At 71.3% G+C, this 57671-nt stretch carries 30 protein-coding genes (2 of these 30 only partly in view); 8 read left to right on the top strand and 22 right to left on the bottom strand.

The annotated features are described in order from the left end of the window. Positions 1-652 carry the beginning of a helix-turn-helix transcriptional regulator gene (locus tag ACQPZQ_RS06425; RefSeq protein WP_433292987.1) on the bottom strand. It extends 2219 nt beyond the left edge of the window, so the window shows 652 of its 2871 coding nt (coding positions 1-652); the start codon lies at positions 650-652; its stop codon lies off the left edge, out of view. 441 nt (positions 653-1093) lie between these two features. Between ACQPZQ_RS06425 and ACQPZQ_RS06420 the strand changes: the two genes are divergently transcribed. After that, complete coding sequence (locus tag ACQPZQ_RS06420; protein WP_433292985.1) at positions 1094-1540, top strand: DoxX family protein; 447 nt, start codon at positions 1094-1096, stop codon at positions 1538-1540. Between the two features lie 36 nt (positions 1541-1576). On the opposite strand, the gene ACQPZQ_RS06415 is transcribed toward ACQPZQ_RS06420, so the two are convergent. From ACQPZQ_RS06415 to ACQPZQ_RS06385, 7 genes are all read right to left on the bottom strand, one after another. Further along, the gene (locus ACQPZQ_RS06415) at positions 1577-4114 is read right to left on the bottom strand and encodes a Pls/PosA family non-ribosomal peptide synthetase (protein WP_433292983.1); all 2538 of its coding nucleotides are present in this window, start codon (positions 4112-4114) and stop codon (positions 1577-1579) included. Positions 4115-4460: 346 nt separating this feature from the next. After that, complete coding sequence (locus tag ACQPZQ_RS06410; protein ID WP_433292981.1) at positions 4461-5285, bottom strand: DUF1295 domain-containing protein; 825 nt, start codon at positions 5283-5285, stop codon at positions 4461-4463. Beyond that, the gene (locus ACQPZQ_RS06405; protein WP_433292979.1) at positions 5282-6667 is read right to left on the bottom strand and encodes a class I SAM-dependent methyltransferase; all 1386 of its coding nucleotides are present in this window, start codon (positions 6665-6667) and stop codon (positions 5282-5284) included. Before ACQPZQ_RS06405 ends, ACQPZQ_RS06410 begins: the two co-directional genes overlap by 4 nt. 30 nt (positions 6668-6697) lie before the next feature. Beyond that, the gene (locus tag ACQPZQ_RS06400) at positions 6698-7975 is read right to left on the bottom strand and encodes a class I SAM-dependent methyltransferase (protein ID WP_433299049.1); all 1278 of its coding nucleotides are present in this window, start codon (positions 7973-7975) and stop codon (positions 6698-6700) included. A gap of 11 nt (positions 7976-7986) precedes the next feature. After that, positions 7987-8760, bottom strand: a complete 774-nt coding sequence (locus ACQPZQ_RS06395; protein WP_433292977.1) for a DUF1365 domain-containing protein — start codon at positions 8758-8760, stop codon at positions 7987-7989. Beyond that, a complete protein-coding gene (locus tag ACQPZQ_RS06390) occupies positions 8757-10019 on the bottom strand; it encodes an NAD(P)/FAD-dependent oxidoreductase (protein WP_433292975.1) in 1263 nt (420 codons plus the stop codon). The genes ACQPZQ_RS06395 and ACQPZQ_RS06390 overlap by 4 nt, the downstream gene beginning before the upstream one ends. Positions 10020-10079: 60 nt before the next feature. Beyond that, positions 10080-10787 (bottom strand): alpha/beta hydrolase, encoded by a 708-nt coding sequence (locus ACQPZQ_RS06385; protein WP_433292973.1) that lies wholly within the window; start codon positions 10785-10787, stop codon positions 10080-10082. Between the two features lie 931 nt (positions 10788-11718). On the opposite strand from ACQPZQ_RS06385, the gene ACQPZQ_RS06380 reads away from it, so the two are divergent. Further along, positions 11719-11853, top strand: a complete 135-nt coding sequence (locus ACQPZQ_RS06380) for a hypothetical protein (protein WP_433292971.1) — start codon at positions 11719-11721, stop codon at positions 11851-11853. 239 nt (positions 11854-12092) lie between these two features. Further along, positions 12093-13070 (top strand): aldo/keto reductase, encoded by a 978-nt coding sequence (locus ACQPZQ_RS06375; RefSeq protein ID WP_433299047.1) that lies wholly within the window; start codon positions 12093-12095, stop codon positions 13068-13070. Here the strand turns inward: ACQPZQ_RS06375 and ACQPZQ_RS06370 are convergent. Further along, positions 13043-13831, bottom strand: coding sequence for an IclR family transcriptional regulator (locus tag ACQPZQ_RS06370; RefSeq protein ID WP_433292969.1), 789 nt, complete (start codon positions 13829-13831; stop codon positions 13043-13045). The genes ACQPZQ_RS06375 and ACQPZQ_RS06370 overlap by 28 nt on opposite strands. A gap of 196 nt (positions 13832-14027) precedes the next feature. Here ACQPZQ_RS06370 and ACQPZQ_RS06365 point away from each other — a divergent pair, with 196 nt between their 5' ends. From ACQPZQ_RS06365 to ACQPZQ_RS06355, 3 genes are all read left to right on the top strand, one after another. Beyond that, positions 14028-14963, top strand: coding sequence for an alpha/beta hydrolase (locus tag ACQPZQ_RS06365; protein WP_433292967.1), 936 nt, complete (start codon positions 14028-14030; stop codon positions 14961-14963). 86 nt (positions 14964-15049) lie between these two features. Then, on the top strand, positions 15050-15799 hold the full coding sequence (locus ACQPZQ_RS06360) for an SDR family NAD(P)-dependent oxidoreductase (RefSeq protein ID WP_433292965.1): 750 nt from the start codon (positions 15050-15052) through the stop codon (positions 15797-15799). 375 nt (positions 15800-16174) lie between these two features. Next, positions 16175-18142 (top strand): amino acid transporter, encoded by a 1968-nt coding sequence (locus ACQPZQ_RS06355; RefSeq protein ID WP_433292963.1) that lies wholly within the window; start codon positions 16175-16177, stop codon positions 18140-18142. A gap of 15 nt (positions 18143-18157) precedes the next feature. Here the strand turns inward: ACQPZQ_RS06355 and ACQPZQ_RS06350 are convergent, their stop codons facing one another. The 5 genes from ACQPZQ_RS06350 to ACQPZQ_RS06330 form a co-directional block, all read right to left on the bottom strand. Next, positions 18158-18574, bottom strand: coding sequence for an SseB family protein (locus ACQPZQ_RS06350; RefSeq protein WP_433292961.1), 417 nt, complete (start codon positions 18572-18574; stop codon positions 18158-18160). 284 nt (positions 18575-18858) lie between these two features. Beyond that, positions 18859-19137, bottom strand: coding sequence for a GlsB/YeaQ/YmgE family stress response membrane protein (locus ACQPZQ_RS06345; protein ID WP_433292959.1), 279 nt, complete (start codon positions 19135-19137; stop codon positions 18859-18861). 281 nt (positions 19138-19418) lie between these two features. Beyond that, on the bottom strand, positions 19419-19748 hold the full coding sequence (locus tag ACQPZQ_RS06340) for an SHOCT domain-containing protein (protein ID WP_433292957.1): 330 nt from the start codon (positions 19746-19748) through the stop codon (positions 19419-19421). Positions 19749-19773: 25 nt separating this feature from the next. Further along, the gene (locus ACQPZQ_RS06335; RefSeq protein ID WP_433292955.1) at positions 19774-20199 is read right to left on the bottom strand and encodes a DUF6325 family protein; all 426 of its coding nucleotides are present in this window, start codon (positions 20197-20199) and stop codon (positions 19774-19776) included. A 103-nt stretch (positions 20200-20302) separates the two neighbouring features. After that, the gene (locus ACQPZQ_RS06330) at positions 20303-49330 is read right to left on the bottom strand and encodes a LysM peptidoglycan-binding domain-containing protein (protein WP_433292953.1); all 29028 of its coding nucleotides are present in this window, start codon (positions 49328-49330) and stop codon (positions 20303-20305) included. On the opposite strand from ACQPZQ_RS06330, the gene ACQPZQ_RS06325 reads away from it, so the two are divergent. After that, complete coding sequence (locus tag ACQPZQ_RS06325; protein WP_433292951.1) at positions 49302-50126, top strand: hypothetical protein; 825 nt, start codon at positions 49302-49304, stop codon at positions 50124-50126. The two genes, ACQPZQ_RS06330 and ACQPZQ_RS06325, sit on opposite strands and share 29 nt — an antisense overlap. 1154 nt (positions 50127-51280) lie before the next feature. On the opposite strand, the gene ACQPZQ_RS06320 is transcribed toward ACQPZQ_RS06325, so the two are convergent. The 6 genes from ACQPZQ_RS06320 to lexA all read right to left on the bottom strand — a co-directional run bounded on the left by ACQPZQ_RS06320 (position 51281) and on the right by lexA (position 54894). Further along, entirely contained in the window at positions 51281-51625 is a 345-nt protein-coding gene (locus tag ACQPZQ_RS06320; protein ID WP_433292949.1) for a hypothetical protein, read from the bottom strand. Next, a complete protein-coding gene (locus ACQPZQ_RS06315) occupies positions 51625-52038 on the bottom strand; it encodes a hypothetical protein (protein WP_433292947.1) in 414 nt (137 codons plus the stop codon). Before ACQPZQ_RS06315 ends, ACQPZQ_RS06320 begins: the two co-directional genes overlap by 1 nt. Positions 52039-52308: 270 nt before the next feature. Continuing rightward, positions 52309-52536: a hypothetical protein gene (locus ACQPZQ_RS06310; protein ID WP_433292945.1), complete on the bottom strand. Its 228-nt coding sequence runs from the start codon at positions 52534-52536 to the stop codon at positions 52309-52311. A gap of 41 nt (positions 52537-52577) precedes the next feature. After that, the gene (locus ACQPZQ_RS06305; RefSeq protein WP_433292943.1) at positions 52578-53612 is read right to left on the bottom strand and encodes an NAD-dependent epimerase/dehydratase family protein; all 1035 of its coding nucleotides are present in this window, start codon (positions 53610-53612) and stop codon (positions 52578-52580) included. 41 nt (positions 53613-53653) lie between these two features. Next, positions 53654-54127 (bottom strand): carboxymuconolactone decarboxylase family protein, encoded by a 474-nt coding sequence (locus ACQPZQ_RS06300; protein ID WP_433292941.1) that lies wholly within the window; start codon positions 54125-54127, stop codon positions 53654-53656. Positions 54128-54231: 104 nt separating this feature from the next. Next, positions 54232-54894, bottom strand: a complete 663-nt coding sequence (lexA, locus tag ACQPZQ_RS06295) for a transcriptional repressor LexA (RefSeq protein WP_433292939.1) — start codon at positions 54892-54894, stop codon at positions 54232-54234. Between the two features lie 270 nt (positions 54895-55164). Between lexA and ACQPZQ_RS06290 the strand changes: the two genes are divergently transcribed. After that, the gene (locus tag ACQPZQ_RS06290; RefSeq protein WP_433292937.1) at positions 55165-56247 is read left to right on the top strand and encodes a hypothetical protein; all 1083 of its coding nucleotides are present in this window, start codon (positions 55165-55167) and stop codon (positions 56245-56247) included. A gap of 77 nt (positions 56248-56324) precedes the next feature. Here the strand turns inward: ACQPZQ_RS06290 and ACQPZQ_RS06285 are convergent, their stop codons facing one another. Together ACQPZQ_RS06285 and ACQPZQ_RS06280 are read right to left on the bottom strand one after the other, a co-directional pair. Further along, positions 56325-56903: a TMEM165/GDT1 family protein gene (locus tag ACQPZQ_RS06285; RefSeq protein WP_433292935.1), complete on the bottom strand. Its 579-nt coding sequence runs from the start codon at positions 56901-56903 to the stop codon at positions 56325-56327. 105 nt (positions 56904-57008) lie between these two features. Then, positions 57009-57671: the 3' portion of a sodium:calcium antiporter gene (locus ACQPZQ_RS06280; protein ID WP_433292933.1), read on the bottom strand. It continues 531 nt past the right edge of the window; 663 of the gene's 1194 nt are visible here — the last part of the coding sequence; the start codon falls outside the window, past its right edge; the stop codon is at positions 57009-57011.

Genomic DNA, 57671 nt, shown 5'->3' with positions numbered 1-57671 from the left:
CCAGTGCGGGAAACCGCCGCGCCACCAGCTCGCTCGCCGCGCTGCCGTCCAACGGCCGCAGCTCGTGATCCGGCAGGTCGCCACCCTCGAACGAGCTACCCGTGTGCGACCGCGCCGCGCCGAGGAAGCCCACCCTGCTCCCCGCCAACCGGCGGGCCATGAAGCCGAGCACCGTGGCGCTCGCCCGATCGAGCCACGGCAGGTCGTCCACCACCAGCAGCAGTGGACGCTGCACCGCGGCATTGCGGACGCACAGCAGCGCGGCGTTGGACATCAACAGCCGATTCGGTGGCCGGCCCCCGCCGAAGCCCAACGCCACCTCCAGAGCCTCGCGGTGCACGGCGCTGAGCTCGTCGAACGACTCACGGAGGGGGAACAGCAACTGGTTCAGAACCGAGTAGGCGACCGAGGCCTCGAACTCCACGCCCCCGGCCCGCAGAACACGGATACCCCGGGCAACCGCCATGGCGACCGACTCGTCGAGCACCACCGTCTTTCCGACGCCCGGCTCCCCCACCAACAACAGAGCCCTGCCATTGACCGCAGCGTCGTCGACGAACGCGCTGATCAGGGCGAGGTCATCGTCGCGGCCGACAAGCTGCGCAGGACACTCGACACCGAAGTTCACATCGCCCCCGCCCCAGATATCCATGACCTGATCCAATGCTACGCATTACCTATCGGCGGAGCCATCGTTGTGCAGATCTTGGTGAGCCGGCGTTCTCGACACCCATTCTCAATTCACGAATCGTCACATCTGGCCGAATTGCCGGAGAGAATCGACGCGAGCCCTGACAAGTCGGGCATTTCGATCACAGCGTGGCGTAGCGGACCCTTTCGACGTGGCGCACACCGGGGCACGAACGGCAGGAGCTCCGACCGGTAGACCTCCACCGGCGCGTCGAGATCCAGTGTGCCCTGCTCCACCGACTGCAGGCCGTCGGCCGTTGGTCGCATAGATCGATCCAGAATCGCGTCAGATCTCGCCGATGTCCCCCGGGAGGATCTCTGGGGATTCGAGCGATGAGTTCGGCGTCTCCGGTAGGTCCCAAGCTCTGACGGAGCACGACAGGGGCGGACACACGGAGACCTCATGAACACGCAGCAGAACCCCCCGGCCACGACCATCGGCACGGGGCGCAGGCAGGCGCCGGGGCGGCGGGTGCACTGGGCCCTGTGGGTGGCCCATGTCCTGCTCGCGCTGGTCTTCCTCGCCGTCAGCTACCCGAAGGTGACGCTGGATCCGGTTGCCATCGACGGCTTCGCGGCGATGGGCTTCAGCGCGGTAGGCACGGTGATCATCGGCTGCCTGGAGATCGCCGGGGCGATCGGACTGCTGGTACTGCGGCTGTCGGGGCTCGCCGCTCTCGGCCTGGTGGCGCTGATGATCGGAGCCACGGTGGCCACCGTCCTCACGGTGAGCGTGGCAGGAGCGCTCATGCCGGTGGTGCTCGGCGTGGTGGCAGCTCTCGTCGCCTGGGGTCGCTGGAACCGGACCGTGGAGCTCACCCACTGGCTCCGCGGTCTCGCCGGGCGATGACCCGATCCCGCTCGCGGTTCTGAGGGGACCGCACGATCACTGGAGCGACGGAAGCGATATCGAGGACGACATCCGCATCTCGCGAGCGGGGTTCCCGGCCCACCGCGCGCGTTCCGGGACGTCCTCACCCTTCATCAGGAACGCGTCCGCACCGAGCACGGATCCATCGCCCATCGTCACTCCGTAATGGACGAAGGCCCCGACCCCGAGCGTGCACCCGGTACCGATCGTGGTGCGGTCGGATTTGAAGGTGCCGTCCTCCTGCGAGTGACACTGGATCACGCTGCCCGCGTTCAGCGTGCAACCGTCACCGATGGTGGTGAGAGTTTTCTCCGTCATGGCGCAGCCGTCGTCGAAGACCCGCTTGCCGATGCGAACGCCCAGCACACGCGAAAGGATGTTCTTGAACGGGGTGCCGGCGAGCATCTTGTCGATCCCCGGCAGCACGAGCTTCCAATAGCGTTCGTGCCACCAGAAGTACGGATCGTAGATCGAGCAGAGCTGAGGCTGCAGTCGCCGGAACCGCGCGACTCCACGCTCGACCAGCACGAAGTAGACCATGCTGAACAGCAGCATGATGACGAGCTGCACGGCAATCGCCTCGGCGCCGAACGCCTGGTAGTTCCCCGCCGCAGCCATCGCCAGCAACACGAGCGCGAAGATGTAGACCCAGCGCACCAGCATCACCACCGCGACGGTGCGCAGGTTGTACCGGTTCTTGGCACTGAGGTTGCGGCGTAGCTCCTCCCCTTTGGCCATGTGATCGAACCGGCCGTCGCGTTCGACGGAACGCGGAATCTCGAAGCTCGGCGACCCCAGGAGTCCGACGCCCTCCCGGATCTTCCCGTCGATCGGGACCATGACCTTCGTCGCCAGCAGGCAGTTCGCGCCCGTGCGGCCCTGCGACGGATAGGCGATGTTGTTGCCGAGGAAGTTGTGCGGCCCGATCGACGTCGGTGAGGCGCGGAAGGATGTGTTCGAATAGTCGGCGTTGATGACCGACAAACCGTCGGCGACCATCGTCCCGCGCCCCACGGTGGTCAGGTAGGGGCTCTCGTGCGCCACCGTCATGCCGAAGTTCGAGCCGGTCTGCTCCGCCCGGGACAGCTTGAATCCAAGTCCCTGCAGGTAGTGGACGATGTAGGAGCTGTCGCCGAAGAGGTACATGTAGAACTTGAGGTTGGTGATTCGCGCGATGGTCCGGTGGATCGAGTAGCGGATGCCGTAGAGCGGATAGACCACGCCCGGCTTGATCCCGTAGCGGAGAAGGCGCGGCACCGTGTAGACGAAGACGATCCCGAAGATCGCGGCTCCGAAGTACAGCAGCGTGGACAGGACCAGTACCTCGCGCCAGAACGCCCAGCCCGTGGGGTGCAACAGCTCCTGGCTGAAGTTCTCACCGAGCTTGGGGATGCCGGTGAGAATGATGTTCACCCCGGCGAATCCCAGTGGCACCCACAGGACCAGGACGCTCACCAACTGCCATGTCGAGTAGCAGATTCTCCGCACGAGACCGCAGCGGGCGGGCTCGACCACCTGGTAGTCGACATCCGCCGGCTGGGCCGGTGAGCCGTGCCAGTGCTCGCCGTCGGGCACGGCCTGCCCGGAATGCAGGGACGACGCGTGGCCGATCTGCGATCCGTCACCCAGCGAGCTTCCGATGTCGAGCACCGTCTTCTCGCCGACGAACGCGTTCTTCCCGATCGTGATCGGGCCCGTCTGGATCCGGCCGGCGTGGGCCCGGTAGCCGGGGAAGACCGCCTCCTTCCGGATGACGGTGCCCTCGCCGATGGTGAGCAGGTCGGTGCAGACGGGCACGCTGCGCGAGAAGATCGCCACGCGTTTGCCCACCTTCGCGCCCAGCGCCCGCAGATAGAACACATATAGCGGCGAACCGATGCACACGAGGACCAGCGGGTTCGCCCGGATCAGCGACTTGACGAACCAGAAGCGGACGTACGCGAGGCTCCAGACACGGATCTCCTGCTCTTTCCAGCGACCGATGAGCACCCATTTCATGATGATCGGAAGGGTGGCCGTGGTGAGGAAGAGCACTCCGCCGACCACGACCGAGCGCAGGTACTCGCGCAGGATGCCGACGTCCGCGGACACCCAGTCGTACGACCTGGCAGTGATGAACGAGGTGAGGGACATGTACGCCACGAAGAGCAGGAACTGCAGGGCGCCGCAGAGGATGTAGGCGAACCTCCCGCCCGCACCCTGGGTGTCATCGGGCTCCGGTGGCGACGGCTCGGCCTGGTTCTGCTCGCTGTCGCCGAGCGCGGCCGCGAGCCTGCGGATCGTCGGTGTCGCGTAGATGTCCTTCATCGACACCGATGGCAGATCGGGCCGTTTCCTGACCCGCGCGCAGAAACGTGCCATCACCATCGAGTCGGCGCCCAGGTCGTCGAAGAAGTGGTCATCCACGGAAACGCGATCAACGGACAAGATCTCGGCCAAGGCTTCCGTCAGGGCTTGCTCGACACTGTTCTCCGAAGCGACTTGGAACGCCTGCGAGATCTCGGACTGCGCCGTACCGGCCGCCCTAACCTCAGCAGTTTTCTCCGTCGTCATCGAACCCCCCATCTCCTTCCGTTCGAGATCGGCCGGGCAGCAGCCCGTGAAGTGCGCTCCGACGATCTCGCGGTGCACGCACAAATTGCGACGTCTCCACGTGGGGTGACGTCGCCGCCAGTTCGAATACATGACTCGGAAAGAGACGGGGTGATCGTTGCGGGTTCTGCTCGGAACCACCTGAACGGAGTGTGACGGGTCACTCGCCTGGCAGAGATTCAGGACTCTCCGCAACCGCGTTACTCCCGCACGACCGGCTATTACTCCGGGGTGGATAACCGGAGGAACCTTCGGCCACTGGCAGCGGTTTCCGGGGTACTGTCACACCCTCGCGAATATGATCGGTTCACGCACTCGCCCTGCGCGGTGGCATCGGGATGAACCCGCTGGTGCGGCGCACGTAGTCGGCGTAGCCGGGGCGGCGCTCTCCGATCGTCGACTCGAGCAGTTTCTTGCCGGTCCCCTTCACCAGCAGCCACGTCATCAGCGCGGTGCCCACGAGCCCGATGAGGCCGGCGTAGTGGTGCAGGGCCAGCACGGTCAGGCCCCACCAGACAGCCGCGTCGCCGAAGTAGTTCGGGTGGCGGGTGTAGCGCCACAGGCCCCGGTCCATGACCTTGCCCCGGTTCGCGGGATCGGCGCGGAAGGCGGCTAGTTGGGCGTCCCCCACCGTCTCGAACGTGAAGCCGATGGCCCACAACGCCACGCCCAGCGCCGTCACGACGACCGAGAGGGTGCCGGAGGCGAACCCGTACTGGCCGAGCTGGACCGGCAGCGACACGATCCACAGGATCACGGCCTGCGGGAGATAGACCTTGCGGACCATGTGCAGAGTCGGGTTGCCCCTGGCTCCGGAGATGATGTCGGCGTACCGGGGATCCTCGGGCCTGCCGTGGTTACGACGACCGATGTGCCAGGCCAGTCGCAGCCCCCACACGCAGGTCAGCACGGTGATGAGCCATCGGCGCCACGAATCGCCCTCACCAGCGGACAGCAGCAGCGTGGTGACCGCGACGATCGCGAAACCGCCGCCCCACACGACGTCGATCCCGTCGTGCCGCCCGCCCCGCACGAACACGGCGACGACGAGCGCCACGGCGAACACCACCGCGACGACGATCGCGGTGACCGCGAAGTTGGTGAGGGCCGCGCTCCACGGGTAGGCCGTCACGCGGGCCTCGAGACAGCGGGATGGCCATTCACCGCGCCGTTGTCCGCCACCGCGGCAGCGGACTCCATGCCGAGGACGGCCTGTCTGCGCCGCGGGAGGCCGGTGCTGCCCCTGGTGTCGGGACGCACCATGAGGATCTGGTGCACACCCATCCGGTTCTCCTCGAATGCCAGAGCTGCTCCTGCGAGGTACAGCAGCCAGACCCGGTACTGCTCCTCACCGATCAGGGCGATCGCTTCGGCCTTGCGTTCCTGCAGGGTCGCGAGCCATGGCCGCACGGTCCAGACGTAGTGCTCGCGCAGCGAGTGGACGTCGACGACCTCGAGACCGGCTGCCTCGAGGATGTCCAGTGTGGAACCGAGCGGGCGCATGTGCATGTCCGGAGCGACGTAGCGCTCCATGAACGGACCGCCGCCGGGCGCGCTGTTGCGGCCTGACGCCCCACGCGACATCTGCTGCACGAGCAGCCGGCCCGTGGGACGCAGCAGCGTGTGCAGGGTGGCGGCGTAGACCGGGTAGTTGTCCTGCCCGACGTGCTCGCCCATCTCGATGGAGGCGATCGCGTCGAAGGGGTCGTCCGAACCGGATCCGGTGGAGATCGCGCGGTAGTCCTGCATGCGGATCTCGACCTGGTCGGTCAGCCCGAGGTCGCGCACGCGCGCGAGTCCGTAGGACTGCTGTTGCGCTGAGAGCGTGACGCCCACGGCGCGCACCCCGTAGTGCTGCGCCGCATGGATCAACAGGGAGGCCCAGCCGCACCCGACGTCGAGCAGGCGCATCCCCGGTGCCAGGCCGAGCTTGCGGCAGATCAGGTCCAGCTTGTCGCGCTGGGCATCCACCAGGCCGTAGGTGGACGAGTCCTCCTGGGTCCAGTAGCCGCAGGAGTACGCCATCTGCGGGTCGAGCAGGAACTCGTAGAACTCGTTCGACAGGTCGTAGTGGTGTGCGATCGCGGCGCGGTCGCGGCGGCGGGTGTGCAGGCCGCCGGACAGCCGCGCCTCCGACGCCGGGGGCTTCGGGCGGGGGCCGATCGCCCGGAGCCGGGCCGCGACGCCGACCGCGTCCATGATGTCGGCGCGGGTGAGCCGCAACCCGGCAATGCCCTGGCTCTCCGCGAGCTTCCAGAATCGGGAGAGCCCCTCGGCGATGTCGCCGTCGACCTCGAGCTCACCCGACACGAACGCCCGGGCCAGGCCCAGCTCGCCGGGATTCCACAACAGCCGCCGCAACGCCCGGCGGTGGCGGACGATCGCGACGGGCGCGTCCGGGTCGTCGACGGGACCGGCTTCGGTGCCGTCCCAGGCACGGAGGCGGATCGGCAACGGCGCGCCGATCAGGCGCTCGACGAGTCCGGCGAGCTGCGGGGCCACGGCACGGGGCATGGGTTTCTCCTGGAGTGGGGAGGACGGACGTCAGCGGCGCTGCAGCGAGAACTGGAAGACGTCGAGGTAACCGACGCGGAACCCGGCCTCGCAGTAGGCGAGGTAGAACTCCCACATCCGGCGGAACGTCTCGTCGAACCCGAGCGCTGCGACGGACTCCCATCGAGCCAGGAACGTGGTGCGCCAGTGCTCCAGCGTGCGGGCGTAGTCAGGGCCGAGGCTGCGGCGCTCGACGACCCGCAGACCGGTGTGGTCGCGCAGGTTCTGCTCGATCGCCTCCACCGAGGGGATCAGCCCGCCCGGGAAGACGTACTTGGAGATCCACGTGTAGTCGTTCTGCGTCACGAGCATGCGGTCGTGCGGCATGGTGATCGCCTGCAGCCCGACGCGCCCGCCCGGGCGCAGCAACCGGTCCAGCGCCGCGAAGTAGGTGGGCCAGTACTGCGCGCCCACTGCCTCCACCATCTCGACGCTGACCACGGCGTCGTAGCTGCCCTGCGCCTCGCGATAGTCGCGAAGTAGCACCTGCACCCGGTCGGCAGTGCCTGCGGCGTCGATCCGTTCCTCGGCCAGCCGCGCCTGCTCGGCCGAGATCGTCATGGTGGTGACCCGGGCCCCGCGCTGCGCCGCGCGGATGGCGAGTCCACCCCAACCGGTGCCGATCTCCAGGACGTGCATCCCGGACCTCACCCCGGCGAGGTCGAGCACTGCGTCGATCTTGCGGCGCTGGGCGTCGGCGAGGTCGTCGCTGCCGTCGGCGAACCAGGCCGCCGAGTAGGACATCGTCTCGTCGAGGAACACGCCGAACAGCTCGTTGGACAGGTCGTAGTGGCGGTGGATGTTCTCCCGGGCACCGTCGACCGTGTTCATCTCGGCGTGCGGCCGCCGGGCCTCGGCGATGCGACGCCCGACGCGCTGCAGGGCCGGGGGGATCAATGTGGACAGCTGCGCGGCGAATGGCGTCAACAGGTCGGCCGGGCGGGTGCAGGTCCAGTCCCCAACCATGTACGACTCCCCGAACCCGATCTTCGATCCGGCGCCGAGCCGGTGGAAGAACGCCTCGGGCCGCACGATCCGCATCACCGGGGAGTCGCTCCCGCCCGCCCCGATCCGTTTCCCGCCCGGGAAGACCACGCGCACCGGTACGGACCGCACCGCGCGCCGGAACAGCATCTCCGCCACGAGCGCCCTCATCGGCGCGTGTGGTGGGGTCGCGAGACCGGGCCACACGCCCTCGTTCGGCCTCGGCACATTCCGGGTTCGGCGGATGGCGGTAGCGGGTGCGCGGTGCGCCCGGGACCTGCTCATGGGATCAGCGATCACTGGACGCCCTCCTGAGAATCGTGCTCGGGTCGCGGGACCACGGGCAGCCTGCGCAGCCACAGGGCGATCCCGTGGCGGCGGATCAGCGCCGTGATCCGGTGCGTGACGAGAGGCCTGCGCAGCAGCATCCGAACCAGCGACGCCGAGGTGGCCGGCCTGCGGACACCGGTCAGAGTGGCGGCGAGGGCAGTGGTGCCCTGCTGACGCAGCGACACCGACACCGCCAGCCGCTCGCCGGGGACCGGCAGGGACATCGAGTAGTGCCCGTCGACCGGCAGGAACGGCGAGACGTAGAAGTCCTTGACGGTCGTCGCGCGGCCCGCGGCGTCGGGTCGGAGCAGATAGCAGTGCCGCTGCCCGTAGGTGTTGTGCACCTCGGCCACCACGCACTCGAGCGCGCCGTCGGGCTGGTGGCACCAGTAGACGGAGATCGGGTTGAACACGTGACCGAGCACCCTGGCGTTCGTCAGCATCAGCACCTGCCCACCGCGCAGGTCGACATCGTGCAGCGCCAGGAAGGCATCCAGGTTCTGCCGGATCGAACGCTGTGGGTCTCCGAGATGATCTCGGGCACTGAAGCGAGCGAACGGCCGCAGCCAGAGCGGCAGCTCGGGCAGCGCGTCGAGATCGATCAGCCACAGATAGATGCCGTGCCGGAAGGAGCGTTCCATCCGCTGCCTGCGGACGTGGCGCACGCTCGCCTCGTACAGCGCCGGCACCACCACCGTCGCCGACGGGTCGGTCGCTGCCGGCCGGGTCGCGCTGTTCACCACTCCACGCCCAGCGCCGCGGCCGCGCGCACGCCCGCGGCGCACCCGTCCTCGTGGAAACCCCAGCCGTGGTAGGCGCCCGCGAAGGCGACAGGACCGTCGTTGAGCTGCGGCAGCCGCCGTTGCGCGGCCAGCGACTCCGGGGTGTAGATCGGGTGCTCGTAGGTCATCCGTGCGATCACGCGGTCCGGGTCGATCCTGTCGGCGCCGTTGAGGGTGACGACGTAGTCATCGGGCTCGGTGAGTCGCTGCAGCCGGTTCATGTCGTAGCTGACCAGCACCGGCGCGGCCGTGGAGGAGCATTCGGGCTTCAGGTAGTTCCACGAGGCCCGCGCACCGCGCCGCCGGGGCAGCACCGACGTGTCGGAGTGCAGCCACGTCTGGTTGTGCGAGTAGGTGAACGCCCCGAGGACGGCCCGCTCGGCCGTGGTCGGTTCGGCCAGCAGCGCGAGAGCCTGGTCTGGGTGGGTTGCGACGACAACCCGGTCCGGCCGGTGGACGACGTCGGCATGGTCCCGGATCTCGATCCCGTCGCCGGCGCGCACGAGCGCTCGGATCGGCGTCGCGACCCGGACCGCGCCGAGGTTCTTCGCCACCCGCTCCACGTAGCTGCGCGAACCCCCGACGACCGTGCGCCACTGCGGCGACCCGCCCACCGACAGCAGCCCGTGGTGGTCGAGGAACGTGAAGAGGTACCGCGCCGGGTAGGCGAGCGAGACCTGCTCGCCCGCCGACCACACCGCGCTGACCACTGGAAGGAGGAAGTGCTCGGTGAAGTAGCGCGAGTAGCCGCCGACCGCGAGGAACGCACCGAGCGGCACGTCACCCGCCCGGTCGTCCGCCAGCACGCGCCGCGCGTGCCGATGGAACCGCAGAACCTCGGCGAGCATTCGGCCGTAGGCGGGCCGGGCGAAGTTGGCGGCCTGCGGGAAGAGCCCGCCCAGCCCACGAGCACCCGCGTACTCCAGGCCGCAGCCCTGACAACGCACACTCATCGACATGTCCGAGGCCTGGGTCGCCACCCCGAGCTCGCCGAACAGCCGGATCAGGTTGGGGTAGGTGCGTTCGTTGTGGACGATGAATCCGGAGTCGACGAACGCCGTGGCGCCGTCGGAGCTGACCACCTCGTGGGTGTGCGCGTGCCCGCCCAGGCGCCCGTCGGCCTCGAAGAGCGTGACCTCGTATCGGCGCTGCAGCAGGTAGGCAGCGGTCAACCCGGCGATGCCGGAGCCGATCACCGCGGCGGTGGGGCGGCTCATCGTCCGTCTCCGGTGGAGCGAAGACGGGTGTCGGAAGCGAGGATCATGTTCGACTCCAGGTCATCGCGGGGAGACGGGAACCACGGTGCGGAGGCCGCCGGGAGCGGGTTGTCGCAGAGCGTTCGTGATCACGGGGTCCTCCGGTTCGATGCCGAGTGACCCGAGCACGAACCGGCGCACCAGCGACTGCCACGCGCGGGCGCGGTGGAGCATGTAGTGACCTGCGCCCGGCAGCTCGAATCGGGCAGTCCGGCCGGTCACGTGCTTGGCACGCACCGCGTAGGCGTAGGACTCCGCGGGGTCGGTGTAGCGCTCCCGGTCGCCGTGCGCGATCAGCACCGTCCGCCCTGCGAGCTGCTCGACCGGGTCGGAGTCGTCGAGCCATGGCGCAAGGGCGCACACCGCCACCACATTCGGCGCGCCCGCCGCCGTCAGCGCCGCGCGCCCGCCCATCGAGTGCCCGACCAGCACAACCGGAACGCCGGTATGCCGCCTCGCGATCTCGCCCAACGCCCAGTCGGCGTCGAGCGCGGGGTCCTTGAACGGTGCGTTCCAGCCCCGGTAGCGGTAGCGGAGGATGTACACCGTGGGCCCCGCCGCCGCGAGCGTCCACGCGAACGGCAGCATCCGCGCATACGTCAACCGCTTCCGCTCGCCGCTCTCGCGACTCCTCGACCGGCCACCGTGCAGCACCAACACCACCCCGGGCGGGGCGGCGACGGGACGGCCGACGACGTCCAGACGGGGTAAATCCTGATTCTCGGGCACGCAGGGTCCTCAGCAGCGATGGAACGGTTCGCATGGAGTTTCGGATGAACGGCCTCGACGGATCACCGTTGCGATCGACGTCACAAGCGAGCCACGGCCGTTCACATCTCTTTCGGATACGAAAACCTCTTCGTGTCCGTTTGTCCATCGGCCGGCCACCGACCCGACACCGGGCCACCGTGCCCGGCCGAGCACTGACGTCGGACGATCCGCCGGCCGGGCCCGGCGGCCCATTCGTCAGCCCCTACACCTTCGAGAACGGGAACTATTCAGCTGCGGAATGACGTCGACGCTCACCCGCTTCGGGCACCATATGCCGGGTAGCGGTCGAGTTCGCCGCACATGAGCCGGCGGCGTACCGTTTCCATTGCTCGGCCCACCGCTCCCCGGCGGCTCGCTGTCACCATCACTCCTAGCAGTTTTCGCACTCGAATTCGTCCAGCGCACTGCTGAAATGAAAAGGGGTCGCATCGTCGCCGATCTCCACCACTTCGACAACGAGACCGCGCGCTTCACGATCGACATGACAACATCGCTCCAGTATGGTTGTCGACCGTCGGCCGGCGCTGTCAGCCGAAAATCGAACACCCCTGAACGGTAATCGGCCACCAGGCAAATCCGGTTCTCTCCGATCGCCGCCGCAGCACTCGCGGACAACGACATCCGACGTCAGGCCGGTGATCCATCGTGCCCGCACATCATGAGCACCGTCGGGAAGGTCGCAATGAGCAGCACAGCCGTCATCCACAGACTCGTGGAGCTCGCCCGCAATGCGCGGCGCGGCCCCCGGCCAGGAGGCCGATCAGCGTCGCGGCGAACGGGATCGCAGCCGCGAAGACCTTGCTCCCCGACGCCCCCACGGAGCGCACCCTGCGTATCCGGCATAAGAGCCTGGTGGGTCCGCCCGTGGCCGTTCGATGAAGATCTCGACATGCTGCCGCCGAGTGCGCTCGTGCAGTCGAGCGACAACGAGATGCGCTGGATCAAAGTACGCGGGCGTTGGCTACTGAGGGGCTCGTTCCTCCCTCCCGACCTACCGAGCGACGAGCATCTCGACGACCGCTGATTGCGGCGCCCGTACAGCCGTAGGTCGAGGTGAGGGTCATGACCTTGGAGGTTCCAGCCGGTTCCGGGTGTCGTGCGAGGTGCCCGGTCCAGAACCGCACACGCCCGGGGCTGTGCCGGCGTTCCGTTCTGCGGCACGACGCGTTGAGCAGCGCGGCCGCGCCTGGTTGCTTCGAGTCCATGAGTGAGAAGAACGACCAGGTGCGCGCCCGCGTGACGCTGGGACACTCGGACATCACCATGCGTCCGATCGGGCTCGGCTGCATGACCATGTCCCAGTCCTACGGCGACGCCGACCGCGGGGACAGCATCGCGACCCTGCGCGAGGCGATCGAGCTCGGCGTGGGCATGTTCGACACCGCGGATGTCTACGGTGCGGCCGATGCCGCCTTCGGCGCGCCGATCAGAGGCTTCGGGCACAACGAGGAGCTGATCGGGGAGGCGATAGCGGGCCGCCGCGACGAGGTGGTCGTTGCCACCAAGTTCGCCGTGCAGATGAGCGCCGAGGGTGCCGTGCGGCTGGTCGGTGATCCCAGCTACGTCGCCCAGGCGTGCGAGGCCAGCCTGCAGCGGCTGCGCACCGACCACATCGACCTGTACTACTGCCACCGACAGGACCCGTCGGTTCCGATCGAGGAGACCGTCGGCGCACTGGGTGAGCTGGTCACGCAGGGCAAGGTGCGCGCGATCGGGCACTGCGAGCTGTCCGTCGACCAGTTGCGCCGCGCGCACGCCACCTTTCCCCTCTCGGCTTTGCAAAGTGAGTACTCGCTGTGGGAGCGATCGGTCGAGAACGATGGGGTGGTTGCGGCCTGCCGGGAGCTCGGCATCACGCTGGTGCCTTTCAGCCCGCTCGGTCGCGCCATGCTGACCGGGCGGATCGAGCGCAACCAGGTCTTCGACGCCACCGACTTCCGCTCGACCCTCCCCCGATTCCGCGGCGAGAACCTGGAACGGAACATCGACCTCGTGGAGGGCCTCCAGAAGTTCAGCGCGGAAAAGGGCGTCACCCCTGGTCAGGTCGCGCTCGCGTGGCTGCTGGCCCAGCCGCTCGACGTCGTCCCGATCCCCGGGACGAAGCGCATTCACTACTTGCGCGAGAACACGGCCTCGACCGGGGTCGCGTTGAGCGCAGACGAGGTCGCGCTGCTGAGCGCGCTGTTCGACCCCGCGCGCGTGCCGGGCGGGCGCTACCCGGACGCCGAGCGCGGCCGCTGAGCCAGCGCCCGTCGCAGTGCGGGCGCTGCGGCCGCACCGGCGTTGCGCACGTGCTCAGCGTAGCGGGCCGCGGCGGGGTCGGCGCTCGCATGGGTGATCGACAATGCGGCGACGACCGCCCCGTCCGGGCCGCGGAGGGGAACGGCCACCGCGCTGACCCCGGTGCGAGCCTCGTCGGCGTCGAACGCGATCCCGCCCGCGCGAACCCTGGCCAGCTGGTCCAAAAGCATCGCGGGGTCGGTCGCAGTGCGCGGGGTGAACGCCCTCAGGGGCGTGGCCCGCAGGGTGCTCTCGGCCTCGCGGTCGTACGCGAGCAGCGCCTTGCCGATCGCGACACCGTGTGCGGCGAAGCGGTTGCCCGGGCAGGGGCGCGTGGGCGCCTGCCGATGTCCGAAGATCTTCGTCAGGTAGACGACCTCGGGCCCGTCCAGCGCGGCGACGTGCACCGTCTGCCCGGTGAGCGCGAAGAGGTCCGCCGTGTATGGGACGAGCGCGTTGCGGACGAGGTCGGGCTGGGGCGCAGGCGCGTCGCGACCTAGCTGGCGCACGACGTTCCCGACGCGGTAGGCGGTGCCGACGCGCTCGACCATCCCGCTGCGTTCGAGCGCGCCCAGCACCCGGAACGTCGTGGACTTGCTCAGCTTCGTGCGTCGGGCCAGCTCACTGACCCCGAGGCCGGCGCGCTCGCCGTCGAGCGCAACGAGCAGGTCGGCTGCCTTGTCGATGACGGCCCGCTCGTCTCGCTCGATGGGGCGGGTCATGCGTTCATGCTAGCCGCCCGCCCGGCGCAACCTGTGTCTCCTGCGCCTCGGAGGCCCACCGTGGCGCAGGCGCCGGCGCCGGGCTCGACGTTCGAGCAGTGGGCGTGGGGTGACCGCGGCGGATTGGAGCCGAAGTTCTATTCGGGGGGTTTCCATCACCGATTCCGACACCTCACAACATCGGAGGATTGCAGTGTTGAGCCTCGACAACGAACTTTCCTACGCATTCGGCGCGATCGCACCCAGTGCCCCAGCGACACAGCCGGTCGTAGGCGACTGGAAAACCCGGCGGGCGCACATCGACGCCCTCCAGGCGGGGTTCGGCGCCGCTGCAACGCACGATGACCGTACAGAGCTGGTTGATTTCACTGCGCCGACCTCGGACGGCCACAACGTCTCGCTGGGCCTGTACAAGCCGCCGAACGTGCCGAACGTGCTTCTCGTCTACGTCCACGGCGGCGGCCTCATCGCCGGAAGCGTCGCCGCCTACGACCATGTCTGCCGACGCTACGCGGCACAGGCTGGGGTAGCGGTGATCGCGGTCGATTACCGCCTGGCACCCGAATCACCATTCCCGGCAGCCGTCGAAGACTGCGTCGCAGCGACCGAGTGGGCGATCGAACACGCTCGGCAGCGCGTTCCCGGGGCCCGCGTCGCGATCATGGGTGACTCTGCCGGCGGTGGCCTTGCAGCCGCAACGGCGCTCGAGTGCCGCGACCGGGAGATCGGGCCCCTGGCTGCCCAGATACTCGTCTGCCCCATGCTCGATGACCGCACCGCACACGCCGCCCCGGATGCCGAGCCGTTCCTGACATGGTCGGTCGCCGACAACATCACCGGCTGGCGGGCCTACCTCGGCGACAAGTACGGCACCGACGACACGCCTGCTTCCGCTTCGATCGCCCGCGCAGAGTGGTACTACGACCTGCCTATGGCCTATCTCGAGGTCGGGCAGCTGGATCTCTTCTGTATGGAGACCGTTACCTACGCTACGCGGCTCATGGAGCACGGCGTGGCGGTGAACCTCTCGGTACGCCGCGGTGCGTTTCACGGCTTCGACCAGATCGCACCCGACTCCCGTTTGGCGCAAAATGCGTTCGCTGATCGAGTCGCCTTCATCCAGAGCTTGTGACGTGGCCGCCCGGCACCGAGGGCGTACCACGCGACTTCGGTCGACACGAGGCAACGCTTCTGGGCCCATTCACGCAAGGAGATACTGTGAAAACAAAGACAGCCCTCATCACCGGCTCGACGAGTGGAATCGGGCAGGCCACCGCACTCAAGCTCGCCCATGACGGGGTCCGTGTCGTGGTTTCCGGCCGCGATGACCAGCGAGGGCTGGAAGTAGTGGAGCAGATCCGCGCCGCGGGCGGAACGGCCCATTTCGTCGGCGCCGACCTACGTGACGCCCGGTCCGCGGCAGAACTTGCGGCCAAAGCCACCGCGGTCGCGGAGTCCGCGGGCGGATCCCTTGACATCCTGGTGAACAACGCCGCGATCGGGGCCGGTGGCCCGACGGCCGGCACCGAGGAGTCGACTTTCGACTCGGTTCTGGCCACGAACCTGAAGGCGCCGTTCTACCTGGTCGCGAACATCGCACCCGCGATGGCTGCACGCGGCGGGGGTGCGATCGTCAATGTGTCCACGCTGGCGGCCCAGCGCGCGCTCCCTGGCCTGGCGGTCTACGGGGCGAGCAAGGCGGCTCTCGACCTGCTGACCAGGAGCTGGGCGGCCGAGTTCGGCGCCGCTGGAGTGCGGGTGAACTCCGTGAGCCCCGGCCCGACCCGCACGCCGGGAGCCGAGGCGGGTCTGGGGGAGATGCTGCAGCAGCTGGCAGAGCAAGCCCCGCTGGGTTTCGTCGCCGACCCCGAAGACATCGCCGCAGCCATCGCGTTCCTCGCCGGCGACGGGGCTCGCTTCGTCACCGGCGCGGTTCTCGACGTGAGCGGTGGCCGCACGGTCGTCTGAAGGGCGCCGACGCTCTGGGTGGGGGCCACCCCGCGGTTGGCCTCACGCATGCACCTCTGACTCTGATTCCGGACGTCCCGCCTGCCCGTCCGGTCACCGAGGTCGGACCGAGCGGCGCCCGAATCAGCAGCGACGTGCCACGTGCACCCGCGGTATGACTGCGGCGGGCGCGGGAAGCCGCCCCGCGGCAGCGCGTGACTCCGCACCAGCCATGTGACGCCGTCGGCGCCGCTCCCGGCCCGGCTCGCCGATCTCAGCTCCGATCGTTCCGCACGCCCGGATCGCGAGCCGCGGGAGGCGCCGGCGTCCGAATGCTGGTCACGAGACGGGTACGGGTCACTGGCTCGTGCCCGAGCACGCGAGAAGGAGATCCAGGTGGCGACGATCACCGGTCCGGATTCCCCGGCGGCCCAGCCGCGAACGCGCTTGCGCGCCTGGCTCCTCGAGGGGCTCGTCGAGCGCCCGGGTCAGCAGATGGGACCGCACGCCCGGCCGAGCCCCGAACACGTTCGCCACCCGTGGTGGAAGGTCATGTGCCTCACCGGGCTGGACTACTTCTCGACGCTGGGCTACCAGCCGGGCATCGCCGCGCTGGCCGCGGGGTTGCTGTCACCGGTGGCGACCGTGGTGCTGGTCCTCGTGACCCTCGCCGGAGCGCTGCCGGTCTACCGGCGGGTCGCGGCGGAGAGCCCGCACGGGGCAGGGTCGGTCGCGATGCTCGAGCGGTTGCTCACGTTCTGGCAGGGCAAGCTGTTCGTCCTGGTGCTGCTCGGCTTCGCTGCCACCGACTTCCTGATCACGGTCACGCTGTCCACGGCGGATGCCACCGAGCACCTCGTGGAGAACCCGCACGTACCGAGCGCGCTGCAGGGACACGAGGTCGTGATCACGCTCGTGCTCATCGCCCTGCTGGGTGCCGTGTTCCTCAAGGGTTTCACCGAGGCGATGGGGGTCGCGGTCGTCCTCGTCGCGGCCTATCTCGCACTCAACGCCGTCGTCGTGGCGGTCGCGATCTGGCACGTGGTCAGCGCGCCCGCCGTCGTCGGGGAGTGGACCGAGGCACTGACGACCCAGCACAGCAACCCGCTGCTCGTGGTGGGCCTGGCGCTGCTCGTGTTCCCGAAGCTCGCTCTGGGCCTGTCCGGGTTCGAGACGGGCGTGGCCGTCATGCCGCACATCCAGGGCGACCCGACCGACACCGAGGAGCGCCCGCTCGGCCGCATCCGTGGCGCCAGGAAGCTGATGACCACCGCGGCCATCATCATGAGCGTCTTCCTGGTCACCAGCAGCATCGTCACCACGCTGCTCATCCCGCACGCCGAGTTCGAGCCGGGCGGTCAGGCCTATGGACGTGCCCTCGCCTATCTCGCCCACGCGTATCTGGGCGACGGATTCGGCACCCTCTACGACCTGTCCACCATCGCCATCCTGTGGTTCGCCGGGGCCTCGGCGATGGCCGGCCTGCTCAACCTCTTCCCCCGCTACCTGCCGCGTTACGGGATGGCTCCGCACTGGGCTCGTGCGGTGCGCCCGATGGTGCTGGTGTTCACCGCCGTGGCCTTCCTCGTCACGTGGCTCTTCGATGCGGACGTGAACGCGCAGGGCGGCGCCTACGCCACCGGTGTGCTGGTCCTGATCACCTCCGCGGCGGTGGCGGTCACCATCGCCGCCCGGCGTGCCCACCAGCGCGGCTGGACGATCGCCTTCGGCGTCATCTCCGCGATCTTCGTCTACACGACGCTGGCCAACGTCATCGAGCGCCCGGACGGCGTCAAGATCGGGGCCTGCTTCATCGCCGCGATCCTGCTCATCTCGATCCTCTCCAGGCTCCTGCGCGCATTCGAGCTGCGCGTCACGGCGGTGAGCCTCGATGAAGTGGCAGCCGGCTTCCTCGACAACGGCACGCACGAGACGCTGCGGCTCATCGCCAACGAGCCGAACAGCCGGGACGTGACCGAGTACGAGGAGAAGCTGGAGGAGATCCAGCAGGACCATGACATCCCGGCGAGCGCCGACGTGCTCTTCGTCGAGATCACGCTGCGGGACCCGTCGGAGTTCGAGACGGAGCTCGACGTCCGCGGCGAGCTCATGCACGGCCGCTACCGCGTGCTCGCCCTCGAGAGCGCCGCGGTCCCGAACGCGCTCGCGGCGCTACTGCTGCACCTGCGAGACCGCACGGGGCGGCGGCCGCACATCTACTTCGAGTGGACCGAGGGAAACCCGATCACGCACTTCGCCCGCTTCCTGATGTTCGGCCAGGGCGAGGTGGCCCCGATCACCCGCGAGGTGCTGCGGGAGGCCGAACCCGACAGGTCACACCGCCCGCACGTCCACGTCGGCTGACGCAGCCTCGGCGCGTCAGTCCAGCGGAGCCTGTCCGTTTCCGCCGGGGCTACCGGCGAACGCGGGCAGGGTCCGCACCAGATCGGGTGGCAGCCCGATGCCGTCCTCGCTCGTGGGGTTGACCGCGAGCCAGATGTCGTCCGACGGCCAGTTCGCGGCGAGTTGCACGATGGGGATGCGAATCGCGGTGCCTACCTCCGCCCCCGCCGACTGCAGCGCGTCCTCCGAGGTGAAGACGGGGACGTAGCGCCTGCCGTCGTGCTCGATGACGGGCAGTGAGATCGCACCCTCTGGCGGCTCTTCGCCGTCGGGCGACGGCGCTTGCGGCAGCAGCCCGATGGTCGTCGCAAGGCCGCGCAGAATTTCTGTGGTATCCGCGGCCCGGCCGGCGGCGGTGTCGTTCGTCGCGGCATCATCCGGGGTCGACGTCATCGTCTCGTCCTTTCCTGGGAAGGCGCTTCACGCCGTGTGCAGATTGGACGTGTACTGGCGGGCCGGCCTCGCGACCCAGAGACGATTGGTGCGGTCACGTACGCAGAAAGCGTACCGCCGACCGATAGCGGGCTCTCCTGCAGGCGGAATGCGCGTTGGCGGGGTTCCTTTACGCCGGACGGCCCAGAGTCCGCGTCGACGGGCTCCCGCCCGACAGCGGCGCGGGAAGCGCCAAGCGGTCGCCAGGGCCTCACGGGACCCGGGCGACCGCTGGGACAACAGGGCTAATGGCTCACACCGCGGCGGCTGTACGCCCCCACGGCGATCGCCACGCCGATCGCCGCCACGACGACCTGCAGAATGATCTGTATCCACGCGATGCCGCCGCTGGCGTTGCTGTAGCCGAATGCCTGGGCGATGAAGCCGCCGATGAAGGCGGCGATGATGCCGATGACGATCGTCAGCCAGATGGGAATCGGCTGACGGCCGGGCACGACGAGGCGTCCGAGGGCGCCGATGATGAGCCCGACAATGATGGCAGAGATGATGCCGGTGATCGCCATTTCCACTCCTGTCGTTGGAACAGTCGGGATACCCGATCCGCTGATTCCTACTCACGTTCGGCGGACGGCGACGACATTTCCAGGGACGAACGGCACAGATGGGCACGAGGCGGACGGCGGTGGGGGCCGAGGTCAGACGGCGCGTGCAGGCGCAGGACCATCGCCTGGCTCCCCATGCGCGTCGGCGCCGGTCCTGCCGCTGCTCTCGCGAGTCGGGCCGGGTGGCGGCGTCACCGGGTTCGGTCGCAGGCCTGCGGGAAGGCACCCGAGGGCTTTCGGGCTCAGCTCCCGAGAAGCTTCGCCTTCGCGGCCGCGAACTCCGCATCGTCGAGCAGCCCGGACGTCTTCATGTCGGCCAGGCGCTGCAGCTGCGACATGAGATCGTCCCCGCCTCGCGCGGGAGCGGGCGCGGGCGGCGCCGCGGGCGTGCTCGCGAGCTCGGCCTGAGCGGAGGCCTGGTCGGCCTGGGTCGTCTGCTGATCCTGTTGGGCCTGTGCCCTGGCGTCGGCCCGGCGGCGCACCCCTCCCGACACCGCCGTGGCGGTGCCGGCGATGACGGCCGTCCTGGCCATGGTCCCCAGCAGCCCGGGGCGACCGATCCGTCCACGCATGATCTCTCCTGAGAGGCAGTCGCCGTCAGGGCTGGTCCGGGACCGTTGCGAGAACCTCGTCGACGACGGCGCCCGGGATCCGGATGTTCGCGGCGAGGACACCCCCCGACGCGACCACGGCCTGGCGCAGCGGCAGGGCCCAGGTGTGCTCGAACACCAGGATCGCGGCGGAGTCGCCAGGGGGCAGGGATGCGGTCAGCTCCGCGATGTCCTCGTCGGAGACCAGGCCCTCGGCATGGTCCAGGATCTCGAGCAGCGGTGCGGCATCGTGCGCTTCATCGAGCTCGGAGAACTCGGTGAAGGAGGCCTTGCCCTTGTCGTCCTTGCGCACCAGCAGGCCGTCGATGACCGTGATGGTGCGCGACTCCACGAGCCTGCGCAGCTCGGGCATCATCCCGCCGGTGAACTTGCTTCCGGGGAACTCGATCACGAGCAGTTCGATGGGGCCCATGCCCGCGAGCCTGCTGTCGGCCCGGCCCGGCCACATCCCTCGCCGCGGGTGACTGCGCCTCATCAGCGGGGGCGGCGTGGCGAGGCAGCACGGCACGCGCTGATCAGCTCGACGAGTCCGGGTAAGGCAGGTCGATGAGCTGGTCGACGAGCCGCCGGTACTGCCCGTCCAGGTAATCCCGGACCTCGTGCAGGTGGCGTCGGTCCAGCTCGAGCGCGTCGCGCAGCGGTTCGGACAGCAGGCGGGCGAACGCGGCGGAGACGGTATCGCGTACCGGCGCGCCGATGTCGACCCCAGGCTTGTACCCGTCTTCGTGATGCCTGGCCGAATAGGGGGCGGTGGCGGTGGACCAGTAGAGCAGCCGGGTGGCCAGCTCGATCAGCTCGGGCACTGGTAGCGGCTGCCCGGCCAGGTAGGCCGCCACCGCGAGGCGCTGGGCCAGACCGCGGACGTGATGCGGCACGCTCAGGTGCTTGTTCAGAGGCCGCTTGCCCCAGTAGTAGGCCAAGCCCCGCTTCAGGTCCCGGTGTGCCGTGCGGCGGTCCTTCCGGGGCAGCCGCATGCCCTTGATGATCGTGTCGAGCTCCTCCTCGGCGGCCGCCGTGATCAGCGACTCCAGCGCGTCCTTGGTGACCGTCGGTTGCGGAGCGCGGGCCAGCGTGGCCAGGTGGTGCTGGTCGAGGTAGTGGGCCGCCAGGCCCGCCCAGTCCGGCCGATCGGCGAACACGGCCACGACACGGCTCCGCTCGGCCTGGTGATCATCGATGAGCCGCCACGCTTCGTCCCAGCCACGCGTGCCCAGCTCGTCGAGCACCCGGGTGGGCACCCAGCCACGAGAGATGTCTCGCTGCATGAAATAGCCGTCTGCCGATGGGCCGGCCGCGCGTTCGGCCAGCTCGGCGATCAGCCGGCGCTGCTCGCCGGTGAAGCCGTCCCAGGCGGCGAACAGCGCCTCGGTGAGCACGTGCAGCACCCCGACCGGGTCAGCGGCGTAGACCACCAGCACCTCCCCCTCGGTGCGAGCAAGTGCGTCCACCTCCCGCCCTGCCGGGTCGGCGATCAGGGCTTCCAGCAGGTGGAACCGCACCGTCGGGACCGGCTGCCCCGTCGGTAGTGGCCCGCCGCGCAGCAGCACGATGGTGTGCTCGACATAGCCGCGCAGCACGGCGTACTGCGGGTCGAACCCCGCCGGTGTGGACACCTCTTTGCTCAGCTGCTCTGCCCACTCGTCACGAGTGGGCTGGTCCAGCTCGACGGCGCCCGCCGACTCCGCGTCCCAGTCGGTCGCCAGCGGTGAACCCAGCGGAACCCGGGCGGCGGCGAACAGGTGCGGGCGCCGTGCCCGGAACGCCACCCATCCCACGCCCTCACCCGCCGGCTCGGCGCCCACGATCGGCGCGTGCTGCTGCCGGTCGGTGGGCACCTCGACGCGAACCAGCCGCTGCGCACCGCCGTAGGGCGTCTCCGGCCGCAACAACACGCTCAGCTCCGGTGACGCAGTGCCGATCAGGGCGTCGGTGGCCAGCTCGCGGACCCGCTGTAGTTCAGTCGAGTCGGTGTGGCGGCCCCAGGTGACGTTGCGGACCGCAAGGTAGATCAGCTCGGTGTCGGTCGGCCACACCCCGACCCGCTCGGTGATCGCCCGCAGATAGCGCAGCTCGACCTCGATCTCCCAGCGGCGCGGGCCGCCCGCATCGCGTTCGGCCCGGCGCAACGCCTGCGACAGCGACCGACGCCGGTCCCCGGTCAGCTCCTTCTCACCCGCGAGCAACTGGTGCAACCCGGCCAGCGCGTTGACGTACTCCGCGCGCAGTTCCGGCTCGGGCAACTCGGGAAGCCGCGCCTCGTCGATGGCAGCGGTGTGGAACTCCGCGGCGTAGCGCAGCGCCAGCTCCTGCCACGCCGGCAGCTCGGCGAACCGCGCGATGATCTCTGCCCGGACCCGCTCGTACCCCCACACCAGCAACACCCGGCCCGACGGGTTGCGCACTGCCAGCTCACGCAGCTCGCTCCGGGCGCGGGCGCTGAGCCACCCGGGCCGGGCCTTCCACGCCTTACCCGGATGATCCGGGCCGTCCACCGTCCGCTCGGCCAGCACCGCGAGCACGTGCGCCTGCGCCGGATCGAACCCGAGGGCGGGGGCCAGCGCCGACTTCAGGACCTCGTGCAGCAGCCCGACCTCATCGCTCGCGAAGACCTCACGCACCCCGTCACGCTCGGCGTGCCCGGCGTCCGCGGCCAACCCGAGGACCGTGTCGGTCACCAGCCCGGGAGCCACATCGGCCAGCCAGTGCAACCGCACCGGCACGACCTCCCGCCACCGCTGCCCGAGCGGCAGCCCACGCAACAACCCGATCGTCGCCTGCACCATCTCCCGCAGCAGCTCGGCCTGTGCCGGCGCCGACGCCGGCGGCGCGGTCGCGCTCAGCCGCCACTCCAACCGGCCTGCCAGCTCGCGGCGGGCGTCGATCGTCATCTCCTCGCCGGTCAGCAGGGCGCCGTGCCACCAGGCCTCCAGCTCGCTGCCGTGCGGCTTGCGCAAGCCCGCGCCGGACCGCGTCAGCGCGTCCGCCCAGCCGAACCACTCCGCGGCGATCGGGGCGGCGTCGGCGTCGTGCGGGGCCCCGGTGTGCTCGGGGTGCTCAGCGAGGTGGAACTCGACCTCGTGGGTCAGCAGTCGCTCCCACCACCGCCGTACGCCGTCGGGGTCCAGCGCGTACCGCGCGGCGATCTGCTCCGCCACGGCACGGGTGATCACCACGACGCCACGCTCGGCCCAGCCGAACGCCACCACACCCGCCACCGGGAACCGCCCGTCCCACACCTGGACCGACACCCCCGGCGGAGCACGAGGCATCGCCGAGGTCAGCTCGTCCAGCGGCGTCATCGTTTCCCCGTCGGAGGTCCGCAACGCAGCGATCACCTGCTCGCGCTGGGAATCGGTCAGCGGATGCTCGGCCACGGCCCCGCCGTGGCCTGCACCGGGAATCCCGGCCAGGAACGCGGCGATGAGTTGAGGGCCGAGGAAGTGGGCAGGGCCGGAGGCGCTGCCGTAGCTCTGGATGCCGGCCACCGCGCCGTCGGGGTCGAGGACCGGGGCGCCGGAGAGCCCGGGAGGCCCGGCCATCGCCAAGGTCAGGTGTACGTCGTTCTCGGTGACCGGACCGCGGTTGAGCATCCACCGACCGCCCGGGTAGCCGGCGGCGGTCAGAGGGGTGCCCGTCGCAACCGGGGTGTCGCGCAGCCGGGCGGCCGGGCGGCCGAGACCGGGCACGGTGAGCACCACCAGATCAACCAGCCCGTCCTGCACCGGGACGCCCGCCTGCAGGGTGTGTGCCAGTGACCGTTGGGCAGGCTCGGCGTGCACACCGAACTCGCTCGCCCGCAGCGTCGCGACTGCGCTGACCGCCAGCCCGTCCACGCGCAACGTGGCCGGGTCCACGTCGAACACGGTGTGCGCCACCGACAACACGGTTTCCGGGGCGATCACCACACCGCTGGCCACCGCGTCCAGCTCCGTGTCGCGGACCTGACCGGTGACACGCACCACCGAGTCGAGCGCCGCGGCGATGCGGTGCTGCGCCGGCTGGGTCGTGGTGGTCATCCCGCTGGGGTAGTAGTTGACCAACTCGCCGTGCGAGGTCACCAGCATCAGCCCGTGCCCGGCCACCTCACCGCGGTAGACCCGCAGGTCACCGATGTCGTGAACAGGGGCGCCGGATGCGTGCCAAGCCGTGGCGATCAGCTCGAACGTCGGGATCTCCCGCCATGCCATCGGCTCCTGGTCGCGGTGCAGCCGCCGCAGGTCGGGCAGGCGCCGCACGGCGTGCCCCAGCGGGTCGAGGCCCGAGTCCCGGCTCGGCCCGACATGCAGCCCCATGATGAACAGCTCGGGGTCGCCACTCGCGGCGGCCCGCGCCAGACCGATCACCGGGCGCCCGTCGCGAAGCGCCGGACGGAAGCCTGCCTCGGCCGGGGCGGCAAGCACCGACCTCCACGGCACCAGCTGCGGGTGGGCGGCGATGGCGACCGTCACGGCAGCCCCGTCCACCCCCAGCCGGTCGACCATCTCGATCAGCCGGCCGCTCCATCGTGGCTGGGTGGCCAGGTACTCCATGATCAACGCGCCCAGCTCACCGGACGGACCCGCCACCGCGCCGGGTTTCCCGACGCCGGGCCGGTAAGGACGGGCCGCCAGCCGCAGCAGCTCCCGCGGCGCGGGCAGCGGCATGGCCTGCACCGCTGCCTCGGGCAGCTCCGGGCTGACGATACGAACCAGCTCACGTTCCGCGATCAACCCACGGTCCGAACGGGACAGCCGGCGAGCGACGGCCAGGGTGGCCGGGTCGACGAACACCGCGCGAACCCCGTCCCGGTCCCGGGTGACGAAATACAGCAGCGCGAGCTCACGGGCACCCGGAGCGCGGATCAGCTGGTCGAATCGGCGCCGCAACCCGGGCAGCACGTACACCCGCACACCGTGCGCAGCCCAGCGACCACGCGGGTCCGCCCGCCGGTAGTCACGATCGCCAGGACCCAACGGCGCACCCGGGCGCTCGTCGTGCAACTCCTGCACCGCCTGCTCAGCCGCCACCAGCTCCCTCTCATCCAGCGCGGTGGGCTCGGCCTCGTGCAACGTCACGGCGATCGCGCCGCTCCGGTCGGTGTCGGGCGCCCGGCTGCCGCCGGCAGGTGGCCCGGTGGCCGGGGGCAGCGCAGGCGACCGGAGGTCGGCAGGGATCGCGTAGCGGACCAGCCGCGTCGAACCGCCGTACTGCCGTTCCGGGCGCACCAGGAGACCCAGCTCAGGCGACGCGGTGCCGATCAGCACCTTGGTGGCCTGCCAGCGGACCCCTGCCAGCTGCAGGGAGTCGGTGTGCCGGCCCCAGGTGACGTTGCGGACCGCCAGGTAGACGAGCTCGGGGTCGGTGGGCCAGACCCCGGCCCGCTCGGTGATGACCCGCAGAGAACGCAGCTCGACCTCGATCTCCCACCGGCTCGGAGCGCCTGCCTCGCGTTCGGCCTTCCGCAGCGCCTGGGACAGCGAGCGACGCTGTCTCCAGGTCAGGCTCTTGTCCCCGGCGACCAACTGCCGCAGCCCGATCAGCGCACTGTCGTACTCCGAGCGCAGGTCGAGCTCGGACAGCTCGGGAAGCCGCGCTTCCTCGATGGCGGCCGCGTGGAACTCCGCGGCGTAGCGCAGCGCCAGCTCGCGCCACTCCGGCAGCTCCGCGAACCGGCTGCTGATCTCGGCACGGACCTGCTCGTACCTCCACACCAGCAACACCCGCGCCGGCGGGTTGCGCACCGCCAGCTCGCTCAGCTCGGCCTGGGCGCGGGCAGTCAGCCAGCCGGGCCGAGCCCTCCACCGCTCACCCCGATGATCCGGGCCGTCCACGAGCCGCTCGGCCAGCACTGCGAGCACGTGCGCCTGTGCCGGCCGGAACCCGGCGGCCGGGGCAAGCGCGGCCTTGACGACCTCGTGCAGCAGCCCGACCTCGTCACGTGCGAAGACCTCACGCACCCCGTCACGCTCGGCGTGCCCGGCGTCGGCGGCCGACCCGAAGATCGTGTCGACCAGCCTCCCGGAAGGCATGTCGGCCAACGAGTGCAGCCGCGTCGGCGCGACCTCGCGCCAGCTCTCACTCATCGGCTCTCCGCGCAACAAGCGCAGGGTCGCCTGCACCATCTCGCGCAGCAGTCCGGCCTGCTCCACAGCCGACGCCGGTGACCGGGTCCGGTGCAACCGCCGCTCCAACCGATCGGCCAGCTCCCGGCGGGCGACCATGGTCATCTCGTCGCCGGTCAACAGCGAACCGGTGAACCACGCGTCGATCTCGCTGCCGTGCGGCTTGCGCAACCCGGCCGACGGACGCCGAGCCGTGACCGGCCGGACGAACCATTCGTCGGCGATCGGGGCGGCGTCCGCGTCGTGCCGCGGCCCGGTGTGTTCGGGGTGCTCACGGAGGTGGAACTCGACCTCGTGGGCCAGCAGCCGCTCCCACCACCGCTGCACGCCCTCCGGGTCCACCGCGTACCGCGCCGCGATCTGCGCGGCCGTCGACCGCGTGATCACCACGACACCGCGCTCGGCCCAGCCGAACGCGACCACACCCGGCGCCGGGAACTCTGCGTCCCGGACCTGAACCGACACTCCTGGCGGAGCACGCGGCATGGCCGAGGTCAGCTCCTCCAGGGGCGTCATCTGGTCGTGGGACGCCCGCAAGGCCTCGACCACCCGCTCCCGCTGGGAATCGGTCAACGGGTGACTCGCCACCGCCCCGCCGCCCTGGCCGGCGGCGGGAACGTCGGCTGCCGCCGTCAGGGGTGCGCCGCACTCCTCGCAGAACCGTGCGCTCGACTCGGCGCGGAGGCCACACTGAGCGCAAGTCGGCGCTGCGCTGGTCGCCGCGAGATCGCGCTGGGCGGTGGTGAGCAGACGCTCGGCGAGGTCGAGCGAGTCGTGTATCCGCGACGGCGGGCCCGGCTGGTGCTCGCCGTGGGCGATCAGTACCCGCAGCGTGGCGAGCTCGCCGGTCAGCCGGGTGTGCAGCTGGTGCAGGTGCTCGGCGCCCGCCGGACGCAGATGACTGACGTCCTCCCACACCATGTGTGCCCGCACCGAACCGGTCGGGTCGTCGGTGATCCGGACGTCGCGAACCAGGAAGGTGGAACCGGGGATGAAGGTCAGCTCGTGGAACCGGGTGCCGGTGATGGCCGCCATCAACGGCCAGGAGTCCCGTCCGGTGCGGGAACGGACCTCGATCGTGACAGGGCTCTCGGAGTAGTAGCTGGTACGCAGCCCCTCGACGGGATCTACCGCACCCGCAGAGAGATCCGGCAGCTCGGTGCTGACGAATCCGCGGTCGACAACCAGCCCGCCCACCGGGTGGGTGCGCGGCAGGTCGGCGATGGCCTCCTGCGACAACCAGATTCCGCGGTAGCCGGAGACGCCCTCCCCCGCGCTCAGCTGGTTGAACCCGGACACCGCGACCCGGATGAACATCTCGTACCGGGCGATCAACCCGGCATCGCCCGAGCGCAGCGCCGCGTTGGGCTCCGCATACAACGCCGACAGATACACCAACACCGCGTGCAGATCCGCGCGGGGAACACGCTCGGCCAACCCACCCAACCGATCGATCGCGCGATGGATCGCCGCATCGGCCAGGGAGGTGACCGGCGGATCGGCCAGATAGCGACGCCGATCGGCATCCGACACCCGAAAGTCCGGGTTGCCGAAGTACTCGCCGTACCGGCCGTCGGCAACGGCCTCGCCCACCGGGAGCGGGTCGACGCCCAGGCTCGCGAGCACCGGATGACCGGCCAGTACCTCCTCCACCGCGCGCAGCAGCGCAGTGGCCAACCGCGCGGCATCCCGGTCGTGGCGCTGCCCGGTGTGCTCATCGCCGTCGATGTGGAACCCGAGCTCGTGACCCAGCAGCTCGGCCCACCAATCGGCGAACGCCGGGTCGGCACCGATCAACCGCTCCACGACACGCGCCACCCGGACCGGAACAACGATCACACCCTCGGGGGCGTGCTCGGCGTCGCGCCGGCCGAACGCGATCAGCGAACCGCCGTCACCCAGGTCGTCCTCGACGATCCGCACCAACGCCGCGCCCCGCGGCGGGCCGCGCGCCAGATGCGGGAACTCCTCGCCGGACAACGGACGCCCACCCCGCAGCGCGACCGGCAACCGCGCGATCACCTCACCGCGCACCCGGCCGTTCATGCCGCCGGCGGCCACCGGGCCGCCGCCGCTCTGCCGGCCGGGAGCGGCACCGATGCCGTAGATCGCGAAGGCGTGGTGCAGCGCCTCGACGATCCGCTCGTTCTGGGCGTCGGTGTTGCCGGCGTTGTAGTGACCGCTGTGGGCCGTGACCCGCTCGACGACGACCCGGCCCCGGTCCAGTGCCAGCCACGCGGTGAAGGCCAGCTGCACATCGTGCCCGGCGGCCGCCACGGCATGGCTGAACTCCGGGTCCTGCCCGCCGGGGTTGGGCAGGGTGGCCGGGATGATCCATATCCTGCCGTCGAGGTCGACCACGCCCTTGACCTCAGGCTGAACCCGGACGATGGCAGCGGCACCGACGCTGTCGAGCGGCGTACGGACGACGTCGTACTCACCGGCCAGCCGCACCTCGACCGGGTAGTTCTCCGGCCGCAGGTTCGGCCGGGGTGTGGTGATCCCGATCAGTCGATCGGCTGCGTGTCCCGGAGCGGGGCCGCTCAGCGGGACCGCGCCCGCTCGGGCAGCGGCGGCGACAGCGGGGTCGTCCGCCCACGCCGCGGCCAGGGCGCGCCACTCCGAACGGTCGGCGAACAGGTCGTTCAGCCGTCGCCGGGTCGCCTCGTCAGCGGGCAGCGTCGCTTGATCGCCGGACACCGCGCGCCGTGCCAGTGCCGCGATCACACGCGCTTGGGCAGGGCTGAAGCCCCACCACGGAGCGAAGACCTCCTCGACCAGCGCCGGGAGCACCTGCACCGGGTCCGAGGCGACGATGTGCAGCGCGTCGCCCACCCACTGGTGACCGCCGCGCGCGCCCTGGTGGACGGCCACCGGGGGAGGACGCGGCCAGGCCGGGTCCCAGTCGCCGCGAAGGATCTTCGCCGCGTCGATCAGCCAGATGTCCATCAGCAGCGCCTGGCGATCGAATCCGTCCGGCAGCTCGGCCAGCACCGCCTCCAGCCGGTCGGCCCACTGTGTCCGTTCGTGCTGCGACAGCTCCGTCGGGGGCGTCGAGGCCTGCACTCCGGCCGGCACACCGAGCGACGCGGACCGCGGAGTGGACGTCGTGCCGACCGCCGGTGGCAGGTTCGGCATCGCGGCGACGGTGAGGTCGTCGAGGCCGCCGGCGAGGCGGGCGGCGTCGGAGAGGTATGTGACGGCCTCGGTGGCGTCCGTGTACGCGGTGGTGTCGAGCTTGGCGGCGAGGTCACCCGCCGTGGGCAGGTAGCGCCAGAGGCCGTCGGTGGCCAGCACGAGCAGGCCCGCGACGCTGGGCCGGAAGGTGGTGACGGTCGGCTCCGGCCGGCGGTCGCCGGCCACCCAGCCGGTCATGGTGCCGCCGCTCGTGATGGGTCCGGGCCGGCTGTCGTCGCTGGTCAGCTGCGCGCCGGACAGCGTGGTGACCTCCGGGAGGTAGTACGCACGGGAGGTGCCGACGTGGATGATCGTGATCGTGCCGTCCGTGCCGTGGTAGGCGGCCACGTACGCCACGGCTCCGTGTCCCGTCTCGGGTGTGAACGCCTCGACCAGCGCCGCTGCGCCGGCGTCGTGGGCGGCACGCAGCGCCTCCTCGGGGCTGCGGCCGGCTCGGTCGGGCCGGACGATCTCGTTGTGGAACGCGATGGCGAACCGGTTGGCGGCGGTCGTCGAGTCGGGGTAGCTGAAGACGCCGTCGACCACCGCTGCGACGCGGTCGCCGTTCGGCAGGGTCACGATCGTGGCCGCGTCCTGGTTGGTGCGGTTGCCCCGGCCGCGGAGGGTGGCCGCGGCCACGCCGATGCCGCCGCGGATCTCGTCCCCGTAGGGGTGCTCGGCGAAGTCGCGATCCGGGATCACCGGCGAGTGGCCCACCGCCGGTTCGGGCTTCTTGCGGAAGAGATCCGGGTGCTCGGTGCGCAGGCGCTTGGCCGCCTTCCGGGCGCTGTCCATCACGGACCAGCCGCCGGCCGTCCGGAAGAGCTTGGTCTCCCAGGCGTAGTCCTCGTCGATCTCGTAGCGCGCCAGCGACAGCCGGGCCTCGTCCAGCACCCTCTCGCGCGCCGGGCCGGGGTGGAGGCCGTTCAGCCTCTTGCGGAACGCGTCGAGCTCCTTGGTGATCTCGCGCAACCAGTGCTCGGCGGCGGGCGGGAGCGGGTCGGCGCCAGGAGCGAGCGCTCGGTGCGCCTCGGCGGCACGCAGCGTCCGGTCGATCTGGTGCGGGTAGGACCCCACGGCGTCGAGCAGGGCGGCGGCGTCCTTGCGGGCCTCGGCGAGCGCGGTGTGGGTCACCACCTGGGTGCCACGCGCAGCGTGCAGCAACGTGATCGCCTCGTTCGGCAGCGATCCGACCCGCTGGTCGGCGAGCAGCCAGCTCGCACGCAGCACGCGGAAGTACAGGCGGTCGGTGGGGTCCGTCGCCCGCAGCAACGCCTGCAGCCGGTGGCGTTGCCTGCCGGGAACCACCGCATGACGCCAGCGCACCTCGAGCACGTCGCCGATGCGGGTGACGAACCGGATGGGGGCGGCGGGGTGGTCGGCCGGGAGCGGCCAGTCGCGCCGACCCGCGGAGTGCCGGAGCAGGTAGATCATCCCGGTCAGGCGCCGCCGCCAGATGCCGGCGTCGTCGATCCAGCCGTCGCGCCAGCGGCGGAAAGCCAGGTCACCGTTGTGCAGGATCTCCCGCAGTGCGCTGTAGGCGTCCTTCTCGGCCTGTGTGAGCGCATCCGGTCCGAGCAGTTCCGCGGTGAGCGGGGCGAGCTCGGCGCCCCCTGGCAGTACCAGCGGGTTGGCACGCACCGCGTGGCGCAGCCGGGGGCCGGCGGCCTTCCACAGCGTGGCCAGCGCCGGATCGGCGCGGTATCCACGCGCCGGATCGCCCTGCAGCGCCTTCAGCTCGGCCAGCGCGGCCAGAGCTTCGTCCCAGCCGGTACCGCCGTACTGCGCGACGAGTCGGGCAGCGGTGACCGGACCACCGCGGCCGGCGATCATCAGCAGTCGCTCCAGCAGGGTCGCGGGCGCCCCGTTCGGGGCGGTGCGGGCCGTGGCGGTGGCCATCGCGTCCGTCCAGCGCCGCTTGTTCCACTTCCGGTGCGTGGTGCTCAGCTCGACCTCGACGCCCACCAGGGCCGCCGAGCGCAGCAGCCGCATGGCGGCGGCCAGCTCGCGCTGTTCGCGCAGCCGCTGCACGGTCGCGCCGGCCTCCCGGGCGGCAAGCGCCCGCTGCTCGGTGTCGGCGGTCTCGGCGGCGCTGCGGCTGCGCTGGTCAGCCAGCTGGGCGACTGCTTCCAGCGGCTCCTTTCTCGGCTTGGACAAGCCCTGCAGCTCGAACTTCAGCGCGCGCAGCGCTGCCCGCGCGCGCCGGAGGTTGCGGTGCTCCGGCTGCTCGTCGTCCAGGTAGTACTGCTTGATCACCTCCAGCAACGCCCGACGTGGCCCGGCGAGGTACTCCGCCCGCAGCCGGCTCCGCTCCGTGACCTCCTGAGCCAGCCGCTCGGTCCAGATCCGGCTCGCCGCCGGCGGCGTGGCCATGCCTGCCTCCGCCAGGAGCGCCTGGCTGAACATGCGCTGGAACGTGACGATCCGGGCGTCGTCGGCACGGCCGTCCCGGCGCAGCTGCCCGGCGACCCGGTCGAGCGCGGCGGGGTCGGCAGCCAGCACCGGTGCCAGCAGCTTGATCGTCTCGACGTGGTGCTCCCGCCGCCGCGCGGCCGCACCCCGTTCCAAGCCGAGGGCCCGGCGGATCTCCGGGGTCTCGGGCAGCGGCTCCCACTCGTCGAGCGGCATGTGGATCTCTGCCGAGATCCGCTCCCACACCCGCTCCGCCAGTTGTTCTGCCAGGTCACGGTCCAGTGCCCCGTTCAGACCGAACCGCTCGAGCAGCGCGTCGAGATCCTTGCGGTAGTCGGCGGCGCGCTTGTGGAGCCGGTTGCGCCACGGCGACCACATCGGGCGGCTCGGGGAACGCAGCTCGCGCGAGCCGCGGTAGCCGTAATATCCGGCGCGGTGCTCGTCGGGGTCCCGGATCAGCTTCCCGATCGCCCAGACGGTCACCGCCGCCACGGCGAAGCGGGTGAGCAGCGCGGTGAGCGAGTCATGGGTGTCCACCCACGTCTTGCTCACCCAGGACAGGTTGATGGCGATCGCGGCCAGCCCCGCGAGCACCGGATCCATGGCCTTGCGGAACAGCAACCGGGTGTCCACCGGGGAGAAGTTCTTGTAGTCGAGCCAGCGGTAGAACAGGCGGCGCTGCCGGTCCCCGCTGCCCGTCGACTCGGCGGAGTTCTTCTGCTCCTGCTTCGCCTTGCGCTTCGCCTTCGGCGCCCTGAAGCGCCCGACCCAGTCGTTGACGTACTCCGCGATCACGGTGGGCGCCGCGTAGACGAGGATCGCCACCGCAACCGCGTTGACCAGGTCGGCCAGCGCCCCCGGCGCCACACCGCCCGCCAACCTGCTGACCACGAACGCCACGGCGGCCGACAGGGCACCAGAGACGACCGACTTGATCACCCTGGTACGGCCAAGGTCCTTCTGCTGCGCGATCGCGCCGGCGATACCCGCCCCGATGGCCATCGCGACCGGGACCAGCCACCACGGCAGGGTGGTCGACGCGAACGCCTTCGTGAGGCCGAGCCCGGCGCTGGCCACGTACGCGAGCACCGCCGAGACGGAGGCCGCACGCCGCGGGCGCGTCTGCATGCCCGAGCTCTGGTTGGCGTACTGCCGCCGCAGCACGTACCGGTAGACCAGGCCGGCCGAGACCAGCGGCACCAGCAGTGCTTTGATCCCGCTCAGTCCTGGCTGCTGCGAGAACACCGGCCACAGCACCGACCAGGCGTGCTCGACCAGGCCCCACACGGTAGGCCCGGCCATCCCTGCGGCCAGCCCGCCCGCCAGCCACACCCCGATCCGCGCACCGTGGGTGCGCAGCCCGCGGGTGAACGCCCGCCACGGCGGTCCTCGGGTCTGCCGTGGCGTCCATACCGCTCGGACGGCTGCGATGAGCCCTGCCGCCGCCACAACCAGCCCGATGGGGCCGGTCACGGCGCCCGCCCCGACAACCCCGAGCTGCACACCGCCCCAGAGGCCCACCCCCGCTCCGATGCCGAGTCCAGCCACTCCGGCCAGTCGCGGCCGTTGCCGCTCGGCCACCGGAACGTCGAGACCGAGCCCGGTCCGAAGCCGGTTCCGGTAGCCGGCCCAGCCCCGGCCCCGCGCGGCCCGGTCCAGCCGGCGATCGGCGCGCGCCTGCGTCACCCCGGCGTCGGCCACGATCCACCCGGCTCTGTCCCGAGCGCCGCCCAGTGCCCGCCCCGCCGCCTGGTGAGCGGCCCGGGCGCCCGCGAGACCCGGGAAGGCCTCGGCGAAGGCAGCCCCAACCGCCGCGACGGCCTGCTCGAAGTGGACGCCTGCGACAGGCTTGCCCGGCGGCGGGCCGACCTGAGTGGCGTCCAGCTCGCGGGCTCGCGCCACCAGCCGCCGCGCGGTCTTCTCCGGCACGCCGAGCGCCTTTCCGAGGCGCTGGAGCAGCTGTGCGTCGGGCAGCTCGGCCTGGTTGACGTCCGCCAGCCACCCGATCCAGCCGAGCTGCTCGGTGGTCAGCTTCCGCTCCGCCGCCCGCTGTTCGCGATGCAGCAACCGTGCGGTGCTGCCGGCCACGGCACGCAGCTGCGCCACCGCACGGACCTGCGAGCGCAGCACCCGCGCAGCCCGCCACCGGTCCACCCCTCGCTGCCCGGCCCTGCGCGTAGCGCCGAGAACGGCAGCTCCGGCGACACCCGCGGCGTGACGGACGGCTCGCCAACCGGCGACGATCCGGGCCCGGACTGCTCTCGCCGCGTCCCGCAGCGTCGGCGGGTGGGCCTGCAGCTCCGTGACCTGTAGGCGATTCAGGCCGGTCGCCCGGCGTACCGGGCCGGCCCGGACACCGGCGTTGCGGGCGGCGACGGCCGCGGCCCTGATCTGCTCGTCGTACCGGATACGGGCGGTGGCCGCCTGCCGGGCCGCCCCGTCCAGCGGAGCGAGCGCCTCGCTCAGCGCGGTGGAGCGCCGCGTCACCGCGTCCCGTGCGGCGCCGAACAGCTGCCCAGGCGACAGGCCGGTGTCGGCCAACACCTGCTCCAGTGCAGGAGGCAGGGAGACCTGTTCGGCGAGTGCCGGGTTCGCCAGCCTCGCGCGCACCCGCACGGCGTTGACGCCCAGGGCGTCGGCCAGCCCGTCGACGATCTCGTCGTCGGTACGGCCCATGCCACGCAGCTGCTCCGCGAGAACCGGCACCCAGCCCAGCCGCTCGCCGAGCTCCTGCTCGTGCCGGCGGACCGCCTCCTGCAGGAGGGCCTCGGCCTGTTCGGCGCGCACCAGCGGTACACGCGCGTCGGCCACCGTCTCGCGCAGTTGCTTGGCGGCCTTGCGCTGACCCGGCCACCAGACCATCCCCGCGGCCAGCACGCCCGGCTCGACGACGCCGTAGCGGACGGCGGCCAGGGACGCCACCAGCCCGCCGGTCAGGAGCACGACCGTCCACATGCGCCGGCCCGGGAAGAACGCGTTCCACCAGGGCGGGCCCCGCGAGCGCGGCTGCGGTCCGGCCTCGCGCGGCCCGGACGCCCGCGACTCGGCGACACCGTTCGAACCGGCAGGCGGGGTCGACCGCCGCTCCGGTCCACCGGCCACCGGGTTCGGGCCGCCGGTACCGGACCCCGGGCCGCCGCCGGACGCCGACGGACCCGAACCGGGCCCTCGGTCGTCGCCCACGATCTCGCGGACGCGCTGAGCGCTCAGGCCGCTGATTGCAGCGATGCGGTCGGGGCGCAGCCCGTCTCCGGCCGCTGCGCGAACCGCCGCCTCCAGCGTCGCCAGCCGCTCGGCCTCCCGCTCGACCAGCGCGCGCCCGGCCTGATCGACCTGCCCGGCCGCGTCACGCAGCCGCGCCTCCACCGTCGCCAGCTCGGCGGCCAGTCGCTCCTGCCGCTCCTGGAACGTCCCAGCCGGCTCGCCGAGCCCGGTCGCACCGGCAGGCGCGGTGGCGTCCGCGGCGAACAGGCGCACCTCCGCCGGGTCGATCCCCAGCATCCGGGCCACAGCCTCGTCCCGCTCCGCGGCCGACCGCGGATCGGCGAGTGCCGACCCGGGACCGTCGTAGAGCCATCGCGCTCCACTCCGCTGCAGCCGTGCCAGCTCGGTGTCGGTCGAGGCCACTCCGGCCCGCGCCACACCGAGCCCGGATCGGGCGTCCGCGACCGGGTCGTCCAGCCCCGACATGACCGAGCGCAAGGTACGAGCGGCCGCCCACCGCCTGCGTGTCGCGGCGATCGTCTCCCGCCGCTCCCGCACGACGTCCGTGATCCGACCGCGCGCATCACGCAGCCCACCCGGCACCTGGGCCGCCCACGCCCTGACCCGGCTCGACTCCCAGCGCGCCGTCAGCGCGGCGTGCCATCCGCGGACCGCGGCACCAACCGCCTGCCACCGCGCACGCGCGAAGTCCGTGACCCGGCCAGGCGCGTCACGCAGCCGCGCCGGCGCCCGCGCAACCCACGCCCCGACCCGGCTGGAGTGCCAGCGACTCGTCAGCGCCGCAGACCGGCCGCGGATGGTGCTCCAGTGTCTCTGCACCGCCCGCACACCGAAGAACGCGGCGACCGCGCCGAGCACGATCAGCCCACCGATGCGCACCGTCGTCCACGGCAGGCCCGGCCCGGGCGGCGCCCGCGGCGTCCCGACTGTGGTCGGGGTCGCGCTGGGCGTCGAAGTCGCACTGGGCGCCGGGCTCGTGCTCGGGGTCGGGGTCGCACTGGGCGCGGGCGTGGGGGTACCGCTCGGCCTGCCGGTGTCACCGGGCTTGCTCACAGCCGATGAGCCGGGGGCGACGAACCGCTCGCCGACGTCGATGTGATCGCGGCCGGCGACAGTGGGGAACCGCGTGCCCTGGGCGTCCGCCAGCGCGTCCGGCCCGATACCCCACCGCGCGGCGATCACCGTGAGGTTCTCGCCCCGCTGCACCGTCCACGTCCCGCTCCAGCCTGCGGGAATCCGCAGCCGCTCACCGGGCTCGATGTCGTCGCGGCTGGCAGCGGTCGGGAAGCGTCCGGCGTTCGCCGCGGCCAGCGCGTCCTCGGACACGCCGAGGCCGGCCGCCAGCCGGGACAGCACGTCACGTCGCTGAACCGTCAGCGTCTGGGGCACGGTCCGCGACGCGACAGAGGTACCGACCGCGGTGGCCGTGTCTGCTGACGCGGCCGCGGCGACACCCGCGACCAGCGGGGCGGCGATGGCCACCACGACCGCGGCGTGGACCGCGGCACGGACCAGACGACTCGTCAGACCGGTGGTGCGCTCAGCGGAGACCGACGCCGTCATGCCTCGGGCCGCGAACAGCACCGCACCCGCCGTCGCACCGGCCATGACGGCCGGCGTCGTGGCACCGGCTCCGGCCAGGGCCGGGACGCCGGTGAACATCGCGGCCGACAGCCCCGCTGCCGCCGCGACCATCCGGGCCGCCGCCGGCGGGCCCCGGATCCTCAGCGCCTGCGGGACGAGATGCAGCACCGCCGCGCTGACCCCCGCCGCCCCGAGCCCCGCGGTCATCACCGCCGCCGTGCCGGACGTGCCGAGGATCGCGACGCCTCCGCCGAGCAGGGTGAGCGCAGTCGCTGCCGCGCCCCACGCGAACACGGCGCGGTTGCGGTTGGCGGTGTCCTCCCAGGCCGCGTTACGCGGCGGCTGCGTGGCCCGCCAGGCGGCCTTCATCGTCGTGGGCAGCCCGGCCAGCAGCTCGGCTCGCGTGGCGCTGCCCCACGGCAGGCCGTGGCGGGCGGCAAAGCGGGCGAGGACCTTGTCGCCCAGCTCGCCGGCCAGCCCCGCCGTCATCATCGTCATGAGGGCTGCGCGGTCGCCCGCAGCGACGAACCGCTGCAGATCCCCGGCCACCGCGGCGGGCGCCCGATGCAGGAGCTGCCGGCCCAGCCGCTCCGCCCACACCGCATCTCGCACCTGCACGAACGTGTAGCCACGCTCGCGGTAGCGCTCCACCTGCGCGAGCTGCCTGCGCCCACCGCGGCTGCTCTCGGCGATCGTCCGGTGCATGTCGCCGTAGCCACGGGCCACGGCCGCGAAGTCCTGCAGGCCCGGCGGCGCGCCGAACGTGGTCAGCCACGGCGCCGTGTCACGTTCGGCGACCAGCTCGGCGCGCTGCCACTCGAGATCCCCACGCCGCGCCTGAAGGGCTGCCCGCTCCTCGCGCATCTGCGCGAGCTCGGCCACCGCCTGCTCGGCCTGGCGCTGCCAACTCACTTCCGGCCGCCTGCCGGGGTCGGCCACGGTCCCCCGACCGGTGGGCATGCCCGCCTTGGCCCGGATCACGGCGGTGTCGCGCTCGAACGTCCGGATCTTCCGGTCCAGGGACTGCTGCAGCCCGCCGAGATCGGCGAGCGCGCCGGAGATCTCGCCGAGCCGCTGCTGGTGACGTGCGGCGTCGGCCGCCGCGTACCACGCCTCGGCCCGCTGGGCGGGCGTGTACGTCGCCCACTCGGCCGCGCTGATCTCGCCAGGCCGGCGAGTCTCGGCGACCGAGAGGTTCCGCCCGAACAACCGGATGTGGGCCCTGCCGTCGACGTCCTGCAGTCGCCGGTCCCACACCGGGACCGGTCCCGTGCTGACGGTCGGGGCGACGGGCGCGGACGGCAGTGGAACGGCTGGTGGCAGCTGCGCGGATCCCGGGTCTCCTGGAGCCGCCGGCCGGTCCGGAGACGACGACTGCCGATCGGCCGCCGGGCGCGCCCCCACACCGTCCGGTCCGAGCTCCGTCGCGGCTCGGGCACCGGCCGCCACGGGACCCGCGCGCGGCACGTCGAGCACCGTGTCGGCGACCGACCGGACGCCGGTCGCACCGTCCGCGGCAGGCGTCGGGCGCGAAGGCCGCTCGAGCACCCCGGCGGTCGGGTTGCCGGTCTCCGTCGTGGTGCGCGGCGCCGGGGCTTCGGTTCGAGCGCGTGCCGGTCCGAGAGGCCCGTCGGGCGCGGATCTGGCAGCGGTTGCGGCTTCGACCGCGACGTGCGGCGATCTCACCTGCGGCACGTGGGCCGCTGCGCCCTGCGTGTGCGGGATCAGCGAGTAACCGACCACGGCGCTCGTCATGACGACCTTGACGAAGAACTCCTTCGCCGCGGCCTTCACGTTGTGCCAGCGCACCTGTCGCACGCCCGCGGTCGGTGCTTCGGGCAGGCGTTCGCCCATCTCCGCAGGCGCCTTGCGCACCGGCGGGTCAACCCCAGCGCGGCCCGCGGCACCGCGCGGCAGGTCCAGGTCGAACAGCCCGGGTGAGTCGAGCGCGGCACGCTCGCCCGCCAGCTGGTGTCGTAGCCCGTCCAGCTGTGTCTCGAGCGCCTCGATGCGTGCTCCGGCCGCGGCCGTTGCACTGCGGTCGCCCAACGCGGCCTGGATCTCCGACAGCCGGGCCTCGACCGCCGCCATGCGCTGCGCACGGCTCACCTCTCGCTGAGGCGAGACCTCGACACGCTGCACGGTGACGCCGGGCGCGACGTCGACCGGCGGTCCGACCTCACGGTGGTGCAGGCCGGGAACGTCGGTCGCGCCCAACCCGCGGGCGTCCGTCGGTTGCCGCAGCCGGTCGAGCTCGGCCTGGAGCCGGACTCGCTCGGCGTTCAGCTGCCGGTTCGTCGCGACGTCCTGTCGGACGGCCTCCCCCTGCTCCGTGCGCGCATCCCGCAGCTGGGACTCCACGTCGGTGACGCGTCGCTGGAGGGCCTCGACGCGGGCGGTGCTCCGCTCGGGGCGCGCCACGATCTCGATCGTGACCCGCGAGCCACCCGGCGTCTCAAGGGTGTATCTGGTCCCCGGAGGGGGCAGGTTCAGCTCGCCCGCGGTGGGGTCCGGCCTGGTCGGATGCCCGTCCCGGGTCGGAACGGGTGACGTCTCCTCCGGCTGCAGGCGGGGGCCGGCGCTCGTGCCCGGCTGCGCTGGGAGCGGATCGGAGCCGCCGCCGGAGCCTTGTGGTCGAGCTCCGCCGGCTCGCTCGCCGGTGGGCACCGCAGGCGACACCGGCTGGCTCTGGTTGGTCCCGGGCCCGCGCGGGGACGGCTCCTGACCGGGCCCCTGGCTCTGGCTCCGCGAGGCTCCGGTGGGGTCGGTGGACCGGTCGACCCCGCGTCGGGAAACAGTGCCGTCGCCGGTCGGCGCAGCGCGGGGCCCGTGGGCAGCGCTCATCTCGCCGGTCGGCGCCGTCCGCGCACCGGCCCGGTAGGTGCCCACCGGCAGCGTCCCGGTGGCACCCCGGTACGAGGCGGCGACGTCATCGGCCAGCGGGGAGAGGTCGGGCAGCGAGTACAGGTCCTCGTTCGCGCGTCCACGGGAGCTGAGCCCGTCGGTCTGGTGGCGAACCAGGTCGGCCAGCGCGTCAGGGGCGAGGCGCCCGTCCCGCAACGCACCCATGACCTGGGCGTCGACGTAGATGCGGCCGCCGCGGCCGAACATCACGCCGTCCGGCGCCCCACCGTTCGCGGTGACGTCGCGGTTGAGACCCTCGACCACGCACACGCCGCGGCAACCCGCACGGGTGATCTCCCGGGTCGACACCCCGCTCAGCTCGGCCAGCTGCGCAGGCGTCAGCTCCGCGATCGGCGTGCTGCGTGCGAGGACCTGGTCGGTGGCGGCCCGTTGTGCGAGGGAGACATCCGCCCCGGACAGGAGGGCCGGCCTGCCGCGACCCATCCCGCCGCGCAGGACCTGCTCGGTGAGGACGACGTCGTGCGCCTTGGCAATCCGGTTCTGCCGGATCCTGTCAGCCATCCCGCGGCCCGCGACAAGGTCGGGCGCGGTCGGCCGCCCGGCCGCGGTCGGCAGATCGATGCCACGGGCAGCGAGCGACGCGTTCTGACGGGCCGCCTCCACGTCCCTGGGGTTCGCGACGCGACCGAACGGCAGGCCGAGTGTGCTGTGGGCGCGCACGGTGCTCAGCAGGCCCGGGATGCGCACGGGATGGGCCGCGGTGACGCGCTCCCTGATGGAGCCGATGTGGACAGTGCGGCCGAAGATCCCGCCCTGCTGGATCACGCTGCCGGCGCGGGCCGAGGTCTCGAGCGCGCTCCCGACGCGTCCGAGCGTGCTCGCCCCGGCCATGTGGTAGATCCCGGCGGCGGGACGGCCGTTCTCGACAGCTGCCACGCCGCGGGCCCGCAGGGCGGCGGAACCGGCGGCCGCAGCCCGTGCAGCCGGTGCGATCGCGCCCTTCGAGACCCCTCCGACAAGAGCCCGTCCCGCCGCGAAGTTCAGCTTGTAGGGGGCGAACGCGATGTTGCCCGTCGCGTTGGCAACCCGGAACGCCCTACTTGCGGCAAGGTCCAGGGTGGGCGCGGCACGTGCAGCCATGCCACGCGCGGAGGTCACTGCACCACGCAGCCCGGTGGTCGCGGCCGTAGTGGCGGCGACAGCGCCTCCGGCCTTGGCCCCCATCGAGACGGCCTTGACGACCACACCGGCCCCGAGGGCGACCAGCGACACGGTGCCGACGTCCTCGAGCGTCGTCGACACCGGGGCGAAGTAGTAGTCGTCCCCGAGCCTGTCCCAGTCACCGCCGTCGTCCAGCCAGCGGTCGTAGAAGTTGACCGCGCTCTGGGCGATCCCGCCGGTGAACGGCCGGTTCTCCGCATACCCGCCGAGACCGTCACCCCACTCATCCGCGGTGACCCAGCTCTTCAGCTCGGTCCCGACCGAGGTGACCAACCCTGGCACCGCGTGCACGACGACCGAGCCGCCGTCACGGCCCAGGTTCTTGAAGAACCCTCCGACGGACTTCTTCGCATCCACATCCAGGACGCCGTACTTGCCGCCCAGTTCCTCCACCCACGCCTCGCCGCACGGCGATGCGTTCGAGCACTGCGTGCTCTCCTCCCGGCCCGGCGCCTTGGAGTGCAGGTTGAGGGTGCCGCCGTCCTCGACCTCGCCCCCGGACCGGGCCGTCTTCGGGGAAGCGAATCCGAAGCACATCCCGCTGTCGGACGAGTGGCAGTCCGAAAGGGTGTCGCGGTTGGAGTCGACGTGCGTGCGGAACTCCCCTGAGCAGCTGCTGGGGCTGTTCGAGTCGCTGCAGAACCCGGACGCCACCGCCTGACCCTGCCGCTCCTGATCTCCACCAGCGGCGAACGCACTCACGCTCAACGAGCAGGTGCCGGCTTTCGCCTGCCCGCAGCTCTTGTCCGACGCGGCGTTGTTCTTGCCCGACTCGTGATCTGCTGATGCCTTCCCCGAGTACGAGCAGCTGACTCCCTCGGCGCCCTCACACGAGGAAATCACGTCGACCTTGTGCTGCTCGGCGTCGACCGTCACGCTCGCCACCGTCGAGCACTCACCGGAGCCGGCCGCACCGTCGGAGCAGGTGGCGCGGGCCGTGCCGCTCAGCCCGCCGTCTTCACCGGGGGCCTCCCGCGTACCGCCTGCCGAGGAGCTGTACCTGCACGCCGCAGCGCCACCGTCCGCACCACTGGCCTCGCACCCGGCGCCGGACGCCACCTGCTCCGGGACGGTCGTCGGGCGCGGCTGGAAACATCCACTCGGGCTGGTGCACTTCGGGGGGTACTTCGTGTACTCGGCCTGGTACTTGGCCACCGACACCGAGGAGCAGCTCCCGCCCCCGCCCGGCTGCACGCAGTCGGACTTGCCGGTCCCGGTCACCTTGCCGTCCGGCGACTGCGCCCACGCCTCGGTGTGGGTCTCCGAACGCGAGCACACCCCGCCGTCCGCAACAGAGCAGTCGGTGAACGCCTCGACCCGCCCGGTCTCGGCGTTGTAGGCCACCGACCCGGTCAGCGAGCACGTCCCACCGGCGCCGGCGCAGTCGGCGACGGCGCGGCCGGTGTGCTTCGCGTCCTCGCCCTGCTGCGTCACCTCGCCCGAGACGTGCGCCTCCTGGGTGCACCCCGCACCCTTCGGGTAGCAGCTGGTCTCCACGTTCACCCGCGCCGGGACGAGAACCTGCTTGCCGTCCTTGCCCTGCTCGTACTTCGCAGGGACGTACTTGAACACGCCGGAGACCGAGCACACACCCGAGGTCTTTGCACAGTCGGCGCGGCCGTTGCCCGACACCTCGCCGGCCGTCGGACCGTTGGGCGTGGCCTGCCCCGGTCCGGACACCTGACCCGTGAAGTGCGACTCGGACTTCGTGCACGTGCTCGCGCCGCCCCCCGCGCAGTCGGCGTAGGCGTCGATCCGCCCTGTCTCCTGGTCGAACGCACCGCCTACGACCGTGGAGCACCAGCCGGTGGTGCCCCCACACTGGGACGTCGCGGTGCCGGTGATCTTCCCGTCGGGAGAGGCGATCTTCGCGTCCGCTCGCGAGGTCTGCGTACACGACCCGCCGCCCTCGGTCTCGCAGCCCGTGCCGATCACCAGCGTCGGCGGGACCGGGTTGCCCTTCGCGTCCGTGCTCGCCGGCTCGTACTTCGCCACTCCCGCGATGCCGCAGGAGCCGACCCCGCCCGAGCAGCGCACCTGGCCCTTCCCGGTCAGCTCCCCGTTCGGCGACGCCGCATCGATGTCGATGTTCGCGTAGCGGCTGCAGGAGCCGCCCTTGGTCGCGCAGTACGACGTCAGCTCGAGCTTGCCCGTCTTCGGGTCGTAGTGCGCCGTCGAACCGGTGCCACAGAAGCCACCCGCCGCGCCCCCGCCGGAACAGTTCCCGCCCGAGTCACCGCTGATCCCCGGTCCCGACGCCGAGGACGCCGACCGCGTCGCATAGTGCGTGGAGCACGCCCCGGTACCCGAACACCCGGCCTGCGCCGTCGCGTGCTCGGCGTCGACCTCCACCGTGGCGTACGAGCCACAGGACCCACCCGAACCGCCGCCCGAGCAGTTCGCCCACGCCTCGCCGTGCTGCCCGCCCACCGTCTTCGACGCCTCGGCGTGGCTCGAGTAGGACACAGAACAGTTCGCCGCGCCCGAACAGCCCGCCGACGCGTTCGCGTAGCCCTTCCCGGCGCGGGCCTGGGCCCACACCGACAGCCCGCCGCCGCCCGGGCCCGAGCCCCCGCCCGAACCGCTCGCCGAGGCGCGCGCCCAGCTGCGATGCGTGCCGTCGTCGTAGGACGCCGAGCCCGACGCACTGGCCGAGTACGAGTAGCGGCAGTTCGCCGCGCCCGAACAGGACGCGCCCGCCGACGCGTACCCCGGACCCGCCGACGCCTGCGCCGACACCGATACCCCGCCGCCGCCCTGGCCCCCACCGCCGGAGCCCGACGCATTGGCGTACGCACGGTTGCTCCCGTACGCGGCCGACGCCGACGCCCGCGCACTGTAGGAATGGCGGCAGTTGGCCGCACCCGAACACGACGCGCCCGCCGACGCGTACCCCGGACCCGCCGACGCCTGCGCCGACACCGCCACCCCACCGGCACCCTTGCCTCCCCCGCCCGAGCCGGACGCACTCGCGCTCGCCCGGTTGCCGCCGTACGCGGCCGACGCGGACGCCCGCGCGCTGTAGGAGTGGCTGCAGCCGACGCCGGCGCTGCCGGTGCAGGACGCCGAGGCCTGCGCGCTGCCGGGCCGCACCGACACCGCAGCGCTGGTCGCGACGTACCCGCCGCCGACCGTCCCCGAGCCCGACCCGGACGCGTGCGCACGGGCACTCGCGCCGCCCGCGGCGCCGGAGGCAGAGCTGCTCGCCCGGTAGCTGTGGGAGCAGTTCGAACCTGCGCTGCCCTGACACGCCGCCGCGGCGATCGCCCCGCCGGCGTCGGTCTGCGCCGAGGCACTGGTGGCGCACCATCCGCTGCCGGCCCCGCCCGAGCCGCCGCAGCGGGCGTTCGCCGCGGCGCGGTTCCCGGCGGTCCGGCTGCTCGCGCTGCTCGTCGAGGAGTAGCTCTGCCGGCAGGTCGAACCGTCGCCGCCCTGGCAGGCGGCGGACGCCTCCGACCCCTCAGCGGTGGCGCCCACCCCGCTGGCGCCCGTGCACCGGCCGCCGGCGCCGGCCGTGCAGTCGGTTCGGGAGGCGGCCTTGTTGGTGCCGCCCGGCGCGGCCGCCCGGGCGCGGCCCTCGGTGTGGGTGCGGCACGCGATACCGATGCAGTCGGCAGAGACGTCGGCGGCGCCGTCGGTGGCGTTCCCGCTGGTGCCGGCCTGGCAGATGCCGGCCGCTGCGCAGGTCGCGTTCGACGATCCGCGCACTGCCGGGCCACCGACGGCCGTGGTCGCGCTCGACGCGCGGGTCGCACAACCGGTCGCGGTGCCGTCGTCACAGGCCGCGGTGATCGAGGTGGACGTCGCGGCGGACCGCTCGCCCGCCTTCGCGCCCGGCGCGGTGGTCGAGGTCTCGGTGGTTGCGAGGATCTGCGCCTGGCACGCGGTGGTGCCGTCGCAGCGGGTCTCGCCGTTGGCGGTGCTGCGGCTCTGCCGGCCGTCCGGCCCGGCGACGGCCGTCGTGGTTCCGGTCGCGAAGCCGGTGCAGCCGGCTTCCGGGCAGACGACCTGCGAAGCGGCCTGACCGGCACCCGAGACGCCCGGGATCGGCTTCGCCTTGTTGCCCGTGCCGGTGGTCCGGCCGGAGTCGCGCTGAGCGGACGCGGTCGCGTCGCTCGCCACCGCACAGCCGCTCTCGCCGGCAGCGCAGCCCGCGGTCGTCTGCGTACGTCCCGGTGTGCCGTCCGTGCCGCCGGTCGTGACCGCAGCACACCCGATACCGGCGCACTGCGCGCTCGCGCCGGACTGCGACAGGGTCGCCGGCGCGTCCGTGACCGGCCGTGCGGCCAGGTCGGCGGCCTCGGTGGCGGCCTGGCGTGCCTCCTTCGCTGCCTGGGCAGCGTCGGTGGCGGCCTTCTTCTGCTCGTCGGTGGCATCCGCTCGGCTCACGACACGCGCGGCGTCGGCGGCTGCCTGTTCCGCCTGCTCGGCCTCGGCGGCCAGCTGCTCGGCGGTGGTGTTCTGCTTCTCCGCGATGATGTCGGCCACGACCTGGCCGGACCCCGCGGAGGAGTCGGTCTGGACATGGCAGCCGCTCTGGTCACTCGTGCAGCTGCCGCTGGAGCTGGTGGTGCCGGTCGCCGGAGGACCGCGCGCCCCGCCGGCCCCGTTCAGCGTGTTCGGGCCGTCGGTACCCGACGCGGACGTCCGCGCGGTGCCTGTGCAGGTGCTCCCGCTGCCGGCGCAGTCCATGGTGGCCGAGGCCATCGTCCAGCTCGACGCGCCCGGCACGGTCGGGCCGCCGGAGTTCGCGCTCGAGCCCGGCGCCACCGGTGCCGGCAGCGTCGCCGGCTGGTCCTGCCCCTCCGGGCCGCCCTGCTGCCGGTCATCCTGCTGCTGGTCTGCAGACCGGCTCGACTCGTCGGACGGGCCGATGCTGCCTTCGCTGACCGTGGCGTTCGCCGTGGAGCGGGCATGCACCAGCGGCGCGATGACGTTCGCGTCCGGGCCGGAGGAAGCGCCCGAGTTCGTCACCGCCTGGCAGACGCCACCGGCGACGCCCTCGCAGGTGCCCTCGCTGTGCGAGCCGCGGGGGTCCGGCGACACCGCCGGATCGGTCGCGGTGGCCTTGCTGGTCACCTTCCCGTCGCAGCCGGTCTCACCCTCACAGGTCAGCGCCGCACCGGCGGCCGACGCCGCGGACGGTCCCGGGGTCAGCCTCGAGGTGTTGACGGGCTTCGGGTCGCCGTTCGCGTCCACCTGCGGTTGGCCGCCGGCCAGCGCCAGCGCGGCACCGGACCCCGTCGAGGCGGTCGACACCGACCGCACGTCGCAGCCGCCCGTGCCGCCGTCACAGGTCGCGCCACCGGTCGAGACGCGCGGCGCGCCGCCGTTGACGGCGCCGTCCCAGGCCTCGGTGCGGGTGTTCACCACACCCGAGCACCCCGCGTCCGCACACTGCAGGCTCGCGCTCGACGACGCAGCGGAGCTCGGGCCACTGGTCGGCTGTCCCGCGACCGGCAGTCCGGTCTCCGGGTCGACCACCACGAAGTCCGGGGCGGAGGACGCGGCCGACGTGGCCTCACCGGCACAGCCGCCGCCCGTGACGGTGCAGTCCGAGGTCGCGCGCGTGCCGCGGGCCTGCGGGGACACCGCCGTGTCACGGGCACTCGTCGAGCTCGTCGCCGTGCCACCGCAGGTGCCGTCCACGCCGTCGCAGCGCACCTGCGCCGAGGCGTGGGAGACGCTCACCGGGCCGGACACCGCGGTCACACCCTCGGCGGCATCGGCCGGGTCGCGGTCGGCGACCGTCGTGTCGGCAGCAGCGGAGCAGTTCCCGCCCGCGCCGTGCACCGTGCAGCTCGTGGTGGCCGTGCTGTCCCGTACGCCGACCACGTCGCCCGCGGCGGCTCCGGTCGTCTTGCTGGTGGCGGCACCGCGGCACTCGGCGACGGCGCAGTCGGCCTGCGCCCCGGCCGTGCTGGACGCCGCCAGCTCCCGCTCGGGCGCGCCGTCCGCGGCGGCCCGCGAGCCGTCGGTGCGGGCGGCGGTGTCGGTGACCTCGGAGGCCGACTCGGCACCACAGGTGCCGGCCGTGGTCTCGCACGCCGAGGAGCCGCTCGTGGTCCGCACTGCCTGCTTGGCGCCGGCAGCCGCCGCGCCGGTGACCTCGCCGTTGGTCATCGTGGCGGCCTTGCCCGTGCAAGCCGGGGCGTCGCCGCAGTCGACGTTCGCACTCGCCGTGCTGCTGGCGAAGCCGTTGCCGTCGGTCGTGACGGTCGGCGCGGCATCGTCGAAAGAGGCCGACCGGACGTCGCCCTGCTCGTCGGTGGTGCTGCCGACCCGGGTGCCGCTGTCGGCACGGCAGTCGCCGCCTGCCGCCTCACAGGTGGCCGCGCCGTTGCTCGCGCGCTCGGCGCCGGCCGTCAGGCCCTTCGCGGTGCCAGTGGTGGTGGCCCGCCCGTTCCCTGTGCAGCCGGCGCCATCGCAGTCGACCTCGACGGCCGCCGTGCTCGAGCCACCGGCATCCCGGTTTCCGGCGGTGTCGCCGCGGCCCGAGCCGGACTCCGTCGAGCAACCCCCGCCAGTCACGGTGCAGTTCGCGGTGCCGGTGGTGGTCGCCTCCGGCGCGGCCGGCTTGGTCGCAGCCGTCGTGGCCGGCTTGGTCGCAGCCGTCGTGGCCGGCTTGGTCGCGGCCGTCGCGGTGCCGGTCACGGCGCGCTCGGTGTCGGCCCGGTCGGTCGCACTGGTGGTGGAGGTCGCGCGGCCGGTGCAGCCGGTCGCCCCGTCGGCGCACCGGGTGTCGGAGCGCGCCTGTGCACCTTCGTCCGACCGGCGGTCGCCGACGTCCACGGAGCTGGACGTCCCGCAGCCCGCGGCAGCCGCCTCACAGTGCGCGGTGCTGCTCGCCCGGCGAGTGTCCTCGCCCTTCACCGTGTTGTCCTGTGCCGCCGTGTTGTCCTGTGCCTCCACTGTGGAGGCGAGCCGGACGTCCGCCCGGTCGGTCGCCGCGCCGGAGCTGGAGGTGTCACACGCCCCGGCGCCGGTCGCGCACCCTGCCTCGGCCCCGCCGGAGTCGGCGTAGGTGTTCGTGTCGCACCGACCGGTGCACGAGGCCGCCGCCGCGGTCTTCTCCCGTTTCACCGTCGCCGGCGCGTCCGCGTCCTCTTGGGACGGGCCGCTGCTCTCGCTCTGGCAGGCCCCGCCGCCGGTCCTGCAGGCGGTCGAAGACCCCTCCGGCGTCGCGCGGCTGCTCTGCCCGCACTCGGACACGTCACCCGTGCACCGCGCGGAGGCGGTGTTGACAGTGCCGTCCTCGGCACGGCTCGACGTGCTGCTGCCGCAGCCCTGGTCGGCGCCGGAGAGGGTGCAGGAGGCTGAGCCCTTGGACTCGCCCGACGAGGTCGTCACCCCACAGCCGGACGACACCCCGGCCAACGCCACACACCGATCGGAGTCCTTGGCACCGTCGGCGCTCTTACTCACCGAGCCGCACTCGACGAACGCCCCGCTCGACCCGCACCCCGCCGCCGAACCCTCACCACGAACACGGCTCGGCACCGAATCCGACACATCGTTATCGGTCGCGGCCATCAACTCGTCGGTGGCCTCGTACACCTCATCGCGCTGCGCCTCGTACTTCGCGACGTTCTGCGCATGGGCCTTCTTCGTCACCGTCCCCGCGGCGACCTTCTTCTCCTCCGCCGCCAACTGCTTCTCCGAAGCGGTCAGCGCACGATGCCCATCAACAACCTCATCAACCAGCTCAACCCGATCCGGCGACAGCTCCGCGCGATCCGCAGCGACCTGCTTCACCAGATCCTGATGCTTCTTCTCATCCTTCGCGTACGCGGCCTTGGTCACCTCACCCGAAGCAACCTTCTTCTTTTCCGCCGCCAACGCCGCCTTGCTCTGATCCACCTTGATCCGGCCCTCGAGCACCTGCTCGGTCTGCTCGGCCGAATCGTCGTAATCCTGCCGCTCGCCAAACCGGCCCGCCGAATACCGGTCGTCAGCCTCATCCGAAGGCGGAGCACGCGACCCCACCGCCGACGACACACCCGCCCGCAACAACGCCGCCTCGGTACAACCCCGGGCACTCCCCGCCGCACACCCCACCGGCGACGACTCCGTACCCCGCACCACACCCGCGGCCTTCCCCGCCGCAGCCGTCTTCCCCGCCGCAACCGTCTTCCCCGCCGCAACCGTCTTCGCCACCGCCTTCTTGGCCGCCGTGGCTGTCTTCCCTGCCGCGGCGGTCTTCGCCGCCACGGTCTTGACCGCCGCCGCCTTCCCCGCTTCCGCCGCCTTCCCCGCCGCCGCGGACTTCGCCGCCACGGTCTTAGCCGCAGCCGTCTTCGCCGCCGCCGCCGTCTTCCCCGCCACGGTCTTGACCGCCGCCGCCTTCCCCGCTGCCGCCGCCTTCCCCGCCGCCGCCGTCTTCGCCGCCACGGTCTTAGCCGCAGCCGTCTTCGCCGACGCCGCCGTCTTCCCCGCCGCCGCAGTCTTCGCCGCCGCCGCCGTCTTCCCCGCCGCCGCAGTCTTCGCCGCCGCCGCCGTCTTCGCCGCCACGGTCTTAGCCGCAGCCGTCTTCGCCGCCGCCGCCGTCTTCCTCGCCGCCGCGGTCTTCGCCGCCACGGTCTTGGCCGCCGCCGTCTTTGCCGCCACTGCCGTCTTGGCCGCGGCCGCTGTCTTGCCTGCCGCCTCCGTCTCGTCCGAGGCGACCGTCTTCTCCACCGCCGGCTTACCCGAGGCGACCGGCTTGCCCGTCGCGACCGGCTTCGCCCCCGCCCGAGGCGCCGCAGCACCGGCCGCGACACGATCCGCCGCCGCACCCGTGACGGCCTGGACACTCGTCCCCGCGGCACCGGAACGGGCCAGCTCTGCGGCTGTTCCCTTCACGGCCTTGGCCGCGGCCGGGCCATCGACCGCCTTACCCCCCGCCGCAGCCCCGACACGCTTCGCCACACCCTCGAGGTCCTCCCGCGCGGTGGCCGATGCCTTGTCACCCGGCTTCACAGAAGCCTTTCCACCCTGCGCAGCCGAGGCCGTACCCGCCCTCTTCTCGACGGTCTTCGTCTTTACCGCCTTCTTCGGCGTCGCCTTACCCGCCGCCGCGATCGTCGACGCTGCCTGCTCGGGCGTTGCCTTCTTCGCTACCGCAGCGGCGTTCTCGACCCGCAGATTCGTCGCCCGGGGAGCATCGCTCGAACCCGAGGCACCAACCTGCCCGCCAGAATTCTGCTCCGACTCAGAGTTCGACTTCTGGGCGGGCTTCGTGTCCGACTTCGACTTCGGGGCCGGCTTCGAGTCCGACTTCGACTTCGGGGCGGTCTTGGGGGCCGACTTCGACTTGGGAGCCGCCTTCGGCTCCACCTTCTCGCCGCCGGACTTCTTCTCCGACTTCGACTCCGCCTTCGGCGCCGACTTCGACTTCGGAGCCGCCTTCGAATCCGACTCGGGGGTTGCCTTCGCCTTCGGGGCCGGCTTCGCCTTGGGAGCCGGCTTCTCGCTGCCAGATTCCTTCTCGGACTTCGAATCCACCTTCGAGGCCGACTTCGAGTCCGACTTCGACTTGGGAGCAGGTTTCGAGTCGGGCTTAGGCTCTGCCTTCGCCTTCGGAGCCGACTTCGAATCGACCTTCTTGGTACTGGACTTCTCCGACGCCGACCCGGACTTCGCGCTCGACGACTTCGCACTCGACGACTTTGAACCAGATTGCTTCTCGGGCTTGCTCTCCGACTTCCCCGTCGACTTCCCGGAACCAGAAGAACCTGAAGAACCCGAACCACTACCACCCGCAGATTTGCTTTGACCTCCCTTCGACACAACCTGCTGAGCAGCCACCGGAACCACCACCGCCGCAGACGCAGGCGACGCCGTCAAGAACGCCGCCCCCACCCACAACACCACCACCGCACCGGCCAGACCCACCAGCCAACGCAGCACCCACAACAACCGCTCCACCGGCGAGAGCCGCAACCGCACAGGCGCAGCAGTACGCACAGCGAGGCCCATGGCCCCACCATCGCGCACCGACACCACACCCATGACCAACGACTCCTGACGTCACCGACGGACAGCCACACAGACACCCGCACCAGCAGGCACATGGCCGAGAAAAGGGAAGACACACAGAAAACCCACACCGAGGGGACCGCACGTCGCGCCCGAGGCAGCGACCCGCGAACAACCCCTCACCACCACTCCTACGCTGGGTCCGGCCCGTCGCGAGACGTCAGCAACCGGCAGGAACCCCGTGAAGTGATCGGCAAGGACGATGTCGCCTCGAGGTGAACAACAGGGGGCCGTTCGGCTGCCATCACGGTGACACGACGATGGCCATCCGGTGCCGGATCCCACCGGCCACCTACCCGACCAACCCATCGTCGGCGCAACGTGGATGACCACACGGCACCCCAGCCGCCAGCGCGGCCACGCTGAGCGAGCCATCCGCGGCGTGCAGCTGTGTGATGGGCCAGAAGCCAGACGAGTACGAGCCGTGGCGAGCAGATGCCTGAGGATTCGCCCTGCATCGGAAACACAAAGGGTTTCGGAGATTCGGCTTGCGCGCCGGTCGAGCTCTTCACTCAGCGAGCGGGACGACGAATGCGCCGACGACCGCCGGCCGCGGACCACGACCGTTCGAACAACGACTCGACGGCAGCCGCGAAATATCCCTCTCCGAGGCCGGCCAGTCCCGCGCCGATGCGAACCAGACACCGGATCGCGACGGGATGACCCGACTCGATGTCGCCCGAGCACTCGATCATCTCACGGAGATCTACGCCGGGGGCAACGCGCAGTCATCTCCGATAGGAAACCGACGCTGAACGCTCGGCTGCCCTCCTCGCCGGCCCAGACGTAACCCAGTGCGCCCGCCATGAACTACCCGACGGGCCCGCCCGTCCTGAATCCGTAGTTCACCCGCCTGTCGCCGAAGCGCCAGTCGCGCCCAGCCCTCGTCGCTCATCCGCTCCGTGTCTCGGGAGCCGGCGTGGCCCATTCGACGAACGTGGCGGTCTCGATCTCGGTGATCTGGACGTGGTCGTCGTCGTTGTGCCCAAGATCGTGCAGCGTGAGATATTCGGACGGCTCCCAGCGGAGATCGCTGGTGAAGGCCTCGTCGTGCGTCAGGCCGTCGTCGATCCGCCGCCGGACGATACCGGCCGGGTCGTCGCGCGAATGGCCGTTTCCGACCTTCGCGTAGTAGGTGATCTCGCCTTCGGCGTCCAGTGCGTCGAGGGTCGTGGGACGGAGCGTGAGGAATGGGGTGGCGGAAGCGTTGCTCTCCACGTCTCCCAGCCGGATCATCACGCCGTTGAGATCGACGAACTCCTCGATGTAAACCCGCCGCCTCGTTCGTACAGGATGATCAGCGGTTCGTAGGGGTCCGGCGGATCGTCCTCGCCACGGGCTGGGAGCGCCGCCCATCGCACAGCCTCCCGGCACGTTCTCGCGACCGAGGAAGGACCGACCTGCTCGACGAACCGGTCGAGTTCGGCGGCCACTTCGTCGGGCGTCCGCAGCGTAGGGTCGACGTGCTCTGCGATGTCGAAGAACGGCCATGCGGCCTCCACGCCACAGCGCCGCGCCCAGAGCGCCGCCCGGCGGAGGTACTCCCGCATCAGAAGCCCGCGCGAGTTCGCGTGGTCGATGGCCAGATCCACATCGGACCAGTCGACGGCACGCAGCCGGTCGAGCACCACACGCGAGGGAGAGGTCACCTGAGGCCCAGCCGTCGAGTCACTGCCGCGGACCCCGTACGGCCCGGATCCGGACGTGGCCGAGCCTATCCGGCGACGACTGCAGGCTCCGTGCGGTCGGCGGCCACGGCCACGATCGGCCGGCGTCAGCCAGGACGTCGAACCACCATGACCGCCTGAGGCTGCGGCCGATGGAACGACTCGATCTCCGCCAATTCATCGTCCATGCAGTCCATGACGATTTGAGCTCCGTATTGCGCTTGACCGGATCGAACGTGCACAACACGGCCGTCACACCACGGCGACGAGCGGCTCCCGCCAGACATCAATTCCCGACCCGTCGCCGCCGTCCGCGCCCTCCAAGTAGCTGTAGTTCAGCGGATAGACGTACTCAGGCACCTCCGGGTGGGCAGATCCATGCGGACGGTCAACGACCATGACAGATTCTGCGATCAGGGCGGCCAGGTGCTGCCAGAGCGAAAGCCCGGCCCAGCGGTCGATGTCTGTTGCCCGCAGCATCCGCAACTCCCAGTCGCGATACCCGGTCGAAACCCGCAAGGTCAGCTGAGCCGGGCCAGATAGTCGTCCTCAGCGGCGTAGTCGAAACGACCGCGGAAGGAAGCCATATCCAGCCCAGGCGGCAGTTGGGCACCACCGTCAAAGCGGCACCCGTTGACCAACCAGTGCACCGAGTCGGCGACGGTGGTCGCGTAGTCCCCGACCGGCTGATAGCCCAACGCGTATGCGGCGCCCATGTCCAGGACGATCGGCGGCACTGTGTGCCAGGGGTGCTCGCCGAGGCCACGTGGCGCGGCCTCGTCGAGCAACACCTCTCGCCACTCGTGGCCGACCATGGCGGCGACCGCGCGGGAGATGGCGAGCCCGTCGGGTGCGTCCGGGTCCGCGGCGTTGAGGATCCGTCGCCCGGGTCGCTCGGCCACTACCTGCACGAGCGCCGCGAGGTTCGTCGCCGCCGAGGTGTGGTCCGTACCGGCGCCACCGGCTGTCAGCAACACGACGGGCCGCCGGTCCAGGGCGCGCTTGACGAAGTACCACTCGCGCGGCATGAGGTTCCCCTCGCCGTGGATCTTCGACGGCCGCAGCACGGTGACCGGCAACCCACTGTCGAGCAGCACGTGCTCAGCGGCGACCTTGTTCGCGCCGTATCCCTCGCGGGAGTTGTAGTCCATGGTGCCCGGCGCCATGGTGGGCTGCTGCTCGGTCACGGGCCCGGCGAACCGGGGCGGGATGTCCGAATTGGTGTGACGGCCGGCGTCGTCGACGTACACGGCCTTGGTGGAGATCATCGCCGTCGAGGTCGCCTGCCGCGCCAGAGGCAGGAGCAGCTCGGCCTGCGCGGCGGTGTAGCAGATGCAGTCCACGAGAAGGTCCGCTCCGTCGCCTGCCGCCGCCGCGAGCGCTTCGGCGTCGTCACGGTCGGCCGCGACGAAACGCGCGCCCGCCGCGGCGACGTCGGATGGGAGGTGGGCCGGATCGCGACCTGTGACGCTGACCGTCCACCCGCCGGCGAGCAACCGTCGCGCCACCGCCCGACCCACCAAGCCGGTCCCCCCGATGATCAGAGCTTCCGGCACCCGATCAACCTATCCAGCCGGCTGACGGCCCACGCCTCTCGTCATCCGAACTGGCCGGGCTGGTAATCGCCTGCGGGCTGCTGGACGATGACGTTCAGCCGGTTGAAGGCGTTGATGAGGGCGATGATGGACACCAGAGCGCCAAGCTGGTCCTCGTCGTAGTACTTGGCGGCATTCGCCCATGCCTCGTCCGTGACACCGCCCGCCGCGTCGGCAATGCGGGTGCCCTGCTCCGCCAGCTCGAGGGCAGCGCGCTCGGCGTCGGTGAACACCGTGGCCTCTCGCCAGGCCGCGACCAGGTTGAGGCGCACCGACGTCTCCCCGGCCTGTGCCGCATCCTTGGTGTGCATGTCGGTGCAGAAGCCGCAGCCGTTGATCTGGCTGGCACGGATCTTCACCAGTTCCTGCGTGGCGGCCGGCAGCCCCGAGCTCTCGATCGCCTTGCTTGCTGAGGTGACGTGCCTCAGGACCTTTGCTGCGACCGGGTTGCCGAAGAGGTTCAACCGAGCGTCCATGGTGCACTCCTACGCCGTTGCTGCTGGTTACACCTCCATGACAGGGCAGCCCGGCGAGTTGTGACAGGAGCCGCCGTGACGTGCGTCTCCCCCCGTCGCAGCTGTCAGATGCTGCGCAACACCGAGACGATGACGCCCAGCACAACGGACTCGTCACCGTCGATCACGTCGTAAGCCGGGTTGCGCGGCTCGAGGTAGACGTGTCCGTTGCGTCGGCGGTACACCTTCACCGTGGCCTCGCCATCGATCATTGCGGCGACGATCTGGCCCGAATGGGCCTCGGCCTGCTGACGCACCACAACGGTATCGCCGTCGCAGATCGCAGCGTCGATCATCGAGTCACCGCGGACACGCAGAGCGAAGACATTGCCGCGACCGGCGAGAGCGCGCGGCAGCGTCAGATAGTCATCGACGTGCTCCTCGGCCACGATGGGAGTGCCCGCCGCGATATCGCCGACCACGGGCACCGGCACGGAGTCGTCGCGGGTGCTCCGCTCCTCGGGCTCCTGCAGGAAGATGCGCACGTCGATCGGTCGGCACAGCGCGGCACCACGCCGGAGGAACCCCTTTTCTTCCAGGCTGGCCACGTGCTTCGACACTGACGACGATGACCGCAGCCCGACGGCATCGCCGATCTCGCGCGTGCTCGGCGGGTACCCGTACCGAACCACCCAGTCCCGGATCGCGACCAGGATCCGCTGCTGGCGCGGCGGCAGCGTCGAGGTGTCCAGGTGCTCGAAAGCATCAAGATCATCGGAGACGGGCACCTGCGGATAGTAGAGGCGGGCACTCGGAGCGTCGGACACCAGGCGCGACGCGGGCTCCGCGGTCAGATCCGCCGCTGACTGCGAGCCGCATTCACAGGCAGCCCATGATCGTCAGTAGTTGTCCCTCCGGTGGTCGAATTGCCGGCTCCATCGAATGACTCCGCTACGGGCGGGCAAGATCGGGAGCGCACAGTTCTCGCGGATGTGTGCGTAGAGCTGATCGCGTGGCGTTCGCCGCCTACACGACTCCTTGACATGGGACGGTCCTTGATGCGTGTTCGTGGATTCCTGGCTACGACGGTCGTGGTGGGCGGCGTACTCGTGGGTGCCCCCGCGACCGCATTCGCACAAACTCTCGTGCCGTGCAACGGGCCCGCGCTGCAAAGCGCGGTCGCCGCCGCGAACACTGCCGGTGGGGGCACGCTGAACCTCACCGCCGGCTGCACCTACACGCTCACCGCACCGGACGACGGCGAGAACGGCCTGGCGGTCATCACCACGCCGGTCCGGATCAACGGCAACCGCGCCACGATCACCCGTTCGTCGGCCACGAACTTCCGGTTCTTCCAGGTCGAGGGATCGGGCAACCTCACCCTGGACACCCTGACGCTGAGCAACGGCCGCGCCCGCGAGGGTGGTGCGATCCGCATCTCGGACTCCGGTCGGCTGACCCTCTCTACCAGCACTCTCACCGGCAACACCGCCCGCCTCGAGGGCGGTGGCGGGATCATCATCACCTCGAGTGCGGCGACGGCGATGATCAGCAGCAGCACCCTCCACAACAACACTGCCAGCGATAGTGGCGGCGGCGGTCTCTCCAACGTCGGCGGCACAGCCACCTTCATCGGCAGCGCCGTGACCGGCAATCAGGCGCTCGTCGGTGGTGGAATCAGCAACTCCCGAGGCTCCGTCACCCTGAACAGCACCCGCATCGAGGCCAACGACGCAACGTCCGATTCCGGGACCGCGTTCGGCGGGGGCGTGGTGAACGAGGACGGCACCATGACGTTGACCGGCAGCCATGTACTGAACAACTCCGCAGGCGGCGTGGACGCTGCGCTCGGCGGCGGCGTGTGGAGCGCCGGATTCTTCGCGAGGCTGAACATCAGCAACAGCGTCATATTGGGTAATTCCGCGACCGGTGGGGACTCTTTTGGGGGCGGTATCTACTCGGATGGCACCACCACCCTGAACGGCGCCGTGGTGCTCTCGAACAGAGTAGTGGGCAGCGACCTCGCCGACGCCGGTGGCATCTACCGGCTCGATGGCACGGTCACGCTCACCGGCACCGCCGTGGTCAACAACCAGCCCACCAACTGTGGCGACCCCAGCACGGTTCCCGGCTGTTCCTGATCTGAGGATCAGTAGGTCGCACCCACCCCGCGCGCTCGTCTGTCGGTTGCATCGCCATGGACGGCGGCGCATCGTGCTCAGCCGCGGATCGCCTCGATCGCGCTGAGCACAGCGAGGACGACAAGGACGGCTGCCGCCACCCTGGTCACCCAGCGCACCGGCACCACCCGCTGCAGGCGGCTACCGCCGAATACCGCGAGCGCGGATACCGCCCACAACGCGAGGAGGGCGCCGATCCCGACGGCGAGCGGGTCGTCGTACCGCGCGGCGAGCGTGGCGATGATGATGTGCGACGGGTCGCCCAGTTCCGAGAGAAGGGTGACCCCGAAGCTGGTGGCCACCACGCGCCAGCGCGTCCCCGGCCCGTCCCCGGGGATCGCGGCATCGTCGTCGTCATCGTCGTCCTCACGGAGCAGCAGCACCGCGCCGACGAGGAAGGTCACGGCGACCGTGGCTTCGAGGATCTGCTCGGGCAGCAGCGCAACGAGACTCCCGGCTGCGACCGCGATCCCCACCTGCACGACAAAGGCCGCGCCGACGCCCAGCATCACCAGTCGTGCCGGGTATCGGCTCGCGAGGACGAGCGTGACCAGACCGCTGGTGTCGGCCAGCTCGGCGAGGGCGACGATGCCGAAGGTGATGGCGATCACGAGCACGGGTATCAGCTACTCCATGCTCGCGGGGACCACAACCGGGCTCGCCGCCGTGGCCCAGCCGGGAACCGGTGGTGACACGCCTCCCCCGTGCACGTTCGCCACCGACTAACCGTCGTTGTCGGCCGGCGGGGCGACGGGGATGGCCGGGGCCGGTGCGTCGTCGTCCGGTGCACCCGGAACCGCCGGTGCCTCGATACCCGGCTGCTGCGCGTCGTCGTCGGCACCCGGGGCGTCGTCGACGGGAACCAGCCCGAACACCGAGAAGCTGACGACCCAATAGGCGATGTAGCCCGCCAGCAGCACCACGCCGTGCCAGCGCCGGAGGTGCCCGGTGAACAGTGCGTACGCCGCGAACCCGTTGATCACCACGAGGGCGGGCAGGTGCCAGGTGAAGATGTCCGAGGTGATCACGAGCGCGCCGCCGGCCAGGGCGATGATGCCCACCTTCGCGGTCACCGAGAACACAACGCTGCCGATGACGTTGCCGACACCGATCGCGGGCGCGCCTCGCCGGGCCGGCTCCGCGGTCAGGAAGATGTCCTCCAGGGAGAGCACAAGCGTCGCGATAGTCGCGCCGAAGACAGTGCCGCTGATCGCGAAGTTCTCGAGGATGCCCTCGGTGCCCTCGGTCATGGCCCAGGCGCCGACGACGAGGCCGATCAGTGCGAGGAGCGCCAGCAGGAGCAGAAGCCACCCGGGCCGGTTGTTCGCCTTCGCCTCGCCGACCTGTCCGGTCTCGTAGAGGTCCCCGGCGCCATGGCCCCCGGT

This window comes from Pseudonocardia sp. CA-142604 (assembly GCF_050948475.1).
GTDB lineage: Bacteria > Actinomycetota > Actinomycetes > Mycobacteriales > Pseudonocardiaceae > Pseudonocardia > Pseudonocardia alaniniphila.
The sequence above is the reverse complement of the archived record's forward strand: the minus strand, read 5'-3'. Positions and strand labels throughout refer to the sequence as shown.

Coding starts and splice junctions, on each gene's coding strand:
- ACQPZQ_RS06420 (WP_433292985.1), top strand. CDS start 1,094: ATGAACACGCAGCAGAACCCCCCGGCCACGACCATCGGCACGGGGCGC.
- ACQPZQ_RS06415 (WP_433292983.1), bottom strand. CDS start 4,114: ATGACGACGGAGAAAACTGCTGAGGTTAGGGCGGCCGGTACGGCGCAG.
- ACQPZQ_RS06405 (WP_433292979.1), bottom strand. CDS start 6,667: ATGCCCCGTGCCGTGGCCCCGCAGCTCGCCGGACTCGTCGAGCGCCTG.
- ACQPZQ_RS06400 (WP_433299049.1), bottom strand. CDS start 7,975: ATGAGCAGGTCCCGGGCGCACCGCGCACCCGCTACCGCCATCCGCCGA.
- ACQPZQ_RS06390 (WP_433292975.1), bottom strand. CDS start 10,019: ATGAGCCGCCCCACCGCCGCGGTGATCGGCTCCGGCATCGCCGGGTTG.
- ACQPZQ_RS06380 (WP_433292971.1), top strand. CDS start 11,719: ATGCTGCCGCCGAGTGCGCTCGTGCAGTCGAGCGACAACGAGATGCGC.
- ACQPZQ_RS06375 (WP_433299047.1), top strand. CDS start 12,093: ATGCGTCCGATCGGGCTCGGCTGCATGACCATGTCCCAGTCCTACGGC.
- ACQPZQ_RS06370 (WP_433292969.1), bottom strand. CDS start 13,831: ATGACCCGCCCCATCGAGCGAGACGAGCGGGCCGTCATCGACAAGGCA.
- ACQPZQ_RS06350 (WP_433292961.1), bottom strand. CDS start 18,574: ATGACGTCGACCCCGGATGATGCCGCGACGAACGACACCGCCGCCGGC.
- ACQPZQ_RS06345 (WP_433292959.1), bottom strand. CDS start 19,137: ATGGCGATCACCGGCATCATCTCTGCCATCATTGTCGGGCTCATCATC.
- ACQPZQ_RS06340 (WP_433292957.1), bottom strand. CDS start 19,748: ATGCGTGGACGGATCGGTCGCCCCGGGCTGCTGGGGACCATGGCCAGG.
- ACQPZQ_RS06335 (WP_433292955.1), bottom strand. CDS start 20,199: ATGGGCCCCATCGAACTGCTCGTGATCGAGTTCCCCGGAAGCAAGTTC.
- ACQPZQ_RS06320 (WP_433292949.1), bottom strand. CDS start 51,625: ATGATCCGGCTGGGAGACGTGGAGAGCAACGCTTCCGCCACCCCATTC.
- ACQPZQ_RS06310 (WP_433292945.1), bottom strand. CDS start 52,536: ATGCTGCGGGCAACAGACATCGACCGCTGGGCCGGGCTTTCGCTCTGG.
- ACQPZQ_RS06300 (WP_433292941.1), bottom strand. CDS start 54,127: ATGGACGCTCGGTTGAACCTCTTCGGCAACCCGGTCGCAGCAAAGGTC.
- ACQPZQ_RS06290 (WP_433292937.1), top strand. CDS start 55,165: ATGCGTGTTCGTGGATTCCTGGCTACGACGGTCGTGGTGGGCGGCGTA.